General features: G+C 42.3%; 57 protein-coding genes, 1 pseudogene and 1 CRISPR repeat array. Of the genes and pseudogenes, 24 read left to right on the top strand and 34 right to left on the bottom strand.

Going from position 1 to position 57,671, the window contains the following annotated elements; all coding sequences use genetic code 11:
• Positions 1 to 254: pseudogene (gene nifH / locus V7K15_RS10640) on the top strand (nitrogenase reductase); the annotation flags it as partial.
• A 78-nt stretch (positions 255 to 332) separates the two neighbouring features.
• Here the strand turns inward: nifH and V7K15_RS10645 are convergent.
• The 10 genes from V7K15_RS10645 to V7K15_RS10690 form a co-directional block, all read right to left on the bottom strand.
• Positions 333 to 569: a UPF0175 family protein gene (locus V7K15_RS10645; protein WP_334905541.1), complete on the bottom strand. Its 237-nt coding sequence runs from the start codon at positions 567 to 569 to the stop codon at positions 333 to 335.
• A gap of 143 nt (positions 570 to 712) precedes the next feature.
• Positions 713 to 2,202: a CRISPR direct-repeat array (repeat unit 37 nt; unit sequence GTTTCAATCCCTAATAGGGATTTTGGTAAATTGCAAT).
• 267 nt (positions 2,203 to 2,469) lie between these two features.
• Entirely contained in the window at positions 2,470 to 2,757 is a 288-nt protein-coding gene (gene cas2 / locus V7K15_RS10650; protein WP_334905467.1) for a CRISPR-associated endonuclease Cas2, read from the bottom strand.
• A gap of 54 nt (positions 2,758 to 2,811) precedes the next feature.
• Positions 2,812 to 3,816, bottom strand: coding sequence for a type I-D CRISPR-associated endonuclease Cas1d (gene cas1d / locus V7K15_RS10655; RefSeq protein WP_334905468.1), 1,005 nt, complete (start codon positions 3,814 to 3,816; stop codon positions 2,812 to 2,814).
• Between the two features lie 206 nt (positions 3,817 to 4,022).
• Complete coding sequence (cas4, locus tag V7K15_RS10660; RefSeq protein ID WP_334905469.1) at positions 4,023 to 4,616, bottom strand: CRISPR-associated protein Cas4; 594 nt, start codon at positions 4,614 to 4,616, stop codon at positions 4,023 to 4,025.
• A 31-nt stretch (positions 4,617 to 4,647) separates the two neighbouring features.
• A complete protein-coding gene (gene cas6 / locus V7K15_RS10665) occupies positions 4,648 to 5,484 on the bottom strand; it encodes a CRISPR-associated endoribonuclease Cas6 (protein WP_334905470.1) in 837 nt (278 codons plus the stop codon).
• Positions 5,474 to 6,094 carry a 2OG-Fe(II) oxygenase gene (locus V7K15_RS10670; protein ID WP_334905471.1) on the bottom strand — a complete coding sequence of 207 codons (621 nt, stop codon included), beginning with the start codon at positions 6,092 to 6,094 and terminating at the stop codon, positions 5,474 to 5,476. Before V7K15_RS10670 ends, cas6 begins: the two co-directional genes overlap by 11 nt.
• A gap of 76 nt (positions 6,095 to 6,170) precedes the next feature.
• On the bottom strand, positions 6,171 to 8,456 hold the full coding sequence (gene cas3 / locus V7K15_RS10675) for a type I-D CRISPR-associated helicase Cas3' (RefSeq protein WP_334905472.1): 2,286 nt from the start codon (positions 8,454 to 8,456) through the stop codon (positions 6,171 to 6,173).
• Complete coding sequence (gene cas5d / locus V7K15_RS10680; RefSeq protein ID WP_334905473.1) at positions 8,449 to 9,207, bottom strand: type I-D CRISPR-associated protein Cas5/Csc1; 759 nt, start codon at positions 9,205 to 9,207, stop codon at positions 8,449 to 8,451. The genes cas3 and cas5d overlap by 8 nt, the downstream gene beginning before the upstream one ends.
• 3 nt (positions 9,208 to 9,210) lie before the next feature.
• Positions 9,211 to 10,245: a type I-D CRISPR-associated protein Cas7/Csc2 gene (gene cas7d / locus V7K15_RS10685; RefSeq protein ID WP_334905474.1), complete on the bottom strand. Its 1,035-nt coding sequence runs from the start codon at positions 10,243 to 10,245 to the stop codon at positions 9,211 to 9,213.
• Between the two features lie 17 nt (positions 10,246 to 10,262).
• Positions 10,263 to 12,959, bottom strand: coding sequence for a CRISPR-associated protein Csc3 (locus tag V7K15_RS10690; RefSeq protein ID WP_334905475.1), 2,697 nt, complete (start codon positions 12,957 to 12,959; stop codon positions 10,263 to 10,265).
• 631 nt (positions 12,960 to 13,590) lie between these two features.
• On the opposite strand from V7K15_RS10690, the gene V7K15_RS10695 reads away from it, so the two are divergent.
• A complete protein-coding gene (locus V7K15_RS10695; RefSeq protein ID WP_334905476.1) occupies positions 13,591 to 14,454 on the top strand; it encodes a transcriptional regulator in 864 nt (287 codons plus the stop codon).
• Between the two features lie 36 nt (positions 14,455 to 14,490).
• On the opposite strand, the gene V7K15_RS10700 is transcribed toward V7K15_RS10695, so the two are convergent.
• Positions 14,491 to 14,865 (bottom strand): DUF5615 family PIN-like protein, encoded by a 375-nt coding sequence (locus V7K15_RS10700; protein ID WP_334905477.1) that lies wholly within the window; start codon positions 14,863 to 14,865, stop codon positions 14,491 to 14,493.
• On the bottom strand, positions 14,846 to 15,121 hold the full coding sequence (locus V7K15_RS10705; protein ID WP_334905478.1) for a DUF433 domain-containing protein: 276 nt from the start codon (positions 15,119 to 15,121) through the stop codon (positions 14,846 to 14,848). Before V7K15_RS10705 ends, V7K15_RS10700 begins: the two co-directional genes overlap by 20 nt.
• A gap of 306 nt (positions 15,122 to 15,427) precedes the next feature.
• Between V7K15_RS10705 and V7K15_RS10710 the strand changes: the two genes are divergently transcribed.
• From V7K15_RS10710 to V7K15_RS10720, 3 genes are all read left to right on the top strand, one after another.
• Entirely contained in the window at positions 15,428 to 15,652 is a 225-nt protein-coding gene (locus tag V7K15_RS10710; RefSeq protein WP_334905479.1) for a hypothetical protein, read from the top strand.
• 357 nt (positions 15,653 to 16,009) lie between these two features.
• Positions 16,010 to 17,248: a phosphotransferase gene (locus V7K15_RS10715; RefSeq protein ID WP_334905480.1), complete on the top strand. Its 1,239-nt coding sequence runs from the start codon at positions 16,010 to 16,012 to the stop codon at positions 17,246 to 17,248.
• A gap of 19 nt (positions 17,249 to 17,267) precedes the next feature.
• Entirely contained in the window at positions 17,268 to 18,386 is a 1,119-nt protein-coding gene (locus tag V7K15_RS10720; RefSeq protein WP_442949663.1) for a T3SS effector HopA1 family protein, read from the top strand.
• A gap of 279 nt (positions 18,387 to 18,665) precedes the next feature.
• On the opposite strand, the gene xth is transcribed toward V7K15_RS10720, so the two are convergent.
• Positions 18,666 to 19,448 (bottom strand): exodeoxyribonuclease III, encoded by a 783-nt coding sequence (xth, locus tag V7K15_RS10725; protein WP_334905481.1) that lies wholly within the window; start codon positions 19,446 to 19,448, stop codon positions 18,666 to 18,668.
• 458 nt (positions 19,449 to 19,906) lie between these two features.
• Here xth and V7K15_RS10730 point away from each other — a divergent pair, with 458 nt between their 5' ends.
• The 3 genes from V7K15_RS10730 (at position 19,907) to V7K15_RS10740 (ending at position 22,338) form a co-directional block, all read left to right on the top strand.
• Complete coding sequence (locus tag V7K15_RS10730; protein WP_334905482.1) at positions 19,907 to 20,971, top strand: glycosyltransferase family 4 protein; 1,065 nt, start codon at positions 19,907 to 19,909, stop codon at positions 20,969 to 20,971.
• A gap of 61 nt (positions 20,972 to 21,032) precedes the next feature.
• Entirely contained in the window at positions 21,033 to 21,218 is a 186-nt protein-coding gene (locus V7K15_RS10735; RefSeq protein ID WP_334905483.1) for a hypothetical protein, read from the top strand.
• A gap of 97 nt (positions 21,219 to 21,315) precedes the next feature.
• Entirely contained in the window at positions 21,316 to 22,338 is a 1,023-nt protein-coding gene (locus V7K15_RS10740; RefSeq protein WP_334905543.1) for a zinc-dependent alcohol dehydrogenase, read from the top strand.
• A 215-nt stretch (positions 22,339 to 22,553) separates the two neighbouring features.
• Here the strand turns inward: V7K15_RS10740 and V7K15_RS10745 are convergent, their stop codons facing one another.
• Complete coding sequence (locus V7K15_RS10745; protein WP_334905544.1) at positions 22,554 to 22,919, bottom strand: GxxExxY protein; 366 nt, start codon at positions 22,917 to 22,919, stop codon at positions 22,554 to 22,556.
• 139 nt (positions 22,920 to 23,058) lie between these two features.
• Between V7K15_RS10745 and V7K15_RS10750 the strand changes: the two genes are divergently transcribed.
• The 4 genes from V7K15_RS10750 to V7K15_RS10765 all read left to right on the top strand — a co-directional run bounded on the left by V7K15_RS10750 (position 23,059) and on the right by V7K15_RS10765 (position 27,569).
• Complete coding sequence (locus tag V7K15_RS10750) at positions 23,059 to 25,818, top strand: valine--tRNA ligase (protein WP_334905484.1); 2,760 nt, start codon at positions 23,059 to 23,061, stop codon at positions 25,816 to 25,818.
• A gap of 209 nt (positions 25,819 to 26,027) precedes the next feature.
• Positions 26,028 to 26,462 carry a hypothetical protein gene (locus V7K15_RS10755; RefSeq protein WP_334905485.1) on the top strand — a complete coding sequence of 145 codons (435 nt, stop codon included), beginning with the start codon at positions 26,028 to 26,030 and terminating at the stop codon, positions 26,460 to 26,462.
• Between the two features lie 355 nt (positions 26,463 to 26,817).
• Positions 26,818 to 27,186, top strand: a complete 369-nt coding sequence (locus V7K15_RS10760; RefSeq protein WP_334905486.1) for a hypothetical protein — start codon at positions 26,818 to 26,820, stop codon at positions 27,184 to 27,186.
• Entirely contained in the window at positions 27,186 to 27,569 is a 384-nt protein-coding gene (locus V7K15_RS10765; RefSeq protein WP_334905487.1) for a type II toxin-antitoxin system VapC family toxin, read from the top strand. Before V7K15_RS10760 ends, V7K15_RS10765 begins: the two co-directional genes overlap by 1 nt.
• Before the next feature lie 99 nt (positions 27,570 to 27,668).
• Here V7K15_RS10765 and V7K15_RS10770 read toward each other — a convergent pair whose 3' ends face one another.
• Positions 27,669 to 29,660: an ABC1 kinase family protein gene (locus V7K15_RS10770; protein WP_334905488.1), complete on the bottom strand. Its 1,992-nt coding sequence runs from the start codon at positions 29,658 to 29,660 to the stop codon at positions 27,669 to 27,671.
• 280 nt (positions 29,661 to 29,940) lie between these two features.
• On the opposite strand from V7K15_RS10770, the gene recN reads away from it, so the two are divergent.
• On the top strand, positions 29,941 to 31,689 hold the full coding sequence (gene recN / locus V7K15_RS10775; RefSeq protein WP_334905545.1) for a DNA repair protein RecN: 1,749 nt from the start codon (positions 29,941 to 29,943) through the stop codon (positions 31,687 to 31,689).
• Positions 31,690 to 32,251: 562 nt separating this feature from the next.
• Positions 32,252 to 32,602 carry a hypothetical protein gene (locus V7K15_RS10780; RefSeq protein WP_334905489.1) on the top strand — a complete coding sequence of 117 codons (351 nt, stop codon included), beginning with the start codon at positions 32,252 to 32,254 and terminating at the stop codon, positions 32,600 to 32,602.
• Between the two features lie 382 nt (positions 32,603 to 32,984).
• On the opposite strand, the gene efeB is transcribed toward V7K15_RS10780, so the two are convergent.
• The 8 genes from efeB to V7K15_RS10820 form a co-directional block, all read right to left on the bottom strand.
• Positions 32,985 to 34,253: an iron uptake transporter deferrochelatase/peroxidase subunit gene (efeB, locus tag V7K15_RS10785; protein ID WP_334905490.1), complete on the bottom strand. Its 1,269-nt coding sequence runs from the start codon at positions 34,251 to 34,253 to the stop codon at positions 32,985 to 32,987.
• Positions 34,254 to 34,281: 28 nt separating this feature from the next.
• Positions 34,282 to 35,472, bottom strand: a complete 1,191-nt coding sequence (gene efeO, locus V7K15_RS10790) for an iron uptake system protein EfeO (RefSeq protein WP_334905491.1) — start codon at positions 35,470 to 35,472, stop codon at positions 34,282 to 34,284.
• Between the two features lie 31 nt (positions 35,473 to 35,503).
• The gene (gene efeU / locus V7K15_RS10795) at positions 35,504 to 36,337 is read right to left on the bottom strand and encodes an iron uptake transporter permease EfeU (protein WP_334905492.1); all 834 of its coding nucleotides are present in this window, start codon (positions 36,335 to 36,337) and stop codon (positions 35,504 to 35,506) included.
• 82 nt (positions 36,338 to 36,419) lie between these two features.
• On the bottom strand, positions 36,420 to 36,692 hold the full coding sequence (locus V7K15_RS10800; protein WP_334905493.1) for a hypothetical protein: 273 nt from the start codon (positions 36,690 to 36,692) through the stop codon (positions 36,420 to 36,422).
• A 479-nt stretch (positions 36,693 to 37,171) separates the two neighbouring features.
• Positions 37,172 to 38,437, bottom strand: a complete 1,266-nt coding sequence (locus V7K15_RS10805; protein ID WP_334905494.1) for an MFS transporter — start codon at positions 38,435 to 38,437, stop codon at positions 37,172 to 37,174.
• A complete protein-coding gene (locus tag V7K15_RS10810; RefSeq protein WP_334905495.1) occupies positions 38,403 to 38,876 on the bottom strand; it encodes a MarR family winged helix-turn-helix transcriptional regulator in 474 nt (157 codons plus the stop codon). Before V7K15_RS10810 ends, V7K15_RS10805 begins: the two co-directional genes overlap by 35 nt.
• A 19-nt stretch (positions 38,877 to 38,895) precedes the next feature.
• Complete coding sequence (locus V7K15_RS10815) at positions 38,896 to 39,750, bottom strand: ABC transporter permease (protein ID WP_334905496.1); 855 nt, start codon at positions 39,748 to 39,750, stop codon at positions 38,896 to 38,898.
• On the bottom strand, positions 39,707 to 40,558 hold the full coding sequence (locus V7K15_RS10820) for an ABC transporter ATP-binding protein (protein ID WP_334905497.1): 852 nt from the start codon (positions 40,556 to 40,558) through the stop codon (positions 39,707 to 39,709). The genes V7K15_RS10815 and V7K15_RS10820 overlap by 44 nt, the downstream gene beginning before the upstream one ends.
• A 117-nt stretch (positions 40,559 to 40,675) precedes the next feature.
• On the opposite strand from V7K15_RS10820, the gene V7K15_RS10825 reads away from it, so the two are divergent.
• The 3 genes from V7K15_RS10825 to V7K15_RS10835 all read left to right on the top strand — a co-directional run bounded on the left by V7K15_RS10825 (position 40,676) and on the right by V7K15_RS10835 (position 41,355).
• Positions 40,676 to 40,837 (top strand): hypothetical protein, encoded by a 162-nt coding sequence (locus V7K15_RS10825; RefSeq protein WP_334905498.1) that lies wholly within the window; start codon positions 40,676 to 40,678, stop codon positions 40,835 to 40,837.
• Between the two features lie 18 nt (positions 40,838 to 40,855).
• Positions 40,856 to 41,029, top strand: a complete 174-nt coding sequence (locus tag V7K15_RS10830) for a hypothetical protein (RefSeq protein ID WP_334905499.1) — start codon at positions 40,856 to 40,858, stop codon at positions 41,027 to 41,029.
• A gap of 170 nt (positions 41,030 to 41,199) precedes the next feature.
• Positions 41,200 to 41,355, top strand: coding sequence for a hypothetical protein (locus V7K15_RS10835; RefSeq protein WP_334905500.1), 156 nt, complete (start codon positions 41,200 to 41,202; stop codon positions 41,353 to 41,355).
• 79 nt (positions 41,356 to 41,434) lie between these two features.
• Here the strand turns inward: V7K15_RS10835 and V7K15_RS10840 are convergent, their stop codons facing one another.
• Together V7K15_RS10840 and V7K15_RS10845 are read right to left on the bottom strand one after the other, a co-directional pair.
• The gene (locus tag V7K15_RS10840; RefSeq protein WP_334905501.1) at positions 41,435 to 42,133 is read right to left on the bottom strand and encodes a class I SAM-dependent methyltransferase; all 699 of its coding nucleotides are present in this window, start codon (positions 42,131 to 42,133) and stop codon (positions 41,435 to 41,437) included.
• Between the two features lie 347 nt (positions 42,134 to 42,480).
• The gene (locus V7K15_RS10845; protein WP_334905502.1) at positions 42,481 to 43,236 is read right to left on the bottom strand and encodes a dienelactone hydrolase family protein; all 756 of its coding nucleotides are present in this window, start codon (positions 43,234 to 43,236) and stop codon (positions 42,481 to 42,483) included.
• A 152-nt stretch (positions 43,237 to 43,388) separates the two neighbouring features.
• Here V7K15_RS10845 and V7K15_RS10850 point away from each other — a divergent pair, with 152 nt between their 5' ends.
• The 4 genes from V7K15_RS10850 to V7K15_RS10865 all read left to right on the top strand — a co-directional run bounded on the left by V7K15_RS10850 (position 43,389) and on the right by V7K15_RS10865 (position 46,015).
• Positions 43,389 to 43,703, top strand: a complete 315-nt coding sequence (locus tag V7K15_RS10850; protein ID WP_334905503.1) for a GNAT family N-acetyltransferase — start codon at positions 43,389 to 43,391, stop codon at positions 43,701 to 43,703.
• Between the two features lie 167 nt (positions 43,704 to 43,870).
• Entirely contained in the window at positions 43,871 to 44,305 is a 435-nt protein-coding gene (locus V7K15_RS10855; RefSeq protein WP_334905504.1) for a VOC family protein, read from the top strand.
• Between the two features lie 112 nt (positions 44,306 to 44,417).
• Positions 44,418 to 44,900: a GNAT family N-acetyltransferase gene (locus V7K15_RS10860; RefSeq protein WP_334905505.1), complete on the top strand. Its 483-nt coding sequence runs from the start codon at positions 44,418 to 44,420 to the stop codon at positions 44,898 to 44,900.
• A 92-nt stretch (positions 44,901 to 44,992) separates the two neighbouring features.
• Positions 44,993 to 46,015 carry an NADP-dependent oxidoreductase gene (locus tag V7K15_RS10865; protein ID WP_334905506.1) on the top strand — a complete coding sequence of 341 codons (1,023 nt, stop codon included), beginning with the start codon at positions 44,993 to 44,995 and terminating at the stop codon, positions 46,013 to 46,015.
• A 78-nt stretch (positions 46,016 to 46,093) separates the two neighbouring features.
• Here V7K15_RS10865 and V7K15_RS10870 read toward each other — a convergent pair whose 3' ends face one another.
• The 3 genes from V7K15_RS10870 to V7K15_RS10880 form a co-directional block, all read right to left on the bottom strand.
• Positions 46,094 to 46,654, bottom strand: coding sequence for a nitrate transporter (locus V7K15_RS10870; protein ID WP_292796304.1), 561 nt, complete (start codon positions 46,652 to 46,654; stop codon positions 46,094 to 46,096).
• 550 nt (positions 46,655 to 47,204) lie between these two features.
• Complete coding sequence (locus V7K15_RS10875) at positions 47,205 to 47,336, bottom strand: hypothetical protein (RefSeq protein WP_334905507.1); 132 nt, start codon at positions 47,334 to 47,336, stop codon at positions 47,205 to 47,207.
• A gap of 21 nt (positions 47,337 to 47,357) precedes the next feature.
• Positions 47,358 to 47,933, bottom strand: coding sequence for a TIGR04376 family protein (locus V7K15_RS10880; protein ID WP_334905508.1), 576 nt, complete (start codon positions 47,931 to 47,933; stop codon positions 47,358 to 47,360).
• Between the two features lie 190 nt (positions 47,934 to 48,123).
• Here V7K15_RS10880 and V7K15_RS10885 point away from each other — a divergent pair, with 190 nt between their 5' ends.
• Together V7K15_RS10885 and V7K15_RS10890 are read left to right on the top strand one after the other, a co-directional pair.
• Positions 48,124 to 49,614 (top strand): DUF3131 domain-containing protein, encoded by a 1,491-nt coding sequence (locus V7K15_RS10885; RefSeq protein ID WP_334905509.1) that lies wholly within the window; start codon positions 48,124 to 48,126, stop codon positions 49,612 to 49,614.
• A 789-nt stretch (positions 49,615 to 50,403) separates the two neighbouring features.
• Entirely contained in the window at positions 50,404 to 51,612 is a 1,209-nt protein-coding gene (locus V7K15_RS10890; RefSeq protein ID WP_334905510.1) for a glycosyltransferase family A protein, read from the top strand.
• A gap of 57 nt (positions 51,613 to 51,669) precedes the next feature.
• On the opposite strand, the gene V7K15_RS10895 is transcribed toward V7K15_RS10890, so the two are convergent.
• The 3 genes from V7K15_RS10895 to V7K15_RS10905 are packed head-to-tail and all read right to left on the bottom strand — an operon-like array spanning position 51,670 to position 54,234.
• Positions 51,670 to 52,260: an SAM-dependent methyltransferase gene (locus V7K15_RS10895; protein WP_334905511.1), complete on the bottom strand. Its 591-nt coding sequence runs from the start codon at positions 52,258 to 52,260 to the stop codon at positions 51,670 to 51,672.
• The gene (locus V7K15_RS10900) at positions 52,257 to 53,003 is read right to left on the bottom strand and encodes a PIG-L deacetylase family protein (protein WP_334905512.1); all 747 of its coding nucleotides are present in this window, start codon (positions 53,001 to 53,003) and stop codon (positions 52,257 to 52,259) included. Before V7K15_RS10900 ends, V7K15_RS10895 begins: the two co-directional genes overlap by 4 nt.
• Positions 52,996 to 54,234, bottom strand: a complete 1,239-nt coding sequence (locus V7K15_RS10905; protein WP_334905546.1) for an acyl-CoA dehydrogenase family protein — start codon at positions 54,232 to 54,234, stop codon at positions 52,996 to 52,998. The genes V7K15_RS10900 and V7K15_RS10905 overlap by 8 nt, the downstream gene beginning before the upstream one ends.
• A gap of 499 nt (positions 54,235 to 54,733) precedes the next feature.
• Here V7K15_RS10905 and V7K15_RS10910 point away from each other — a divergent pair, with 499 nt between their 5' ends.
• Complete coding sequence (locus tag V7K15_RS10910) at positions 54,734 to 54,862, top strand: hypothetical protein (RefSeq protein ID WP_334905513.1); 129 nt, start codon at positions 54,734 to 54,736, stop codon at positions 54,860 to 54,862.
• Positions 54,863 to 55,026: 164 nt separating this feature from the next.
• Here V7K15_RS10910 and V7K15_RS10915 read toward each other — a convergent pair whose 3' ends face one another.
• From V7K15_RS10915 to V7K15_RS10925, 3 genes are all read right to left on the bottom strand, one after another.
• Positions 55,027 to 55,404, bottom strand: coding sequence for a VOC family protein (locus V7K15_RS10915; protein WP_334905514.1), 378 nt, complete (start codon positions 55,402 to 55,404; stop codon positions 55,027 to 55,029).
• Positions 55,405 to 55,505: 101 nt separating this feature from the next.
• On the bottom strand, positions 55,506 to 56,570 hold the full coding sequence (locus tag V7K15_RS10920) for an aldo/keto reductase (protein ID WP_334905515.1): 1,065 nt from the start codon (positions 56,568 to 56,570) through the stop codon (positions 55,506 to 55,508).
• Between the two features lie 202 nt (positions 56,571 to 56,772).
• Positions 56,773 to 57,471, bottom strand: a complete 699-nt coding sequence (locus V7K15_RS10925; protein ID WP_334905516.1) for an aquaporin — start codon at positions 57,469 to 57,471, stop codon at positions 56,773 to 56,775.
• Positions 57,472 to 57,671 lie beyond the last annotated feature (200 nt).

Raw genomic sequence — 57,671 nt, forward strand, 5'->3', positions numbered from 1 at the left:
ACGTACCTCGTGACAACATTGTTCAACACGCAGAATTGCGTCGGATGACCGTGAACGAGTACGCACCTGATAGCAATCAAAGTCAAGAATATCGCACATTAGCCACGAAGATTATCGAGAACAAGAATCTCACCATCCCCACACCTATTGAGATGGAAGAGCTAGAAGACTTGTTGATTGAATTTGGTGTTCTCGAAAGCGAAGAAAATGCTGCAATGCTGGTTGGCAAAACTGCTACTGAAGCACCAGTCTAAAGTATTGCTAAATAAATAATGGTTTGGGGTAGGCTTGCAGCCTACCCTTTCATTTTTGCAGGGGATAAAATTTGAGAATCACAGCAAACCCATTGATTGCAATTTCCGCGCATCGGATTGGAAGTCTTCAACATCATAGTTGATGTGTAAACCGCGTTTGCCCAGTTCATGCTGGAATTCAAGTACTGTGGTTCCTGTCCAGGCTCGGACTTTGCCACCGCTAATTTTACCTTGCTGGTAAAGTAAGATGGCAATTTCTAATTTCAGTTCATCCTCGGTCATGTTTGAGGCTCGGAGGATGTCATCAGGAATCATGATGCTCACAAGGGAAAATTCCAAGTCTTAAGTTTATTCTACTTCTTGTCTCATATTAGGCGATCGCTCTAGAATCTGGCAAAGTTATAGCGATAGCTGTTGTAATCAATGGCTTTATCGAATATATCTCCTGTCTCAGTTTGGTTTCAATCCCTAATAGGGATTTTGGTAAATTGCAATATTTTTTACTCACTCCTTTGACTTCAAAAACTTTGGTTTCAATCCCTAATAGGGATTTTGGTAAATTGCAATGGTTGGGCAACGTCCCCCGAATATCGCCTGTGAAGTTTCAATCCCTAATAGGGATTTTGGTAAATTGCAATTGTATATTAAGCTCTCAAATTGAAATTCATTCTTGTTTCAATCCCTAATAGGGATTTTGGTAAATTGCAATTGTTCCCTTTTCATCCGTGCTCTCAAGTGTAAAAACGTTTCAATCCCTAATAGGGATTTTGGTAAATTGCAATTCTGGGATTATTTCTCATCAGTTATCAAGTGCCGTTTCAATCCCTAATAGGGATTTTGGTAAATTGCAATAAATTATTTGAAAGCATAAAACCATTATGGATTGTGTTTCAATCCCTAATAGGGATTTTGGTAAATTGCAATTGAATTTTTTAGAATATCAGTAGATAAAATTACAGGTTTCAATCCCTAATAGGGATTTTGGTAAATTGCAATGCTGATTGCGTGCTGTGATACGCCAAAAGCGGTAAGTTTCAATCCCTAATAGGGATTTTGGTAAATTGCAATGTAGTGATAACTTGTCAAGTCCACTTTCCGCATAGTTGTTATAAGCGTTTCAATCCCTAATAGGGATTTTGGTAAATTGCAATGCTTCAATCGCTCCCCAATCTTCCCCCTTGCCGACGTTTCAATCCCTAATAGGGATTTTGGTAAATTGCAATCTAAAGCATTGCTTCTACTTGAAGCCGAACAATAAGTTTCAATCCCTAATAGGGATTTTGGTAAATTGCAATTAGCTATGCAGAATTTTGTCAAGTCGCCCGTAATCAGTTTCAATCCCTAATAGGGATTTTGGTAAATTGCAATCCCGGAGAATCAATGCTTAATTTGTGAGTGTTAAGTTTCAATCCCTAATAGGGATTTTGGTAAATTGCAATTCTCTGGGAAAATCATTGGCCAGCTAATCGAGGAGGTTTCAATCCCTAATAGGGATTTTGGTAAATTGCAATGCGTATGTAGACAAGATAAAAGATTATGAGTATTTAGTTTCAATCCCTAATAGGGATTTTGGTAAATTGCAATATCATCTGCTACGAAGTCCCACGATTGCTGAGGAAATTCGTTTCAATCCCTAATAGGGATTTTGGTAAATTGCAATTTTTGGCTTGCCCGTTACCGCGATTTTTCAATATTGTTTCAATCCCTAATAGGGATTTTGGTAAATTGCAATGCGAATAAAACTGTCTTACCCGCGCCAGTAGGCATGTTTCAATCCCTAATAGGGATTTTGGTAAATTGCAATTCTGGATACTATGCTGTTCTTGAATTAGTTTTTTGTTTCAATCCCTAATAGGGATTTTGGTAAATTGCAATTCCGATCGCAAAACTTGATGAGTTACCGCATGAATAGTTTCAATCCCTAATAGGGATTTTGGTAAATTGCAATAGCGGGAGGCTGAAAGCGTAGCTGTATTTAGTTTTCAAGGTGCGGTTGCGCGATTCAAGACCAATGCTAGCATTAGAGAATTCGTTTGGCAAGAGTGCTAGGAAATTTTAAAAGCTAAAACCCTATTTTGATAAGTATTTCAGAGATTGCGCGGATGAGCATTAGGCGAGTAATGGGTTGAAAGCCTTACTGGAGTTGGGATAGAAGCACTTTTTGGGGCTGTGTAATTTGTACACCTACCCCTCCGCGCATTTGAGATGCAGAAACCTAGCTAGAAGGGGACTCAGCAAAGAAAATTGTTTCGTCTCGTGGCTGTTCTCCGCCAATACGTTCGACTTTTCGCTGACAACAGGCACAGAGAAAATAAAAGCGAACGCTGTCAGTGTCGGGTTTAATCAATTTAGCTAAACGCGATCTCAGTTTAGCATACTGAGTGGAAGTGATATCGCACTCAAACACACTCAGTTGCATCCATTGACCGTAAGACTTGAGAACCGAATGGATTTTAGTACGACGCTTATCTTCTGGAATATCGTAGCTGACAACAATATACATGGGGTAGTGGGCTTGCCGTGAGCGTAGCCGAATGGGAGTGGGACAAATGACAAGTTATTTGAGAATTAAGGGGGGATATTTATCGATTTGGTTCATGAGGTACTTACTTAATAACCTCGCCTGAATTTCAAAGGCTTCTTGGTACGTGCATTTGTTTCCCATGACTGGATGTTTGAAATTCGATAGTTTCTTTTGTTGATAGGCGCGAAGAAATGTATGCAATCCTTCTTTGGTTAAAGACACGGCACCACTAAGCGGTTCAGTGGTAAAGTCAGCTAAGGTGAGCGATCGCTTGTTAATAAGTGACAACACTAGAGCATCCACTATTAAAGGACGAAATTCTTCCATCAAGTCCAAGGCTAGGGAAGGTCTACCATAACGTTCTACGTGTAAGTATCCTAGATAGGGGTCGAAACCGACAATATTTAAAGCACTTTGCACATCATGGCGTAGCAATGTATACCCAAAACTTAGTAGGGCGTTAACTGGGTCGGTTGGTGGGCGGCGGCGTCTGGCTTCAAATTTAAATTCTGAGGTTCTAATTAGCTGTTCAAAGCAACCAAAATAGGCTGCACTACCGGCACCTTCTAAGCCTCTGAGAGAATCAATACTGCTAGTTTTTTCTATTGGTGCGATCGCGTGTTCCAATCGAGTGATGTTATTATTCAGATCAACATCAGGATGTTCTCGCTGAGTGCGAAGTAAGCTATGGCGGTAATTTTTCAATTTACCCCGCACAAATCCTCTAACTAAATGTATTGCTGGTTGTGATTCTCCCACAGCTTGCCATTGGGCTTTCCGAACAAAGATATTTTTGGTAACTTCTGGTTCTAAACGCCCTAAATATCGTCCATTTTGTGTGAGAAATGTTAAACAAATATGACGTTCTAAAAGTTCACTGATAACGGCGGGAGAAACGGTAGCCCGACCTAGTACTACAATTCCCTCAATTTTAATTAAAGGGATATCTAAGATTGTTTTTTGTTCAGCTTTTACGGTGAGACGTTCGTCAACTTTGCCGATAAAAGCATCGGCTTGTGTAACGTAAACTGTTCCCATGATTTCATCCTTAATTAATTGAAAATTGTCAAACTCAATACAATACGGTTTGGTTAGCTTGTTTAGTGCGCGGAGATCCCCCCAACCCCCCTTCAAAAGGGGGGCTATATTACTCCTTTACCCCCTTTTTAAGGGGGTCGCCACAGGCGGGGGGATCTTATCTGAACTCAATATGTCCTCAAACTAGAATTCGCCAGGGGGATGATTTAATTTACTTCTTGATAAGTTTTGACTTTATCAGTTGCTTTGGGTAAACATTGCGAATAAAGACTGCATCCTTGGCAGCGTTTACTATAAACTGGTTTTGGCATCATTCCTGTTTCTAGGAGATTTGTAACGTATTCAATAGTGGCGATCGCACTTTGCCGTAATTCTTGATTAATCTCAACTAATTGCCGTTGATGGGAGTGGGCATAATAGATATATCCAGTATTAATTGGTTGTCCTGTCATCTCTTCTAAACATAAAGCTTGGGCACAAACTTGCAACTCATCATTATCCCATTCGCCTTTGCGTCCCCGCTTATATTCCACTGGATAAATTTGACCATCTTCTGCTTCAATTAAATCAGATTTTCCAATTAACTTGTATTGCTCCGATTTCAGCCAAATTGCCCGAACTTGCCAAGTTTCTCCTCGCTGTATATCGCCTGTAGTGTGGACGCGATCGTGTAAAGTGGTGCCTTCAATTGTGTATTGGTTATCGGTAAATTCGCCTGCACAAAACATCCGCCAGCAACGATGCGGACAATAGGCGTATTGATTCAATGCCGCAATGGAAACATATTCGATGTTATTCATAACTTAGGTGTTTTTTAAATGATTATTGAAATTATGAAGAATACAGCCGCCGCGTCATCCCCATACCCATTGTTGTTTTTCGTCCAATTCCTGCATATAAAGCAAAGTCAGCTAATGCGTTAATTTGCTTAATTTGTATCGGTTGAATTTCTCCCAAAACCTTGTAGTTAATTTCGCCAAGAATGCCAATAAATTTGCTACGAGAGTCAGCTAATATTTCTGTATGAATGTTGACAAAAGACGGAAATATTGACTCGATCGCAATGTGATTAAATTCTATGCCACTGTACTTATTCCACCGCGAAAGTAGGGAATTGAAGACAGATTCTCTGGTAGGAAGGGTACTGTCATACTGTCCTTGACGGAAGGCGGTAGGCGTGGAAAAGGTAAGGTTAATGGAAGAATTGCAATCGCTGGCTTCTTCGTATAATTGAGCGTAGGTGCTAGCATTTGCCCAAGGTTGAATAGATTGGGGTGTGCCTTGAATGCTAGTAATATACAAGTCAGCCGGGCCAAGATGCCAAGGGCGATTGGGATTAAGATTTAGCCAGAGTTGGGTAAGTTTGTTAAATAGAGTGTCATCTAATAAAGTGATGCGCCACCAACAAGGTGTTCCGGCGGGAATGGGTTGTTGATGTGAGTATTGCAATTTAGATCCCCCTTTACCGCCCTTTAAAAGGGGGGAATTAATTTGTAGAGGGGAGAGGGTGAAAGCTTTATCAGCAGTGGAATCATGCAAGCGATCGCCCAATGTAGTATCTACAGAACTAACAAGGGTTAAAAATAGGGCGTGGAGATGTCTACCTGTGAGAAATTGTAGTGGAATGGGCGATTGAGGTAGCAAATTCAACACTAAACTATGAGGCATATTTTCTCTTTTTGGTTGTAGGCTGAGTGCTTCTTGACTCTACAGTAAACTCTGGAATTTCCTGGAGTTCAGCTTCACTCAAACTATACTGTTCACAAACTAAACTTAGGCGATTTCCTGGGGTTTTCACAGCATTAACCGAATGGGTTAAATCACCTTGAAAGTAAAGTAAAGTATTGATTTGTGGCTTAATTTGCCCAAGTTGGCGTTTGTGCGATCGCAATACCAGTTCTCCCCCTTCCATATCTGCTGGTAGTCGCACATAAAGGACGCTGACAACCGCAGGTGGTTCAATGGTTTTGCTGTAGGAACGTAAGGAGCGATCGATATGGGGATCGACGCGGGAGCCTTCCTTTAGCTGTAAAGGATTGAGGTAAAAAGCATTACAATTCGGCTGGAGAGCTAAATCTAGATAAGGTTTGAAGTAGGGAAACTGCTGTTCTACTTTTGCTAATCCCGAACGCTGAAATACTACAGAAAATCCTTTGGTGGCGACAAAATCGCGGTTGAGGTTGTTGATAAAAAAGTAAGGACAAGCTTGGATTTCTCCCCACAAGTTGTTTAGGTAGTCGCTGGGGAAGGCGTTGGATTGTTGTTGATAGTGTTTCACGATTGATGTGAGAGGAATATACTTATAAATTGATGCTCAATAAATTCTCGCACCATTGGTGCGAGAATTTAATTACTTATCCTGCAATAAAAACCTCATCATCTGGAAGACGTAATTGTTTAAACTTCATTGCCATTGTTAAAATTGCTGACAAGCCTGTAAAGAATCTATATTCTTTCTCCATATCATTACAAACAATGGTTATTGGATAAGAAATAATTCCTTGCTTGTTTAATTGGAAAATAACAGCAGCATTTGTTCTGGGGCAAATAATTACTCCTGGTAACAGATGTTTATTTAAAGCTTGTATTAGCGGCGTTGGCCGTATTGCTCCTCCAGCACTGCGGATAATTTGGCAATTCTTAAAAGCTGTAAGTTTATTCAGTTCTGTACTGATAAAATCTTGCCAATTATCAGTATAACGCAATCGAAAAGTCAATTGATAAGTTTCAGTGGCGCGACTGGTGACTTCAATATAATCACCATTTTGGATAAATTCGTAATAGCGTAATAGGTGAAAAGGATCTAGTTTTGTTTCCTCCGATTCATCTAGAACAAAACCATGAGGATCACGAATGGAAAGACTTTCAAACAGAGTAGAGCGAAAATTAAATAGCGGTGCATAACTGGTACTAAAAACTTCAGCAAATTCTTTTAACTCAGCTAGGACATCATCATCTTGTTTAAGCAATGAGTTTACGTATTCTTCTATAGTGGCTCGTCCGGCTTGTAAATCTGCCCAATCTTCACTAAAATTGGCTTTAATAAATGTTTTGACAAATGCTTGACCACCTTTGATATATTTCCAATCTTTTTTGATTTCTTTGGGAGTTTTTTTTGCAATAGCTTCAGCACCTCGTAAAAGTTTCATTCTATAGCGATAATCATCCCAAGTTCTGTTACCCTCAAAAATAGATTTTAGAGTATTGAACAAATCCAAAATCAATTTTTCCTCAGCTAAACCTTCAAGCATTTCTTCCAATTCCAACAAGGGACGGGCAATTTCTAAAAATGCTTCTGAACGCCAGTAAGCTTTTAAAAAAGGCTTATCTAAAGAGGGAAGTGTTTCAAGTAAGGCTTTTAGCGCTGCACGTCCCCCGGTAGTATCCAGAGAAGTTAAACCTTCATCCCAGGCGTTAGCGGGTAAGTAAGCAATAGCCTCCGAGTCAGTATTAGTTTCAAATTTACCTAAAACACGCCCTACTCTACCAATTCTCTGCCCAAATGCGGCGCGATCGCGTGCTGAAAAAATCAACCAATCTAAATTTTGCCGTTTCGGTTCAGGATGTCTTTCAAAGTTAAATCCTACATCTACTGTGCTAGTAGCCAAAATGATTTTACATTGCATAGCCCTTTGCCTATCTTTTTTGGGTGCAGGGCCTGTAATGCGTCCGATGTAATCACCAATTCCTTGATGTCGCAGTAAATCTGAAAGACGATTAATATTATCAAGAGAGTCCAGAATTACAGCACCATTTTCATCAGGTCTTTCTCGAAAACGTTGGACAACTTCTGCTGCTAACTCTGCTAACCACTCTTCCCTACTATCAGGTTTAGGTCTTAATTCCAGATTAACTGCTGTTTGTGACGGTAAAAGATTAGTATTACCTACTTCTCCATCAATTCTTGCTATCTTCACACCAGCTTGTTTTAAATTCTGCAATGCTAATTCACAAGCTGGTTCTGGTGTTGCTGTGAGTAAAACTACCTTGCGTCCATTTTCAAAAAACCGAAAAACGTGAGAATAAGCAAGATAAAACAGCATTCCTACTAGTTGTTTAGCATCGTAGAGGTGAAATTCATCAAAAATGACTGTAGAAAATTTGGTGTAAAAACCAGCAGCAATATTGCCTCTATCCAGATTGTTATATGCAAAGAAAGTTGCATAGTAGAAAATATCAGGATTTGTTACCAAGAGAATTGGTGTATTCGCCCCAACATCATCGAAAACTGTAGCAGGATTTCGCAAAGCATTATATAGCTTTTCTCCTGAACGACTGCCAACTTTCTCGTCAGGCCAGCTTTTAATATCTTTAGCAGAAGCAGATTTGACCACATGAGTTAACTTAGCCTCACTAACAAACTTTTTTGCTGCTTCTGTTTGCTGTTCAATTAAAGCATTAGTTGGAGCAATGTAAACAGCACTTTTATTTGGCTGATGTTTTAATACTGTTAGTCCTGCATTGGTTTTACCTGTCCCAGTTGGTGCTAAATCAAGGATAATATCTGCATCCTTAGATTGTTCAAATACATCTACTTGGTGCTGAAGTGCATTACCTATGAAAGATAGTTCATCTGGTAAAGATGCACAAGCTGAAATACTGCGGGATTCTAATCTGATAACTAACTTTTGATTACTCATTGCTACTTTCTCTACCGCAAAAATGTAAACCTGCTGGTACTATCATTTCTCCAACTTGCCAAGCAGCACCCCGAAAGTGAAGATTTTTAATTATGGGTGTAGGAGGAATAGAAATTAAATCGAATGCTAAAGCCTCTATTTGCTGTGGTAAATCAGCAGCATTTAGATAATGTTGACTTTGATATTCACCTTCTGGTAGTAAAGTTACAGGAAATTCATTAAGCACATTCACCTTGACTTTACTCATGAACTTACCAATGCGAATATAAGTAGGTAATTGATGATTTCCAAATACCAAAGTTTGAAATTTGTTTCTGCGTTCAATCATCCGCAGTCTTCCAGTTTGTGGGAAATTACTTGGTCTAAATGAACTTGGTTTTTTCCCTTGGCGTTGTAATGGTAAATCTTCCCGCGCAGTAGCAACACGGTTATTAGTCATTGCATACCAGTAAGAATCAGAAAGAGCATTGAAACGTTCAAATCTGAATGTCACACTACCTACTGGTGAAGCTGGTAAGATATAAAAATCTTGTGCGATTGGTTGTAAATCTTCTTTGTAGGTTGGTCGTCCGGTAGCCTGACCTTGGAGGCGATAGGGGGAATTTACTCTACCTAAAGCATAGGTAAGAGCATAATTCCCAATTACCCCTTCAGTGTAATAGGTATCAGACAACTCCCTAGAGGCAAAAAAGACTGGTTCAAGACAGTATAATTCAACAAGTTTTGCCTGCTGAAAAGGAATTGTTGACATAACCTAAATCTCTACTTCAACTGGTGTATTCTTGACTTTGCCTTTACCTTTACCTTTGTTTTTCTCAGGTGCAACTTGACGGAATGATTCATAAGATTGCGTTAAACGCTTGAGAAAATTATCACGTTCAGCTTCTGACCAATTAGTTTCTATATCAGTCACTAAATTTGCTAATTCTTCTTCAGATAGCTGCACAGAAACCCCTCTCTTATTTTTCCAATTAGCAATTACTTGTTTGCTTGCTGTAATTAATTGATTAATATTCAAAGGGTGTTCTAAAGGCTTACCTAATACATCATAGGTAGCTTGTACAAGTTCCAGAGAACTAGGAAGTTCGGTAATACTACCAAATACACCTAATATTTGGTTTTCCATGCGTCCAACACGACTGGAAACTGCACCATAACGACTTGTAAAAAGAATGTTACCAATGATATATCGTAGTTCATCAGCAGTTACATCTTTTAGGGTGACGACATCCAAAAAATGAACTCCTGGTTTGATGTATTCGCTGGTATTTAAAGCTGTTGAGGCGTTACCTTTTTCATCGCGCATTGTGCCAGTTTCGTAGATGGCGTTTATGGTGCGATCGCCTACAACATCACTAGCAGATAAAATACTAAAAGCATCTTCAGTCCAAATGCGACTTTTTTGAGCGCCACCCCCACCAGCAGCGAAGCCGTAGAGAAAACAATCTACACACATTTCACAAGGTGAATTAGTATTCAAAGAACAAAGAGAGCCATCTTTAGGGTTAGTGTATAAAAGCTCATGCGCTCTTAAATGTTCTCGTCCGTAGCGTCTTTCTGGTGCTACTTGTTTACGCTTAGTCATTACCAAGCGTTGAATTATAGTTTTTTGATTTTCACCCTCCAAACCAGCTTGAACAAATTCGCTACACATTGGCTCACCTGAACCTTCTGTGCGAAAGATAGTTTCAGAATGGGTTGTTCTTAAAACAACTAAAGTGATAAAACGTCCTTTTGGGAAGTTCTCATAAGTGGTTGCGAGAACTGAGGAAAGTTTTGAAATAGACATGAAAAACTCCTAATTATTTAAACAGTTATAGTTGTTTCGACAGAATCATCTTCAGGTTGAGTTTTAAGTTGTTTACGTGCTTCCTCAAGGAAGAATAAATAAGCAGCTTCTAAAGTTTTTTGGTCAGATAAAAACTTTTCAGGACGTGCTGAATAAACCTCCTCATATAGTTTTCGTAATACCTCGTAATAACGCTTGACCTGTTCATACTTTGTCGCACCTACGCCATGCTCACGGATACGGTCTAAGCGAGTATGATATTGCTGTACTAAAGCAGCAAAAATTACATCTAATCCCAAATAAGACTTTTGAGAACGAATAGCAGCAATAAAAGCTGTAAACGGTTCTGCTTGAGCCGTTCGTTTAAAAGAACTTCCCCAAATTTTTCCCTCTGCTGCAACTTGAGCAGCTTCTTTAAGATATTTAGTTAAGAGTAAGTTTTCATCCGGCATAAAACTCTCCAGTAAAGTATTTAACGGCTCACAAATGCGACTCCAAATAACACTCAAATTTGGTTCGTCTTGTTCTCGCAGAGTCCAACGTAGCAACACATAATAAAGTTTAATTGGTCTGACACAAGCACGAGCCAAATCATACAAACAATCATCAGCTTTCTGAATACTTGCAACAGATGTTGCTAATTTGCCAATGCAACGTAGTCGCTCAAGAATTTTTTCTGCATCTTGACGTTGCTGATATTGTCCATTTCCCAATAAAGTTTGCAGTGCAGAGGGAATTCCCTCTATTCGTCCATAAACATCACTAGATAACTCCACTTCTAGATTGCTACTCAAGGTAAAAGGAAAACCAATATCTAAAGACAAGGAAATTTCTAAACCAAGCCTCAGTGATTTTAGTAAAGCTAAAGAATTATTCGCATCTCCCCAACCAATAGGAATAACTATATTAGTGTGAACAAATTCTCGTCGTTTTGGCAATGCAAAGCCAACAACTTTGTTAGCAGTAAATTGCAAAATTCCATCCCGATACAGTTTAAGTTCATCAACAGTTACAGGGCCTCCCTCAGCATTAGTAGCAACAAGTCCATCTATATAATCTCGCCATATTCTTAGAAGTTCTGGACAGGAACCTTTGGGTAATGAAAAATGCAAATAAAGAGGATCTTGTTTTTTAACAGCTGTAAAATTTGCCTCAACTGCTATTAATTGGTACGCTAAAGCGGCAATTGAATCTGCTTGTCTTTTCGGTTCAGCACTGATACCACCCGGTAAGCGGTTAGAAAAAGCTTGGACTTTTGTACCAGGAGGCATATTATCTGAAATTAGCTCATCTATATCATTGGAAGTAGAACCTAAAGAGCATCTTTGTCTGGGATTTGCTTCTACATAAGCATTTAAATCATTGCCTCCATTTAACCGAATAGCAAAAGGTAAATTTACCATTCTGCTAACAGCTGCAATCATTTCTTCAGATACTTCTGTTTCTTCAGATATTTGTGTACTTTCCTTTCTTAGCTGGAAAGATTCTTGTAGAGCTTCTCTAATACCCTCAATTCCTTTAACAGCAGCCTTAGCAGCAAATAAAGGTCGCCCATATTGACCATTAAACGGCTCAATTGCAGTGCGCTGAAGTTCAGAGATACCCGTATGATGAGCGATTTTATCCCAAACTTCTTTAGGGCTTAATCCGGCTTCACGGTAACTAAGATAAGCTGCTTTCAACCCCTCAGATATAGCAAATTCTTCTGCATTACTTACAGGTAATAATTGAAGTTCTGCCGCTTTTATTAGTGCATCTGCACCAGCTGCGTCACCCCAATTGGTTACATCTTTAGCAATTTTATCTGATTTATAACCAGCTTTTTTTCTTTCTAAAAGAGCCTCAATATTTACCAATACTTCCTCAATATTTTGTTGGATAGCTTGAGAAGTAACTTTAATACCATCCTTGGTAGCTCTGACAAGTCTTTCGATATTATTCCCAAAAACTTGGTCAATTTTAATTTGCCAAACGGCAGCTATTTCTTTTGTCAAATCGACATTTGGTAAAGCTTCCCCTTCAAAAAGTTCGCCATCAGGGAAAATTGCTAAAGGATTTAAGGCATACTTTTGTAAAACCTCTTCGCAAGCACCCAGCAACAGGGCTGTAATATAGCCTTTATCTTCAGAGATGCGGATTCTAAAAAGATTACAGCTTCGCCCAAAAGCAACGGTTAATTCTTTTTCCAGTTTGCGAAAACGTTGTGCATCTGGAATTCCTAAATCAAATAAGTCCGCAGCTGTAAGCATCGCCGCCCAACGTTCAATATTTGGTGGGTCTTCTGGTAAAAATCTTGCTCCATCGCTGACGTTATGACCTGAATGGCGCTCAATTAGCTTTCTAACTAACTCTAATTCATCTTCTGAGACGACAAAGGTAAGTACACAAGCCTTTTCAAGTTGTTCTCGTAAAAATTCCTGATTTCTAGCCAGGGTTTTAACATTGCGTCCTTTGGTATCTAATTTATTCAGGTCATGTACAGCAGTTGCAGCTAGTAGCAAAGGTCTTTTATCTTCTGAGACTTCTGCTATTCGGCTGACTGTCAAAATGAACTGACACGCAGAATCAAGATGTTCTGCAAGGGTTGTACCCTTTCTTACGCCGTACTGATGATGATGTGCATGATTTTCATAAAGCTGGGGGCGAATTTCGCTGAAATAACGCTCCTCCAAACTTTTGGGAGGGCGATTTAAAAGCCGATTGCGCTTAATCATATAATGCAAACTTCTACCTAGATTTAGCTCTCAAAATCGTTATAACTTATCACTTCGCCTTCGTCGTTAGTTACTGGTTGACATTTCAAATCTGCGATTACCCTCCTCAATCGAAGGATTTCGCGTTGATACTTGTCAATCAGAACCAGACATTCAGCAATCTTGTGAGCGATATGCTCCACTGAGTAGTTCATGACCTATGACCTCTTGCAGGTTGAACAAAATCTACCTGCTCTCAGTATAGGTATTTTTATTGTCTAGTGTCATATAAACATTGATGTTATTTTCCCAAACCTCTAGTTTAGGGTCATATTGGGTTATATTTATTTGTGACCCCAAATATCTTCACAATCCCTATCAGGGATTGAAAATAGTGACATATATACATAGGGGTCAGGTTATTTTTGCAAACAAATCCCTATCAGGGTTGGTCAGCCAGAGTTACTCTCTGGCTTTTTTAATGTCTTCTTTGATAACCCCATTGCTAGAGCATCAAAGCAATGTGGTTACACTTTCCCTTAATAAACATAATTATTTGTATCTGTCCATGCACTTGAGGTTGATATCCTGATTTACACTTATGAATAGAAATATGGCACAACTAATCTAAAAGTGCAAGTACATTTTGTGAATGCCAAGAAAAAAAGAAACGATTACACTGTCAATTCCGCCAGGAACCAAGGAGCAACTAGAAGCGATCGCTCGCCAACTCAATATAACTTGGGGCAAAGAACCCAGTATTTCGGGCTTAATAGTGGCGATCGCACAACAGTCTGTAGAGGTTGGAAAGCCCTTTACACTTGACTCTAACCAAATTAACGCCTTACAGCAGGCAATAAAAGCTTTGAATGATGCAGGTCACATAGGAGAAGCGAAAACTGTACTTGCACTTTTGCTAGAACGTGGCAATCTGGAAGCACCTCTTCGTCAATTGCTGATGAAACAACTTAGTCAACCTATCGAAGAATGGCGAAATACGATAGAAGAACTAAGTAAAGCAAAACAGCCTTTCTACCTTCTCTATTACAACTCTCAAGGTCACGAGCTAGATTATAAAGTCCGTCATGCTGAGGTGCGCTTTTTTGAGAAACGCTTTTATCTGATGATTTGGTGCGAAGAGACAGCAGACGTAGAAAACGATATCCCAGAATTACCTGAACTTTGGCACAATCGTTGCTTAAGCTTTGAGCGAATTAAGTCTGTTGTACCTACAATTGGTGATTGGCGAGGGGAACTTGATTATCTAAAAGTGCAATTACACTTCCGGGGTTGGCTAGTTAAAGCCTATCAACCCAAAAAAGATGATATTGAGGATGACATGATTAATGATGTGCGTCAGGTGGTGCGCCGAGTAGCTAACCCCTTCTGGTTGATTCGAGAAGTATCGCCCTATTGGGAAGATTGTGTGATTGTATCACCTGAAAGTCTGCGCGATCGCCTCAAACAAAAACTCCTCACCCTCTGCCAGTTATACGATATCGAAACCAGGAGTTAAGTCTTGTGGGGTAGGCCGGAAAGCCTGCCCTGCTCATCAGACATCTGGCTCAATCGGTCGATATTCCTGAATGCTTCCCCTCGGAATAATCCACAACTTACCAGTTACTTCTGCGGCATTTAGCCCCTGAATCAGTGTCTCTATTGCTTGTTGCCAAAATGCAAAATTAGGACGAGAAGGTAAGCGAATAATCACAATTCCTGAATAGTCAGAGGGATTGTATTTTAGACGATTTCCGAAACCGCGATCGCAGGTAACTAAACATCTACCTTCACGGCAACAAACATCAATAACTTCACGATCGGGTGCAGAACTTAAACCTTGTCCTGGTATTGTTGCAACATCGTCTCCTGCTAATTGCAATAAAGTTACAACGCGCAAGTCGATATTTTCATCTAGCTTTAATTTCACGCACTTGCAACATTTTTTTTGTCAAAGGAAGTTCCACAAAAACATCCCTCGCCATCTCTGCACCATAGGCGATACAAGCCAACACATCTTCTCTTTCTATACTTGGATAACCTTCAAGAACTTCTTCAATTGTTGTACCCCCAGCTAAATAGTCCAAAATTAGTGATACCCAAATACGGTGTCCCCGAATGCACGGTTTACCGAAACAAATGTTTGGATCGATAGAAATTCGAGACAGCAAATCATTGTTACTCATACAGCTTTATCTTTAATAGCGTCTAGTTATAACATATCCATCCTTCTCCCAACCTTGAACTTTCCTTCAACTCTTTCCCTCTCCGACTCGGATAGGGACGGTTTTACGTAGTAAAACCTTCTTAGAGGTTTCTTATTTGCAACTCCCCTAACATCCTTAACATAAGTGCAGTTATATAAGATGCACTCATGTAGCCGTTGTCTTTGATCGCCTCTAGTCATCTACACTTTGTAGGTGACATAAATAACGTTATAACAAGCTTTCTAGACATAAATTTTGAAAATTAAAGAAAAAAATCATGACTAATTGCCTAAAAAGTCCGGTTTTTTTGGCTTTGTGATGATAAATAAAAATAATAGCGTTGAATGCCATGCTTCGTACCGCGAAGGATTACTGAAATTCTTCGCTGCTTTCAGGATGACTACTGAATATCAAATTTTTGCTGGGGATGCTTCTTTGCCACAAAAAAAAGGAGATGCAGCTATATCAAAAGGCTCTACTACAAAACTTGCTCTAGATTTATCTAAGTAACTATGCTGATAACGTGTAAAGATGTCAAATTAATTCGTAATTACTAATTCATAATTATTACCCCACGCACGCCACTTGCTGCACTTCTAAGAGTAATAAATCAAGTTGCTGTCTCCGTAATTATGAATGATGAATTATTAATAATTATTTGGCCACGGTATCTGGGAGCAAATTTGAAAGGAATTGTAAGGGACTTGGTGCCATTTTGGCAGTTTTTTATCCCAAATATGGGATATTAGTAGATTGTAGAAATCTTTATTGTTATTCACACATCACTTACTATCTACCGAAAGCTGCTAAGACTAAGCAAATTTGACACAGATAAATTTAAGTAATTTATGAAGTAGGAAATAATACATGGTATTATCACTGTCTTCTCATAACGTTATCCAGTATCTGCAAGACGCGGGTCTGTGTAGCTCAGAAGATGGCGCATCAGAGAAATCTGAGTTGCCAGGAAGTAGTAAAAACAATTTCGATTTACTAGTGACTCTAGCAGATAATCGAAAACTGCTCGTTAAACAAGAACGTAACATCAACAATGATGCGCCGCCCCATGAGTTGTTTAAGGAATGGCTGTTTCACCAGTTGCTCCAACAGTTTCCAGTTCTCGGTAATATTTCAGCGCTCGCACCATTGGTAGTGCATTTTGACGAAGAAAATTTTATCCTCGTCCGCAATTACCTGAGTCAATATCGGGAGCTTGCGATATTCTACCACAACAATGATGTTTTTCCACAAGAAATTGCTTCTGCGATCGGCACTACTTTGGCGGGACTGCATCGTGCAACCTTCAACCGCCGAGAATATAAGGATTTTATGGCAACTGCTCCCCAAGGAGAGTTTCGCTATGGCTTTTACAATCCGACGCAAGGGGTAGGGTCAATTGAACCGGAAATTTTTGGGAGTGTTCCCACGGATGCACTGAAATTCTATGTTCTCTATCAACAGTACGAGAGTTTGGAATCAGCGATCGCAGATTTGGCATCTAACTGGAATCCTTGCTGTTTGACTCACAACGACCTGAAATTAAACAATATTTTGGTTCATTCCAGGTGGGAGAAACTAGACAATTGCCTAGTACGACTAATTGATTGGTCAGCTTGTGCTTGGGGAGATCCAGCTTTTGATTTAGGGACTTTACTGGCAAGCTATTTAGGAATTTGGCTCAATAGTCTGGTAGTAGACCCCACCATTGAGTTAGAAGAATCTCTACATCTGGCGTTGATACCTTTGGAGATTTTACAACCTTCAATTATTGCCCTAATTAGGTCTTATATAACTGCTTTCCCGATGATTTTGTCATACCGCACTGACTTTATTTTGCGCGTTATCCAGTTTGCGGGGCTGGCACTGGTTCATCAAATTCAGGAGATGATTACGTACCGGAAATACTTTAATAATGCTGAAATCTGTATGCTCGAAGTAGCTAAAAGTTTACTGACGATGCCGGAGCAAGCTGTGCTGACTATTTTCGGGATATCAGAGTCAGAAATCCTCAATCCTGTAGCAAAAATCCAGAAACTTCCTCAACCTGTAAAGGAGCCGCAGTTACTTCGCCTTTATTACGAAAAAACTCAGCTTCGCGGTTGTTAATGGTAAGGAGCAGAACAATTTGAAGAAGAATACAGAATTCAAAATACAGAATTCAGAAACCACTATCAATCAACCGCTAACTTCTCTATTGGACATTGCGAAGAATATCCAGATTGAGTCAAGTTTTTGTATTTCCCATCCCAATTATCAACCCTTTGCTCTGCCAAGTAAAATAGCCGATAGATTTCAGCACAATTCTGTAGATTTACAACAGAAGTATCTCACTCTACTGCTGCGAAATTTTCTCTATGGAATCTATTACAATGGCTCGCTACAAAGTACTTTGGCAGTCAATATTGATAGTACTAATCGCCCGCCAAAACATAATTTAGCAGATAATTCCATTTTGGAGATTGATTGGAACTTTTACGAGCAATTGCACGCTAGTAATCACGGCATAGGTTACTTTGACCCTCAATGGCAGGTGTTGCGGAAAGAACCTGATGGGACTATGGCGGTGACTAAAGGCGGTTTAACACTTTATGTTGAGCCAGACTGCCATCTAAAATCCAGCAAGAAATCTACCAAAGTGGGTGAGATGGTAGCAATCTGGATGCCCAAAAATCGACTGCAAAATGGCTGTTACTTGGCAGTTAGTAATGTCGGACAAGAACGCCAGAGCAGCCCCGATGCTGATTTGGGAGCAGGGCGAATTTACTTTAACTTTACAGCATCTGGTGCGATCGCTCTCATGGAAAGCCTGACACTGCAATTAAATGCAGCCTCGATTCCCTTTAGCTTTCAGGTTCTTCACAACCCTTCTGCATACGGACGCTATGATTCGGGGCTACTTTACTTTGAACTCCCCGACTATCCAGCAATCCGCGCAATCCTTCAGGTTATTTATCCAGAAAATCAATCCCATTTCCAGCCCAAAATTCCCTTGTTTACCAAATTTTTAGCACCAGGGTTAGGTTTAGCCGAAGAACCAACCCAAAAATTTGCAGCACAGGAAAATTTTGGGATGAACCGTTGCCAAATTGTCGCTAATGCTTTATTAGAAGCTTGGCAAAAAGGTAAGAATGGGATGGAGGAACGGATGAGGGTTATTGAGCAACACTTTGCACGCCACCTAATAGATTTACAGCGTCCTTATCTTAATCCCAATTCTAAGGATATATATTATCCGTTAAATTGATTGACCTTACCTCCTTGAGGTAATATTAAACTTCCTATTTGTGTTTTTGGCTGCCAAGATATTTTTAATTGAGTTGGTAAAGAATAAAGTATCGATATAATCTGCGCGCCTTGCCAGCCTCAAAAACCGCTCTCTCCACACGGCGCTCTAGGTGAAGGCGGTAAGCGTAGCCATCCCGTCAAGGCACAGTTAGATATCTGGGGGGGTGACAAAAAGGACGCTTAGAGCTTAACCAAACTTTATTGCTCTGCCTCTTGTCCCCAATCCCCAATGCCCCATTCAAAATTCCACAATCACCGGCACATGGTCGCTGGGTTGGGTTAATTTTCTGGGTGCGACATCGATGATGCAACTTTTAGCACGCTCATATAGCACGGGTGTAAGATAGTGATGGTCAATCCGCCAACCTAAGTTGCGACGGAAAGCGGCGGCGCGATAATCCCACCAGCTATAATTTCCGCCTTCTGTGGTGAATTTGCGAAAAGCATCAGCAAATCCCAGTGTCACAATAGCCCCTAAAGCTTGGCGCTCTGCTTCTGTGGCCATAATGTGATTTTCTGTACTCACTTGCTCGTGAATATCCTTATCTTCCGGTGCGATGTTGAAGTCTCCACACACACTAATTGCAGGTTCCGACAGCACCAGCAAGCGCAAATACTCGTGTAGGGCTGTCAACCAACGCAGTTTGTATTCGTATTTTTCAGTTCCGACTGCTGCGCCATTGGGAACATATAAGTTCACAATCCGAACACCATCAATTACACCTGTAATCACCCGCTTTTGCTCATCCCATTCGTGGTGTAAATCTGGCAAAATCGCCCGAAACCCGCTACTTACGTCTAAGAGTGGCTGGCGGCTAATCAGGGCTACACCGTTATAAGATTTTTGTCCTGATATATAAAGGTTATAACCTAACTGCTCAAAAGGCGATCGCGGAAACTCGGCATCCACAACTTTGGTTTCTTGCAAACAGAGAACATCAACAGGATTCAGGGTTAACCAATCGATAACCTGTTCAAGGCGAGTGCGAATTGAGTTAACGTTCCAAGTAGCGATTTTCATTCGTTAGTTATCAGAATTTTTGTAAATTACTAATTACATTTGTGTAATTTTTGTACAATTACTTAATACTTATAATTTCTGTTCAGTTTCCCAATTACCTTTAAAGGAAGCTCTAATGACTTGATCCCATTGCCTAATTTAGTGTTGTCAGCTACAAAATCTTCAAGTTTGTCAGTTCTGATACAAAATATTCTCCCTCATTATGATCCCCAAGACAGATGTAATAAGTAATAGATTAGCGATACGGTTAGAAGTGTAGCTCATGGTTGACTTTTGCCGATAGTCGTTTAGATTTGTCGGTAGATAATTTGCCTTAGGGTTAACCGTTATTGCGCTTTTGGTAGCCTGTTAGGTTAATTTAAATGTCAAAAGAGTAAGTACAAATCCTCTTTCCTCATAATATAATGATGTTGCTCATTATATAGAGGACAATTTCAGAGACTGAACCAAAACAACTTATGAAAATCGCTCAAGTTGCCCCCTTATGGGAAAGGGTTCCACCTCATAGTTATGGAGGAATCGAACTGGTAGTGAGTCGCTTGACTGATGAACTTGTTCGTCGCGGTCATGAGGTAACTTTATTTGCCTCTGGCGATTCTCAAACTTTGGCTCACCTAGAAGCAGTTTATCCACGGGCATTGCGCTTAGACCCAAATGTGAAAGACTATGCAGTCTACGAAATGCTGGAACTGAGCCAAGTTTACCAAGGTGCTGCCCAATTCGATATTATCCATTCTCATGTAGGGATTTCGGCATTAGCTTTAGCGAGTTTGATAACAGCAACTTCTACAGTCCACACTCTGCACAATAATTTTACAACGGACAACCGTCACGCATTTAGTTACCACCAAAAGCAACCCTACGTCAGCATTAGTAACTCGCAGCGTCAAATCGATCTCAATTATATTGGCACAGTTTATAACGGAATTGAGCTAGCAGATTATCCATTTGTAGCCCAACCGTCAGAACCTCAGTATTTGGCGTTTTTAGGCCGTTTTTCACCAGATAAAGGGCCACAACATGCGATCGCCATTGCTAAAGAGAGTGGTTTGCCCTTGAAGATGGCAGGAAAGGTTGATTTAGCAGACTCGAAGTTTTTTGAACAAGAAATTGCCCCCCTGATAGATGGTCAGCAAATTGAATATCTAGGCGAAATTAACCACGCCGAAAAAACTGAACTTCTGGGCAATGCTGCCATAACTCTTTTCCCGATTAACTGGCAAGAACCTTTTGGCTTAGTAATGATTGAATCAATGGCAACTGGTACACCAGTGATTGCCATGAATTTCGGCTCTGTACCTGAAGTGATTGCTCATAATAAAACAGGTTTTATCTGCAAAAGCTATACAGAAATGGCGGCAATGATTCCACTAGCTTTGGAACTCAATCGTCAAACCTGTCGAAAATATGTGGAGAACAAGTTTAGCGTTAGCCAAATGGTTAACGGATACGAAGCTGTTTACAGACAAATTATTAAAGAGCGCATAGAATCAAATGGCCGCATTCGTGCTGCCAAAATCTAGTTTTAATCAACTGCTTTTTTATCCAGCTTAAACAATAACTTTTTTTAAGGAGGACATTCGTATGAGTACGAGAGCCAACACCTGCTTATGTTGCGGTGGTCCCCTCCTGCGTCATGCCCGTCATGGTGAACTATATTGGTTTTGCCTGTCGTGCCGACAAGAAGTACCGCTATTAACGGTTACTCGCTTGCCAAATGTGGAAACCCGGAACACCGGAGTGGTTCCCCAGCCAGCAGTGAATAGCTAGTTTTTCAACATATAAAGCCTACTAGAAATTGAGTTTACATTTATCAATTAGCTCCAACTGATAAAATCGGATGGAGCTAATTGATAGGTTTAAAGTTTTGTTAGCAGCGTTACTTTATGGTCAAGAAGATTTACGCCTAGAGGAGGTTGCTGACCCCACTCCGGCGGCTGGCGAAGTTGTGATCCAGGTGGGGGCAGCAACAACTTGTGGTACAGATTTGAAAGTCTGGCGGCGTGGTGGTCATGCCAAAATGCTGATACCGCCGACGCTGTTTGGTCATGAAGCTGCTGGGCGAATTGTTGCCTTGGGTGCAGGTGTCACTGGTTGGCAAATAGGCGATCGCATTGTCGCTAATAATTCCGCCCCCTGCATAAAGTGCTTTTTTTGTCAACGCCAAGAGTATTCATTATGTCCGAACCTGACGTGGAATAACGGGACTTTTGCGGAATACCTGAAAATTCCCGCAGCTATAGTACAGCATAATTTGTTGCAAATTCCTGATGAGTTGCCGTGGGAATTGGCAGCGATGACGGAACCCTTAGCTTGTGTGTTGCATGGTGTAGCGCGTTCTAACGTCAAAGCTAAAGATCAAGTAGTCGTCTTAGGAGATGGGGCGATCGGGCTGATGTTTGTGGCGGCGTTGAGTGGGAAAGCTGAGGTTTTGCTGTGGGGAGGTAATAACCACAGGCTAGAAATTGGTCAGAAATTGGGTGCTACTCAGACCTTTAATTATCATCAAATCTCGGATATTCCCAGTGTGGTGAAAGAACTCACCCAAGGATGGGGCGCAGATGTAGTGATTGAAGCAACTGGTGTACCAAGTGTTTGGGAAACTGCGATCGCCTGCGCCCGTCCTGGTGCAACAGTCAACTTATTCGGTGGATGTCCACGGGATACCAGCATTACCGTGAATACAGAACAGCTACACTACAGCGAGCTTACCATCAAAGGCGTGTTTCATAATACACCAAAGTATGTGCGGCAGGCGCTTGCATTGATTGCTAGTCGCAAAATTCCTTTTGAGTTACTTATTAGTGAACAGCGATCGTTAAAAGATTTAGAACAGGTGTTTTATGAGATGAAGGCGCGTCAGGTGATTAAGGTAGCGATGATTCCTTAGTTTTTTGCAAAGAAAGGTAGGAGGTAAACTTTAGAGGATAAACGCAATCAGCAATTGCGTAGACGTAGCCAAGCGTAGGCATTGCCGATATAGCAAATGTGGTTCCTGATATAACAAATGCGGTTGCCGCAGAAATCCGAGCGCAAGTGAATACCTTACTGAACATTTGGCTTTGGGCGACGAACCGCCAAGCCGCCAAGTGCGCCAAGAGAAGATTAAGAGAGGATAATGCGTTTGATGCCGTCTTTGAGGAGGGGGACGTTAAAGTTGATGAGAAGGGCTAAGGGGTAATTAGTCATTTTCAGGTAGGAGAGGACTTGAGCTTCGTGGATTGGGGCTAAATTTTGGACAGCTTTTAATTCCACAATTAGACAATTGGCAACTAGAAAATCTAATCTACCCTTGCCTACTTCATGTCCTTTGTAATTTACTGTTACCGACTTCTCAACCACATGAGGTATCCCGCACCTGAAAAATTCTATAATTAGCGCCTCCTTATACACCTCCTCCAAAAACCCTGGCCCCAACACCTTATGTACCTCAATCGCCGCCCCAATCACAGCGTAAGCGAGTCTATCCAGCTCCTCACTTGGCTCCCTTCTCTTGGCGTCCTTGGCGTCTTCTCTACGAGACGCGAAGCGCGAAGGCGGTTCGTTTCCATATAAACCCTCTCCAACCCTGTGGCAAAATTTATTAAAGTCCTTCCTTAATTTGCCCTGCATGACCGCAATCATTCCCAATCTCCCCAGTCTCTACGACCCCTTTTCCACTGAAGCCAAGTGGCAAAAATTCTGGGAAGACAACCAAGTTTACAAAGCTGACCCCAACAAAGGCGGCGAACCCTACTGCATCGTCATTCCCCCGCCGAATGTCACCGGCAGCTTACACATGGGTCACGCTTTTGAAAGTGCCTTGATTGATACCCTGGTGCGCTACCACCGGATGCAGGGGCGCAATACCCTGTGGCTACCCGGAACTGACCATGCCAGCATTGCTGTGCATACTATGCTGGAAAGGCAACTCAAGACAGAGGGTAAGACTCGCTACGAGTTGGGGCGCGAGAAGTTCCTAGAACGCGCTTGGCAATGGAAGGCGGAGTCTGAGGGAACGATTCTGAATCAGCTACGACGTTTGGGTGTCTCGGTGGACTGGTCACGGGAAAGGTTTACTCTGGATGAGGGTTTATCTAAAGCTGTTGTGGAGGCGTTTACTCGTCTTTACGAGGAAGGCTTAATTTATCGTGGTGAATATTTAGTTAACTGGTGTCCAGCTTCCCAGTCGGCTGTGTCTGATGTGGAGGTGGAAAATCAGGAGGTTAATGGGAATCTTTGGTATTTCCGCTATCCCCTCACCGATGGTTCTGGTTTTGTGGAGGTGGCGACAACTAGACCAGAAACGATGCTGGGCGATACGGCTGTAGCGGTTAATCCCAATGACGATCGCTACAAACATCTCATTGGCAAAACTTTAACTCTGCCGATTCTACACCGAGAAATTCCGATTATTGGCGATGAATTTGTTGACCCCACTTTCGGTACGGGTTGCGTGAAGGTGACTCCCGCCCATGACCTGAATGATTTTGACATGGGTAAGCGTCACAATCTGCCGTTGATCAATATTATGAATAAAGACGGCACTCTCAACGCCAACGCTGGAGAGTTTCAAGGACAAGACCGCTTTGTTGCTAGAAAGAATGTGGTTTCTCGCCTAGAAACAGATGGCTTTTTGGTGAAGATAGAAGATTATAAGCATACCGTTCCCTACAGCGATCGCGGTAAAGTTCCCATTGAACCTCTCCTCTCAACTCAGTGGTTTGTCAAAATTCGCCCCCTAGCTGACAAAACTCTCGAATTCCTCTACCAGCAAAACTCTCCAGGGTTTGTCCCCCAACGCTGGACTAAGGTTTATCGTGATTGGCTAGTAAAACTCAATGATTGGTGTATCTCTCGCCAATTATGGTGGGGACACCAAATTCCGGCTTGGTATGCTGTCAGTGAAACGGATGGGCAAATTACCGATAACACCCCGTTTGTGGTGGCGAAATCGGAAACTGAAGCTTGGGAGAAAGCTAAAGCACAATTTGGGGAAAATGTCAACTTAGAACAAGACCCAGATGTGTTAGATACTTGGTTTTCTTCTGGACTCTGGCCATTTTCGACTTTGGGCTGGCCGGAACAAACTCAGGATTTAGCAACTTACTACCCGACTACCACTTTAGTAACAGGCTTTGACATCATCTTTTTCTGGGTAGCCAGAATGACAATGATGGCTGGGCATCTTACTGGGCAAATGCCTTTCCAAACGGTTTACATCCACGGTTTAGTGCTGGATGAAAAAGGTCAAAAGATGTCTAAGACCAAAGGTAATGGTATTGACCCGTTGTTATTAATTGACAAATATGGTACTGATGCCCTGCGGTATACCCTAATTCGGGAAGTGGCGGGGGCTGGTCAAGATATGAGATTGGAGTACGATCGCAAAAAGGATGAATCAGCATCGGTGGAGGCGTCTCGCAACTTTACTAACAAGTTGTGGAATGCTGCCCGGTTTGTGATGATGAATTTGGATGGACAAACGCCGCAACAACTTGGTCAACGACTCAGCAATGAATTGAGCGATCGCTGGATTCTCTCGCGCTATCATCAAGTTGTCAAACAAACCACCAATTACATCGATAATTACGGTTTAGGGGAAGCAGCAAAAGGACTCTACGAATTTATCTGGGGTGATTTCTGCGATCAGTATATTGAACTGGTGAAATCTCGCCTTCAGCAAGATGCAGAACCGACGTCGCGGCGGGTAGCACAGCAAACTCTTGGCTACGTATTGGAAGGGATTTTGAAACTACTTCATCCCTTCATGCCTCATATTACCGAGGAAATTTGGCAAACTCTCACCCAACAACCAGCAGATTCACCGCAAACTTTACCATTACAAATCTATCCCCAGGTGGATGCAAACCTAATTGATGCAGCTTTGGAAGAACAATTTGAATTGCTGATTGGCACTATCCGCACAATTCGGAATTTGCGTGCGGAAGCGGATATTAAACCAGGCGTAAAAGTGACAGCGAATTTGCAAACTGAAAGCCAGAAGGAGCGGGAAATTCTCACTGCTGGACAGGATTACATTAAAGATTTGGCGAAAGTTGAGACTTTAACCATTACTGACAAGCAAAAAAGCGAAACTGTTGCTGCAGAACAACCACAAGAATCAGAAAATGCGATCGCTGGTGTGATTGGTACAATACAAGTGCTAATTCCTCTGAGCGGCGTAGTCGATATTGAAGCTGTGCGTGCCAAACTAGAGAAAAGCTTGAGCAAAGCTGAAGCAGAAGTTCAATCCTTGAGTGCCAGATTAAACAATCCTAGTTTTGTGGATAGAGCTAGAACAGACGTGGTACAAGGGGCGCGGGACGCTTTAGCTGAAGCACAGAAGCAAGTAGAAATTTTGCGCGATCGCCTTCAGGCGTTGTCGTAGGCATCGCCTGCATCGCTTAGGATAACTGTAATGGGTAATCGGAGTGTCAATAATTCCCAATTACCCATTACCAATTAACAAGATCCAAATTTGTCTCCCCTTCTCTACGAGACGCTGCGCGATGGGAGAAGAGGAGCAATTTTCCCAGACTGCGTAGGCTGGCGGCGATCTGAACTTCGGTGATTTTCAATTGGAGCGAACCGACCCTCATGCTATATCTAGCCCAGGTGCGTAAAAACGATTTTTTAGACCAGCACCAGTTACGCTTGTTAGCGCGTCAAGAAGCTGATAACTTGTGGGCGATAATTCCCGAAGAAGCTTTCATTCTGCTAGGAAAGGGAAAGATGATGAGTGAAAACTTGCTTATTTTAGTCGAACTTTCCCCTACAGGCGACATTGAAAGAATAGAAGATGCCACCAACTGGGTACTTCATTTGGTACAAAACTACCTGACTATCGGCATTACCCCGGAATTTTTGCAGCAGGAAGCCGAGCGAGCCGAACATTGGCGACAATCCCTGACGTTGCAAAACCAAGACTTAGCGCGACGTTCTTTAGAATTGGAAGCTCGTCGTGAACAAATTCAAGCCTTAGAAGAAAGCCTCAAACGTGAGAAAAATGGTTATCCCCAAGAAGAAAGTTAAATAAGTCGGAAGTCGTTCGTCGGAAGTCGGAAGCGATGCCCTGAGCTACGCCGTTGCCGTTCGCGTTAGCGTCTCTGAAAGAGAAGCCTCTCGTTCGCGTAGCGTCTCCCCTTGGGAGAAGAGAAGGGTACAGTTTTGTAACGGGGATAAAGACAAGAGCCACAAAACTTTCTGCCATTCTTAGGCAGGGGAATTAAACTGAACATACTTTGTTAAAATAGTGGTGAAATAAAAATTTCGTCTTTAGCTGTTAATTGTTGTTGATTTTACACTTAATAATATTATGTATATTAGCGAGAAGGCACGTTTAATATCTTCCATACTATCTTCTTTAACTATTTCAGACTTACAATCGTTGAAAGAAGAAATTAATTCTATTATTATAAAACAAGGTTTAACCGATATTAAAGAAGAAAATTTGTATATTGATCATCTTAAAACTATTGCTTTTAGTGATGATACGAATGTTTTTAATTATCATCAGTTAACTAGTTTTGAGAATAAAATAACTACTCAAAAAACTATTCCTAAAACCTTACGAATTACTGAATCGAATGTAGTTAGTTCACCTGTATTCACTTGTGAAATTGGTGAACTAAAAAAAATTCATTCTACTCAAAAGTCTTCTAGAAGTTTAGGTATTTGGAAAGGGCAGGTAGAAATATCAGAGGATTTCTATAAAACATCAAGTGAGATCCTTTCGGAATTTGGTATAGAAGAATAATGGAATTGTTGCTTGATACCTGTACTTTAATATGGTCACTTGAAGATAACCCTTGTCTTTTACCTGAAGCTCGTGAGCAAATTTTAGATTCTTCAAATAAAGTGTTTGTTAGTGCTGTTAGTGTTTGGGAAATAGAAATAAAAAGAAAAAAAGGACAGCTTAAAACTCCAGAGAATTTATTACAAGCTATTATTGATACTCAGTTTAGTTTTTTATCAATAACAGAACACCACGCTGTTAAAGCAGCATCACTACCTGAACATCATAAAGACCCTTTTGATAGACTTTTAATAGCACAAGCGATGTTAGAAAAGATGGTTATAATTACTTCTGATACTCAATTTGTAAAATATGGAGTAGCAGTTTTATTTGCTACAAAATAATTAAAAAGATTGTAATGCTATGCCAACAAAGTATTAGAGGATGTAGAAACCTCTAGCGATGGCAAAGCCAGCTAGAGGTAGTTCATCTCATAACTCTTACTACGATGCCAATAATTGCCGAATTAACCTAGCTACAGCCTTTTGCGTGAAGCGGTTGGCAATTTGTTGACCTAAACGTTGCACATCTGAATTTACCAATAACTGGGCAATTTTAGGCGCAATTTGCACAGGATCAAAGCCTTTTGTTTCTCGGAGAATACCTAATATACGTTTGATATGCTCCAAGGTTTGTTGTTGCTCACCTGTGGCCGATGGAGTTTCATTAACTGTTCTCAATCCTACCCGTTCCCGCAACAAGGAGGTAAAGTTATGCAAAACATTTTTACCTAAAGCATCGAGTCCGTTAACAGATTCATCTACTAACTTGTCACGAATGAAAGCGCCGCGTTCAGATGCCAGAAATTCTATTCCCTGATTCAGCACTAAATTAAAGTCGTAATCTTGACTATTACGCGCATTTCGTAACAAGTTTTCTAAGCGATTCCAGCGAAATCTGCCATCTTTAAATAGCAAATCTTGCAATGATGCTCTTAATTGCGGTGCTGGATCAGTTAACAGGCGTTTAGAAACGTAAGGATAAGCTTCACTGAGAACTTTAAAGGTGGGATCTATAAATATTGCAATACCTTCGAGCGTCACCAGGGAGCGAATAATTAAGGCGTAGTAGGGCGGTACGCGGAAAGGATATTCATACATCAAAGCCGATAGTTCATCGGTGATGCTTTTAATATTCAGATCGGCAACACTGGCTCCTTGGGCATCAGCAAAGACTCTGGCAAAAGCTGGGATAATTGGTGTTAAATCGGTTTCTGGTGATAAGAAATCTAACTTAACGTAGTCTTTTGCTAATCCTTCAAAGTCGCGGTTGACGACATGGACGATCGCTTCAATCAAACCATAACGCTGTAGTGGCTTAATCTCGCTCATCATCCCAAAGTCGAGATAAGCCAATTTGCCATCTGGTGTTGCTAATAAATTACCAGGGTGGGGATCGGCGTGGAAAAATCCATGTTCTAACAACTGGCGTAGGGAACACTGCACACCCACTTCAATTAGGTAACGAGCATCTATACCTTGAGCGCTAATTTCTTCTGTCTGAGTTAATTTGGTGCCGTTAATCCACTCCATCGTCAAGACGCGACGATTAGTATATTCCCAGTAAATTTTCGGTACATATATGTCTTTGATATGACCGTATAGCTGGAAAAATCGCTCGGCATTTTCGCCTTCGTGGATGTAGTCCATCTCTTCAAAAATGCGATCGCCTAATTCATCCAGAATCCCAACTAAGTCGCTTCTTACCCGTTTAACTTTTTTCTGCACCCAACCAGCCAGCTTACGCAAGATATACAAGTCAATGGTGATTCCCTCTCTTAAGTCAGGGCGTTGGATTTTAACGGCGACTTCTTCACCAGTTTTTAGCTTACCTTTATAGACTTGCCCCAATGAAGCCGCAGCAATTGGCTGGGCTGAGAGTTCGGCGTAAACCTGTTGGGGAGGCGCACCTAGTTCTTCTTTGATAAACTGGTAAGCAATTTCGTTGGCAAAAGGCGGTAATTGGTCTTGTAGCTTAGTTAATTCTTCTAGGTATACCGGAGGAACCAGATCCGGTCTGGTGGACAAAGCTTGTCCAATTTTGATGTAAGCAGGCCCCAGTTTGGTCAGCAATACTCGTAGCTGAGTGGCTCGGCGGCGGTCATTTTTGACGACAATTCCCCGTTTACTATCCGACCACAACCCAAAAGCAAAGGATATACTCGGCCCCAACACCGCAAAAATCCGCCTGATAACTTGTAGGGGTCTGTTTTGGTAATGCGCCCCTATGCTCAGGGGATCGTAAAGCGTTTCCGGTTGGGCAGTTGTCCTCAGCTTTTGGGCGGCTAAGAGGCTTGGTGATTGCACAACCAAGTCTTGTATACCATTTTTTTCTGGCACTATATCAATAACGTCCAGTTCACCTCGGCCATTTGTGCCGTTGCGACTGTCCTCCGAAATCGGTCGGGAACTAGGGGGAAGTGTCTTAACAATCATGAAGAAGGCCACCAGTCAGAACGATCACGTTAAGTATTGTAACAATATGTTGAGGAATTGGGCATGGGGCATTGGGGATTGAGCATTGATTATTTCCCACTTGCTCCCCTGCTTTGCGACTCCTCTCCCTCTTAAAAGTCTTCAGTACCAATAGGTCTGCTACACTTAAATGGGCATACTAGTTCAATAGTAGTAGCTATTGCTAGTTGCTGAAAGCTCATATTTATTGTCCTGTAAATTGGAAGTATTTGGCATCTGCCCTCATGGAGAATTTGGCTTGATGTTGCTTTGTCTGCGAATTGAAAACTTTGCCCTCATTGACCAACTGGAATTGGAATTTGGCGCGGGACTAAATGTGTTGACAGGTGAAACCGGCGCTGGAAAATCGATTATCTTGGATGCCATTGATGCTGCTTTGGGTGGTAAAGTCTCTAGTCGAGTCATTCGCACGGGGACAAGTCGGGCGATGGTAGAAGCGACTTTCACCTCAAACGCTCCCCTAGCTGCTTGGTTGACTGAACAAGAAATAGATTTGCTTGATGAAAATTCCGTAGTTATTAGCCGAGAAATCACAGCCAGTACTAGTAATATCCGCAGCCGATCGCGGGTAAATGGCGTGCTGGTAAATCGGCAGATTATGGGAGGAATGCGCGATCGCTTGGTGGAAATTACAGCCCAAGGTCAAACTGTACAAGTGGGACAATCTGCTCAAGTCCGCGACTGGTTAGATCTATATGGCGGCGACTCTCTAATGCAGCAGCGCCATAAAGTCGCCACGAGCTTTGGTACTTACCAACAGGCGCATTTAGCATTAGAAAAACGCCGGATATCAGAACGGGAACGGTTACAACAACTCGACTTGCTCACCTATCAAGTGCAAGAATTGGGAGCAGCCAATCTGTGCGAAGCTAATGAATTGGAACAGTTGGGACAAGAACGGGAACGCCTGAATCATGTCGTCGATTTGCAACAGATGAGTTACAAGGTTTATCAGGCTTTGTATCAAAACGATAATGAAACCCCAGCCGCCGCAGATTTATTGGGAAACAGTGAGGCGACATTAAATGACATGGTGGAGTATGATACCCAGCTGCAACCCCTATTGGAATTAGTCAGGGACGCGCAAGCTGCGGTAATGGAAGTGGGAAGGCAGATTAATGCCTATGGTGATGGTTTGGAAGCCGATCCGCATCGGTTAGAAGAGGTGGAAGAACGGATTCAGGAATTAAAGCAAATTTGCCGTAAGTATGGGCCGACACTTACAGAAGCGATCGCTTATTACGAACGTATCCAAGGGGAATTAGCCCAACTTAACGATGGCGAACAATCTATCGAAAACTTGGAACAGCAAGAAAAGGCGTGTTTTGAAAAACTCACCCAAGCAACTAATCAGTTAACTCAACTGCGGAGTCAGGCGGCTACTAATTTAGAATCACGTTTGATCGCTCAACTCAAGCCCTTAGCGATGGAAAAGGTAAAGTTTCTGGTTGAGATAGTACCTACTTCACCAACTGCGATGGGAGCAGATAAAATTACCTTTATGTTTAGTTCCAACCCTGGAGAACCACTGCAACCTTTAACGGAAATTGCCTCTGGTGGGGAAATGAGCCGTTTTTTATTGGCGCTGAAAGCTTGTTTTTCTCAGGTTGATGTGGCTGGGACAATGGTATTTGATGAAATTGATGTCGGGGTTTCGGGAAGGGTAGCCCAAGCGATCGCCGAAAAATTACACCAACTAAGTCAACGCAACCAAGTATTATGTGTTACCCATCAGCCTTTAGTTGCGGCCATGGCTGATCGGCATTTCCGCGTAGATAAACAAACTATCAATCAAGGTAAAGGTAAAAAAGCCAACAATGACAACGCCGAACAGCGTACTGTTGTCAGAGTTACTACCTTGGATAATTTAACCACACGCCGAGAAGAATTAGCGCAGTTAGCTGGTGGTAAATCTGCAAGTGATGCGATCGCTTTTGCGGAATCTCTGTTATTACAAGCTGCCAACCACCGTCGCGGGGAGCATAGTTGACCAAATAATTACTAATTAGACATCTCCAGAAATTAAATATGCGTTATCTAGAACTCTTGTAGAGACGAGAAATTGGACTTCGTACCCGTCTCTAGATTCTTTTCACTCCTATGTCTATTCGTAATCACGCTCTTGAAGGCGCGTTTCCCGCGAACTGTGCTAACGGCTTTGGCGACTGCTATACAAGAGCAATCTGTTCCTTGAAATTTTCAAAGACACCGTTGCTATCTTTGTACTCATAATGCCTATTTGTCAAGCTCGATTTATACCAATTTATCTGAGTTTACCCTGCAAATTACAGGAGAAAAAGTATCTAAAGATTTGACACAACCATCTAAAGATTTTTCATTGTAAAAATTAGTTAACTTTTATATATTTTCTCAAGAAGCTAGGGTTAATTACAAGTTTCTGTTTGATCAATAAACTTCATGGAAATGCTCTGTAATTCACTCCGAAAAGCTCAAGATTAGCAATTCAAAAAAACAAAAGTTACGAAGGAATGTGCCTTCTTGACATTCCTTGATTACGCAAAATTTATATCCTAATAGGAGGATTAACTCTCATGGCATTTGATCCAAATTCTTTTCCTACTAACGGCTTTGATAGTCTTAATCCTGGCAAACTCAGCGATCCGTTCGCACCTGGAGGCGCGTTTGGCATACCAACGGCTGGCACATTCGATTCCGCTAAATATGGTATTCCAGCTGAAGGCAGCTTCGACTTTGCTAAGTATGGTATTCCCATTAATGGCAGCTTGAATTTGGGTAGCGCAATTCCAAATGAAGGCAGCTTCGACTTTGCTAAGTATGGTATTCCAACTGAAGGCAGCTTCGACTTTGCTAAGTATGGTATCGCAGCTAATGGCAATATCCCAAATTTTGGTGCTAGTGGCGGCGGTTTCCCGATTCCTTAGTGCCAATAGACAGCCAAACAGCCGCGATTCTATCTCTTGACTTGATGGGGCTGGGACGGTAACTCGATGCCGAAAATCTGGATTTCCTTGTTTCTTCCGTGGCTTATACCAATTCTATGTGAGGCTGCGCTTTATTCACGTAGGGGCAATTCATGAATTGCCCCTACAGCGCAGTTTTGGGTAAGTCCCATAGGCGCATCTTCAAAAAGAAATGGTATTACTCATGGCTATTCTCAACACCCTGATGTTAAGTTTAATCATTTAATTTTACCCACTTGACAAGTTTCTATTTTTCTTAACTTGACACCAATGGCATCTTACCCGCCTTGGGCTACGCCCACTCGACAAGTAGTAGTAATTTATTTGTTGGAAATCCTTAAATCTACACCGTTGATGCTTCTAGTAATGACTGACCGAGATAACCTCCTTCAGCTTTAACACCAGGTAAAGCAAAGAAATATCCACCACCAATGGGGCGAATGTACTCCTCCAAAGGTTCTCCTTTCAAGCGATTTTGCACTGTCACAAACCCCTCTTCTAAATCAGCCTGAAAACAGACAAACAACAAACCCATATCTAACTGTCCAGCTTTGTCAAACCCGCGTGAATAATTGAAACCACGCCGCAGAATCAAACTCGACTCTGATTTACGAGGATTAGCAAGGCGGATATGAGCATCTAGGCGGATTTGTTGACCTTTGGGGTCTTGATCATAATTGGGAATATCTTTCTCGTGCTTCATCCCCAAGGGTGCGCCAATTTCCTTGTTTCGGCCAATAATTGTCTCTTGCTCCTGTAGTGGTGTACGATCCCAGCGTTCGACTAAGTTGCGGATCACCCGCACCACTTGATAGCTTCCCCCGACTGTCCAAGCGGGTTCGCTGCTATTTGGCTGTACCCAGACAATCCGGCTCATCAACTTTTCATCGCTAGCATCTAGATTTGCCGTCCCATCTTTAAAACCAAGCAGGTTACGCACCGTAGATTTGCCTTGTTTTTTGTGGGTATTCGGCGGCAGAAACCCGGCTATTTGCCAACGCAAAGTTATCAAGTCAGGCAAGTTCTTAATGATGTCACGTAAAGCGTGGAGATTCGATTCCTCAGTATTCGCACAGAATTGCAACAGTATATCCCCATGACATAAATCTGGGTCAAGCTGGTCATTGGGAAAACCTGGCATAGTATCTAACCGCTTGGGTTTCAAGTTGCCGAGTCCAAAGCGGTTATCGAACAGTGAGTTACCCACAGCTAGGGTGATTGTCAAGTTATTCGGAGCGATCGCAGGTCCCATAATCCCCGAATCACTGGGGGGAAATTTCGGGCCGCGTTGCTTGGGTGTTCCCCCTGCCATGAGAAACTGAATGCGCTCAGTTAAAGTTTTGAACAACCGCACTAAATCTGCTTTATTTGCAGCAGTTGTATCAAATGCAACCATCAAACCAGAAGCAGGAGTAGGGGTAAGAATACCTGCTTGGTGAAGCCCAAAGAACGGCACGACCTCTTCAGATGGGTCAAGAGGTGTTCCCAGAAGAGTACGATAGCCCAAAGTCGTTAAAGCTGCTACTCCACCGGCTGCTGCCATACCGATTAACAAGTCCCGACGGCTGATGCGGGGAGTTATGCGTAAACTTGGTTGCTTTGTAATAGACATAATTTACTCCTCTAGGAATTCTGATCAATTAGTTAACGCCCAGAGTGCCGCGCAACTGAGATAAATCTTCAGAAAGGGCAGCGATCGCTGTTTTCATCTCTTTCTTGTCTGTTTCATTCACCTTATCGTAGGTAGCAAAACCACCATCAGGGGTTTTGTATTTAGCAAGTTTTTGGTTAACTTTGGTGAAATTTGCATCCACACGCGCCAGTAGTTCGGGGTTGGCTTTTTGGATGACGGGGCGCAATAACTCCACAATCTTTTGGGAACCATCTACATTAGCGCTGAAGTCCCAGAGGTCAGTATGGCTGTAACGGTCTTCTTCTCCAGAAATCTTGGTTTTACCCACTTCTTCAATCAAGTCAGCAGCACCGCCAACCATATTTTTCGGTTCAATAGTCAAGGTGGCAATGCGCTTTTGTAACTCTAGTCCATCTTTGTGTAGCTTTTCGGCAAAGGGTTTCATCCCTTTTGTAGTTTTGTCCTGGAATAAAGCTTTCTCTAGGCGATGGTATCCGGTGAATTGTGGATCGGCCTCTTTTTTGGCAAAGTCATCAGCACGGGAATCCATCGTTTTATCGAGATCGGAAAACAATTCAGCTATCGGTTCGGCGCGTTCCCAGTGAACATGAGTAGAGGCATAGGTTTTTTGAGCTTTAGCAAGATCGCCAGCAATCACCGCATCTGTGAAAATCTTGTTCTTAGCAACCAGTTGATCAATTTCTTTGATGACGTAGACTTTATATTCTGCGATCGCACCGACTAATTGACCCTGATTTACACTCCCTTTGGCTTGAGAATCTCCAACTCCCGCTTTCACTGTGAGTTTCCCTTTGGGATTGCTGCGTAAACCGCAAGCCATGTCATACTCACCCGGTTCGAGATTGGTTTTGAGTTTTTGAACGAAGCCAGGAGCAATATTTTCTTTTTCTTCAACAACTTTTACCCCAGATAAAATCTCCCACTCCAAAGGTTGGCTGCTTTTGTTGGTCAACACAAAGCTGTTTTGCCCAGATGCTACTGTCAGCTGATTCGGTTCGCAACCTTTATCTGTCACACTCAAAGCAGTTTCGGTAAAATTGCTGCTAGAAGTGTCACTAGCTACTTTAGCTTCTGGAGAATTACTCGCGGAAGTATCGCTTGATTTGTTCGATTCACAGGCAGCTACTGTCAAGGCAATTAGACAGATAATTGTTGAATACTTTAAAACATTTTTCATTTTTCTATTTTCCTAAAAATTATTCAAGTAGCTAATAATGCCTTGCTGTAGTCTTCTGTCCAGCGTTATCCCCTAAGAAGAACAGCGACATCGTAGGAATTAGATAGCCAAAATAGGCGATCGCCTCGCTGACAGTTGGGGTATCGTTATAGCCAAAAAATCCTGTCAAAAGTGAACCGAGAAACCCGTTCTTGGGAAGTACCCCGCTAGCATCGAATACCACTGTTTGCAGTAAATTCCACACTCCGGCTTCATGAAAAGCTCTCACCCCACTTGCAAAGAGTCCAGCCGCAACCAGGATAATAAAGGCTCCTGTCCATTTAAAAAATCGCTTCAAGTTGATGCGAATACCACCTTGATAGATGCCTACACCTACGGCTAGTGCGGCTGCATATCCAAATAATGCCCCCACAGGAGCTTGAATTCCCAAATTTTGCTGAAACGTAGCCAGCAGAAACACTACTGTTTCCAGACCTTCCCGCAGTACTGCAAAGAATGACATCCACACTAATGCTGTACCCCATTTATCCCCTGACTGAATCGCAGTTTCAATTTGAGACTGTAACTCCCCTTTCAGAGAACGAGCCGCACGGCGCATCCAGAAAACCATCCAGGTGAGAACCCCAACGGCAACGAGGGAAATTACCGCTTCAAATAATTCTTGTTGTTTCTGGGGAAACTCCTGACTGGTTATTTGCAAAATAATCCCAGCAGCTAGACAAATCAAACTCGCTAGTGCGATGCCAATCCAAACTGACTTCATCAAATGGGTACGTCCAGTTTGTTTGAGATAACTGGCAATTATCCCCACGACAAGTGCAGCTTCAACGCCCTCTCGGAACATGATCAAGAAGGGAAAAAGCATGGATAACCTTATTAGTTATAATTACTATCAAATCCTGATGAGAATAATAACCTACTTGAGAAAATTTGTATATAACAGCGAGTTAAAAATCTAGCTTGATGAAGTTTTTCTCATTCCGACTCAGAGCATAACCAGTCGATGCAATGGCATAACCAGTCGATGCAATGGCATAACCAGCCGATGCAATGGCATAACCAGCCGATGCAATGGCATAACCAGTCGATGCAATGGCATAACCAGCCGATGCAATGGCATAACCAGTCGATGCAATGGCATAACCAGTCGATGCAATGGCATAACCAGTCGATGCAATGGCATTGCGCCTTAAAAGACTTCCAAATAAAAAAATACTCAACTACTTCTTATGGGGTGGGTAACACGCAAGAAATACCAAATGTGTATCAGGTGAAAAACCACATCTTTCGTAGGGGTTTAGCATGCTAAACCCCTACAGCATCGTCTATTTACGACCAAACGATAATAGGACTTACGCATACTCTACGAATTCTCGGCGTTCTTCTCTAACGAGACGCTGCGCGATGGCGACTTGGCGGTTCGATAAATTAAGCTTTTTGATGATTTTTGCGTAAGTCCTGGATAATTAAGAAAACGCCAACAAGAGTAGGAAACCCGACCCCAGTTCCTTCAACGGGGGGAACCCCCACAACGGACTGGCTCCCCAATCCACTGGCTTGACTTTGCGCTAAATCCCCATTACAAAACTGTACCCTTCTCTACGAGACGCTGCGCGTAGCTTGCTTCCACGTTCGCGGAGCGTCTCGTAGAGAAGTGGTACGGCGTAGCTCAGGGCATCGCTTCCGACTTCCGGCTTGTTTAATACTCCTGCAAAGCCCCTAACTTCCGAATTCCCGGCCAAATCATAGCTGTAGCAATCACTACTAAAATTGTGCCAATTCCACCACCTACAACTGAAATCACTGGGCCAAACAAGGCAGCAGTTAAGCCTGACTCAAAGCCCCCCAACTCATTGGAAGCACTAATAAACACGCTATTAATAGCAGCAACGCGACCACGTAAATGATCCGGTGTTCTGATTTGAACTAATGTATGACGAATTACAACGCTAATACTATCTAGTGCGCCACCAATGATCAGCATCAACATAGACAGCCAAAACGAACGAGAAAGCCCAAAAATAATTGTCACAACACCAAAGCCAACCACTGACCACAATAAGGCTGGCCCAGCTTTGCGTAATGGTGGTAAATACACCAAGGTAATCGCCATAGTTAAAGCACCGATAGAGTGGGCTGCTTGTAGGTATCCCAACTCCACTGGCCCCACATGTAAAATATCTTTGGCAAATATGGGAAGGAGCGCGATCGCACCACCCAACAATACAGCAAACATATCTAATGTAATCGCGGCTAAAATTAACTGATTCTGCCAAACAAATTTAGCACCAGCTGACAGGGCTTTGAGTGAGATTGGCTCGGTTGAGCGAATAGCTTTTTCCTCTTTGATCGGCAGCGTTAAAATAAAACACAGCAACGCAGCGATCGCAGCTACTATATATACGCCTGTAGCACTTCCCAACAACGCAATCCCGAATCCTCCGAAGGCTGGGCCGATGACTGCGGCTAACTGAAAGCTACTACTATTCCAGGTGGCTGCATTTGTAAAAGCACTAACAGGTATCAACTGCCACATGAAGGCATCACTGGCAGGTCTGAGAAATGCCCTAGCAATACCAGTTAATACTAAGCAGGCGTAAATCAGAAAAATTGCACCTTTAGTATAGGAAAGTACACCCAAAGCCAGCGAGCAGAGAGCTAGCAACATTACCGACAGTAAGATGATCAGTTTGCGATCGCGGCGATCGGCCACATGTCCGACAATCAAGGTGAGAGCAATCATCGGCAAGACTTGCGCCAGCCCCACGCCACCTAAAGCGATCGCGGAGTCAGTCCGCTCATAGAGTTCCCAGCCGATGGCTACAGTTTGCATTTGCGACCCCACGAACAGCACCAGCCGTCCAATGGCAAATAGCCGATAGTCTCGAAACTTCAGGGCTGCAAAGGGATCATGCTGTGCAACCTCAGAGTTATGGGGATTTGAGTTCTGTTTTCTCGAAGACATTTTTTAGTAGAGTTAAGCCTTCTTCAATGTTGGAAATTTGCTCTTCTGTAAGACCTTTCAGCAGATCGGTAATATGAGCGCGAGTTTGATCTTGGGATTGCTTGAGATGGTGTCTTCCCTCTTCAGTTAGATTGAGCAACACCCGCCGCCGCTCTTGAGGATGATCGCAGCGTTTGACAAAATCGCGTTGGACTAAGCGTTCTATGGTTGCTGATGTCGTGGCACAGGTGACACCTAAATGCTCTGCTAGGTCAGATAATGAAGCCCCAGGATTGCGGTTGATAAATGCTAGCGATCGCAACTGAGGTATAGATAAAAAAGCAGCGCTGTGGGCACGCATATCTGCTCGGATAAATCGCATCACTAATGGAACTGTGTCCATGACTCTAGCGGCACATTCTTCGGAAGTTGCACCTTGATTAGGTTTATCCAAGGTCATGGGCTTGTTGTTCTCCTGATTACATCGCCACCCGTGGATAAAGTTTTCCACCGATGATGGTTAAGATTATTAATGTTAATAAGAGAATTGTACAATCCAGACCAAAACCATAGACGCTGATTCCATCTACTAGCATTGTGCTGCGTAAGGCATCAACCTGATAAGTTAAGGGATTCAAGTGAGAAACAAACTTTAACCAGTCGGGCATCATTGCGATCGGATAAATAGCATTGCTGGCAAAAAATAACGGCATGGTTAACATTTGTCCAATTCCTGTCATCCGCTCTCTAGTTTTTGCTAAACAGCCAATAATTAATGAAAAAAGACAAAAGCAAGCTGCGCCTAACATGACTATTAGTAGGACTTGCAGAAAAGGTAGAAGATGGAGATTTAATTTTACACCTAAGAAAAAAGCCAATACATAAATTACTGCTACCTGTGATAAGCACCGTACCCCACAAGCTAAAGCTTTGCCCAAGACCATTGCTATACGGGGTGTCGGACTAGCAAGAAATTTATGTACAATCCCTAAATCTCGCTCCCAAATTAATGTCATTCCCCCGGTGAAAATCGCCACATTCAACACGCTTTGAGCGAGAATGCCAGCAGCCATAAAGTCTAAATATGGTAAGTTCCCTGTATGAATTTCGTGAAGTTTGGAGAACACTTGCCCAAAAATCAGTAACCATAATGACGGTTGCACTGATCTGACGATTAAATCAGTGGGATCGTGGCGAAGCTTACGCACTTCTAATTCTGCGATCGCTAAAGTTTTCGTAACTAGCTCTTTAATTGCAGAGATGATATTTTCTCGGTGAGTAGCTGGGGTTTTAACCCAACCGTTGAGCAGTACGTCTGGTTCTTGCTGTGTCACGGTAGTTGACTCCTGATGTTAACTGGTCGCCTGTATAGTGAATAAAGACATCATCCAAAGTTGCATTTGGTTTATCTAAAGAAGCTTTTAAGTCGCTTGGTGCGCCTGTGATTACGACTTCACCTTGTCGCATAATCGCCACGCGGTTACATAAGCTGTCCGCTTCTTCTAAAAAGTGGGTTGTTAAAAATATAGTTGTGCCGTAATCAGCACAGAGTTGTTTTACAAGCTGCCATACTTGAGTCCGAGCGATCGGATCGAGTCCAACAGTCGGCTCATCAAGAAACAAAATTTGGGGTTGATGCAGCACTGAGATGCCAATTTCCAGCTTGCGGATCATCCCACCAGAGTAGTTTCGTACCAAGCGCTTCGCCGCATCTTGCAAACCCATGTACTCTAGAATCTCATAGATCCGGCGATCGCGTCCTTTGGCAGATATCCCATATAACTTAGCGAAGATTAAGAGATTTTCGTAACCTGTGAGGCTACCATCAGCCGAGAGCGCCTGGGGTACATAGCCGATAGCCCGTCTCACAGGATTAGATTGGTGAGTCACATCATAGCCAGCCAGAGTTGCTGTTCCTGCACTGGGAGGCAGTAAAGTTGTCAACATCTTAATAACTGTACTTTTCCCTGCCCCATTCGGCCCAAGCAGCCCAAATACTTCACCCTGTTCCACAGATATGCTCAGGTTATTAACAGCCGTTAACTTCCCAAAACGGCGCGTGAGTCCCTGAGTTTCCAAAATCAGCCCTCTTTCCTCGCTAGAAGGTTCTGACCGATTTATTTTTCCCGTCAGTATTGTCACAAGTTTGATGCACTTCCAATAATTAGCTTAACTAACTATTAGTCTCTCAATATACTTGTCTGAAGTCAATAGACTTGTTACAAAAATCTGAATGAGAGTAAAAGGAAACTCAGTACAATGGCGGCGAAGTTATTGATGGGCGAAGTCTCACTGAGTGCGATCGCAGTCTACCCATCGCCCACAAGTACCTTGACGGGAGCCTATCCTAATCTGCCAAAACCTAGTACGCTGACGCGGATTGTTTTCTTCTGTTTTGGGAACCCTAAGAATAATACTTGAATACTGAACACGGTTTGTATGGCAATAAAGGATGTTCTCGCAGATTTTGAGGGAGATGATTTCCTCACTCCTAGAATCATTCGTGCTACTCGCAGTTTTAATGGTCAAGGTACTTCACTTTATTACTATATTTATAGTGAAGATTCTGATGGATTTATAGTGAAGATTCTGATGGGCTTGTTGCTGGTCTAAAACTAGACTTTTTTAGAAATGTTCGCTTCACTAACTTTAAGAAACCTCATCCAACAGAAAAATATAAACCTTATTTTGATAAATTCATTGCTGGATAGTCTTGTAGCCACGATGATGTGTTGCAATGTTTTGTCTCATCAAATTTAGTAGCAAAAGTGCAATTAGACAAGATGGCTAAACATTGGGAAATTCCTGTAGAGCGATTTATCAATACCTTATTACTTGCATATATGTTGTTGTGGGATGCTGAGGATGATGGCTGGCTTGATGGCTATGATTGGGACGGCGGAGATTTCGGAGGTTCTTTGCCTTCAGCAAAGCGATGAGTTGAGTGTTCTATCCTGTCTTCTCTAGGAGACGCCAAGGGACGTAGCGGGGTATAGCACATTACGAATTACCAATTATTTAAATCTTTCTCCCATGTGCATAGATAAAATAGTTATCTGTCACCTTCACATCAATCTGAAAACCTGTTTTGTTTAGCTGCTCTTGAAGTTGATCAGGCTGATAAAAAATTTTGACAATCTGAAATTCTTGACCATCATTTAACTTCCGGGTTTTATATAAGTTTCCGTCATCTTTAAGGATATGATTGTTAGCCGTAGATGTCGGTTCAAAGGAAGAGTCAATGATAAATACTTGTCCACCAAGGCGAACAGATTGATAGACTTTCTTCAAAAATGAATCGAGTAATTTTGGCGGCACATGAGAGAGCCAAAAAGCAAAAAACACTAAATCAAATTCAGTGTTAGGTTGCCATGTAAATAAATCCATGAGGTGATATTCAACACTCGATGAATTTAACTTCGAGCGATTAATTGTAATCACTTCTTGGGAGGCATCGATCGCAGTAATTTTTTTACCGATACTTAAAAGCTCCTGCGTCCAGATACCTGTTCCACACGCTAACTCTAAAATATCATCCACCACCCCAATTTGGTGTAATGTATTTTTGATTACAGCTACTTCATTAAACCAGCGCTGGTTGTTTTGGGTACCGCGATCGTACTGTCCTTTCCTATAGAACCACTGATCATATTCGTTGGCTCTAGCGCGATAGTATTCAATCTGTTGCTGAAGAATATTATCTGTTATCGTGTGCATTCTCAGTTGATTAAGCTTAGATTTGACGTTGTTATAACTTTTAGCGAGAATTTTTTCTTCAGCGAATTGGCTGTTTGAAGGCGGTAATCATCGATGTGATACTTTATTTTTATTTACTTTTGACTATTTGGCTAATATTTGCCGATTTGATGAAGATGCATACTGTTCAGTAGAGGCGCACAGATAGATGTGCGCTTCCAACCCCTCGCCTTGGCGTCAGCCTGCCGTTAGGCAAGCAAAGAGGGGGAGTTTGGCTCCTCCTTCCCTGGTAGGAAAGGGGGCTGGGGGGTTAGGTCTTTGATTACTGAATCGATGCTCTAGCGGTGTATTGCTTCTAACCCAAAGATTTAGACTTTTTGAAGCTGAAGGTTCTTTTGGAACAGTTCTTGAACGTTTTTCCAAGCATCGGCAGCAGCTTCGGCATTGTAGCTGGCGCGATGGTTGCAGAAAAAGCCATGTCCGGCTCCAGAATAGCGGAAGATAGCATGGGGAATCTGATTTTTCTTTAATTCAGCCTCAATCTGTTCTGTTTGCTCCAAAGGGATTCCCTGATCATCAAGACCAAAGAAGGCGTAAATGGGGCCTTTAATATCGGGAGTGCGGGTGATAGTTGCTTGTCCACCGCCGGGAGTTGAGTTGGGAATACCGCCACCATAGAAGGAAGCTGTAACTTTAATATCTGGTAAAGTCGCAGCTAGATAAACGACGTGACCACCAAAGCAGAAACCAATAGAGCCGATCGCATCTCCTTGCACATTTGGTAAGGTTCTTAAATAGGCGATCGCAGCCTTAATATCACTTAATATTTCATCTGCTGTTGTCTGCTCCTTATACCCTCTTCCTTGCTGGACATCTTCAGGAGTGTAGCCACCCTCAAAACCAGGGGCGGTGCGTTGAAATAGAGTCGGAGCGATCGCCACATACCCCTCTTTGGCGAACTTCTCAGCAACTTCCCGAATGTGAATGTTGACGCCAAAAATTTCCTGAATCACGATAACGGCTGGAAATGTTCCCTCTTTTGCTGGTTCAGCTAAATAAGCATCAATTTGCAAATCTCCGTTAGGCACTTTAACTTTAGCAGTGCGAATTTCTCTGTTTGTCATTTTAGGGATTAGCCTGCAATTGCTTTGAGGACACGATGTTTTATGGTAAGTTTTGTACAATACTACTTAAAATGTACCAATTTACCGTAGTTTTAAGAGTAGTATTTCACAAACAATCGGCAAAGGCAAGTCCTTTGATTTAGTAGATGTAGATGAATATAAGACCATACCAAGAATCTGATGCTGAATCAGTCAGTACTCTGTGGGATGAGGTGTTTCCTAACAACCCGTCGCACAGCAGCCCCAAATTGATAATCAGTCAGAAGCTTGCTGTACAGCCTGAGTTGTTTTTTGTTACTCAGATTAGCTCTGTAATTGTAGGCACTATAATGGCAGAATATGACGGACATCGCGGTTGGTTATACACAGTTGCGTTCAGCCCTCAGTATCAACGGCAGGGTATTGATCGCGATAGGATGCCTCAAAATCAATCTCCAAGTTCATATCTCCAATGCAGAAGTAGTTGAGTTTTATAGAAAACTTGGCTATCTCGTTGAAGAACGTATCAATATGGGAAAGCTTGTCGCATAGGTTTTTGGTGAGTTGGAACAGAAAAACTTTAGAAATACGCCACTATTACTGCAAAAGGTGATTGCACCGTTGCCAAATTTAACCCAAACTAGGAGAAAAATGTATGGAGCTTGATGCAGTTCATCATATTCAAGTAACCTATCTTTTTGAAGTAGAGGAAGCAATGCTGTTTTTCTACAGTAAAGTTTTGGGACTGATAGAAATTCCCAGACCTGAAGTGATCAAAAACGATTCAGGACCGTGGTACAAGTTGGGAGATATTGAATTGCACATTAGTACAGAGAAAAACACCAATAACCAAGCATCTAGACGACATTATTGCTTCCAAGTCGATAACTTGAACGCCTTTGAAGAACACCTAAAAGGGCATGGAGTAGAAATTATTCCCGATCAGCGATCGCTTCCAGGATGCGTGCGATTTTTCCTCCGCGATCCCGGTGGGAATCGTATAGAGATCGCAGAGTTTGTTAAGAGTACTTTTGCACAGCTACAAACAGAGGAGTCGCTATTAGAAAGACATTCAGCAAGAGTGTCTTAAGCACCAAGATTACTGGAAGTCGCACGCCAGCTGGTACTCTGCTTTAAACCTTCTGGCGAGCGTATACAAAAGCTTAATTTTATGCTCGTCCACGTAAGCAGACTAATTAATTATGTGGATTGAACGTGCAACATCTGAACATCAGAATGCCTTTAATGACTGGGGTAAATTTGACCGCCTTGAAACAAAAACATGCCGTCCTATTAGTGACGGTAAAAGAATTACGATAAGTGATAAAGCGATAATTTTTGCTTTCCTCATGGATGGATTAGAAGAACCTGTAGGGAGATTCAGATATTTTGATATTAACCCACGGAATCGTTCGGCGGAATTTGGATATACCATCAACCCAAAATGGCGAAACCAGGGTATGGGAACAAAAATATTGATAATTGCTATTAATTACCTCTTAGCAACAACAGAACTCAACAAATTATATTGTCAAACTGCTGCTTTCAACATTGCCTTAGTCAAACTACTTGACAAGCTAGGTTTTCATAGAGATGGGATTTTGCGAGAACATCACGAATTAGACGGTAAACTATGGGATGATTACATTTACAGCATCTTACAGAGTGAGTGGAAACCTAGCTAATTATTGAATAATTAACTAAGTTAAATTATTAACTCTTGAATGCAAATAAGTAGTTTAACCTAAAAAACGATTGATTTAGAGGAAAATAACTTATGTCTGATTTAATTAACAAACAAATCATCCTCAAAAGTCGTCCAGTCGGCGAACCAAAAGAGAGTGATTTTGCTCTCGTAGAAACACCAACTCCGGAACCGCGTGAAGGCGAAATTCTTAGCCGCACCATTTATCTATCTCTCGACCCTTACATGCGTGGTCGTATTAGTGCACGCAAGTCTTATGCTGCATCACTAGAATTGAATTCAGTTATTGTAGGTGGTACAGTCAGCCAAGTAATTAAATCAAATCATCCTCCATTTCAAGTAGGAGATTTTGTTTTGAATAATAATGGTTGGCAAACTTATGCAATATCTAAAGGTGAGACACTGCGTAAGCTTGATCCCACTCAGGCACCTTTATCTTATAGTTTAGGTGTTTTGGGTATGCCTGGTCTGACTGCTTATGCTGCTCTACTTGATGTCGGTCAACCTCAAGAAGGTGAAACTGTTGTGGTTTCAGCCGCTTCTGGTGCTGTGGGTGCAGTAGCAGGTCAAATTGCCAAAATTAAAGGTGCGCGAGTAGTGGGAATTGTCGGGAGTGACGATAAGCGGGAATATATAGTTAAGGAATTAGGTTTTGATGTTGGCATTAACCGCAAAACTCAAGAACTTGATTCAGCGCTCAAAGCAGCTGCTCCTAATGGCATTGATGTTTACTATGACAATACAGCAGGTGTGATTTTAGAAACTGTGTTGCAGCAGATTAACCTTGGGGCAAGAATTCCACTCGTAGGTTTGATTTCGGAATATAACGCCACATCTACTCCACCAGGGCCTAATTTAATGCCACTACTAATCAAACGGGCTTTAATCAAAGGTTTTCTAGTTAGTGATTCCCAACATCGGTTTAATGATTTTTTGCATGATGTTTCTAGATGGTTGCAATCTGGCCAACTCAAGTATAAAGAAGATGTAGTTATTGGTTTAGAGAAAGCTCCTAGCGCATTCATCGGTTTACTTCGAGGTGAGAACTTTGGCAAGCTGATTGTTAAGGTCAATGACGACCCAACAGGATGTTAATACTCAGGTTCTTTAGGAATACGTTCTGCGAAGCAAACTATTAGCTGGCAGCGTGTAATCCGCAAGCCTAGACAAAATTTAGTCCGATTTTTTCCCATCTGATACCATTTGTGAGAGAATATAGGCTGCGAAATCTAGTAACTGATCTAGCAAAAAGCCAATGATACCGATATAGAGGATTACTTGGATTATGTAATCGGTATTGCCAGCTTTATAAGCATCCCAGAGGGTAAAGCCAAGTCCTTTTGGACCTGTTAACATTTCTGTAGCAATAACTATAAACCAAGCTACCCAAATGCTAACTTTCAAGGCATGAAATATATGAAATATCGCTACTCGAAAGTTATTCTTCTGTCTATGAAAATGTTGCATACCTATTGCTGTATTAATAATCATCGTCCAGAGAGTTCCCAGAAAAACTACTATAATAGCAGCCGATTCGCTCTCTTGAAATGCTATTAGGGCAATAGGTAGCAAAGCTATAGGAGGGATGCTATGTGGGATCTGAAATATCAGCCTAAATAGCTGATAAATCATGCTATTTAGTCCAATGAAATATCCGATGAAACTACCCAACACAACGGCTGGAATGTAACCCACAAATAACCGTTGTAGGCTAGCCAAAATGTCTAAAAACATATTATTTTTTCTGCCTCAGTTCTCATGGAAACATCTGGGAAATACTGCGGCAACAACACCAAATAGGAAATAGAAAACTGGATTTAATTCTACTTCGTCTTTGATTAATAGGACTTACGCAAAACTACATACGGTAGGGGCAATTCATGAATTGCCCCTACCTGAAAATCAGGGTTTCGGCTATTGTTTGCGTAAGTCCTGGATTACTACAAAATTTTTATATCTTCTCCTGGTTGACGGTTAATCAAAAAAACTTAGGTATTATTACGATGTGTTAGTGGTAGTACAAAGAAGAGGTAAAACTTGGCTTTACTAAACTTTATCAGAAAAATAAATCATGATTAGCAAATTAAATACAATTTCCAAAATTTAATTGAAGATTCTATTAAGTATAAATCTCTAAAATTTTTAATCCTAAATAAATAGCATAAATTGTTATTAGCAATACAGATAATAATTCAAGACTTACGCACTCAAAACCTGAAACTTCGTTCGCGTAGCGTGCGCTTCGCGCACTCCCCTCTAGCCCCCCTTTTTAAGGGGGGGGATATTAAAGCGACCACGGATGATTTTGACCCACTGTTGCGCCAGCTTCCCGCAGGGTAGGAGAGTTCAGTGAGGGTTTTAAACCGCAAGCTCGCTTGGGTAGTTGACCAACGTCAGCATCGCAACAGTTATTCATAAATCTGATTCTTTCGTTGGTTTATTTGCCCAGATTCCGCTTCATTTGTTCTAACTCATCTTGGGTTTCCCAGCGCTGAAACTTTTCTTCTAAGTCATCAAACCCACCAGAATAACTGCTAGTTTGATTCGACCAGCCATTGGTTTCCAAACGCTGCTGAGTTTGTGCTTGAGTACGGGCTGTCTGTGCTTCGGCTGCTTTAGCTTGCACCTCCTGTCGGCGCTGCTGAATTTTTCGCAGTAGTTCTTGAGATTGGTTAATGCGTTCTTTCAGCCCTTGCATCTGTCCCCAGCGCTGATTTCCTTCCCGCAACAAGGCTGCTTCTCGCTCACCCGCCGCAGTCGCCAAATCCTCTCTGCCAGCGTTTTCAGCTTTTTGAACACGGATATGCCAACGCTGAATTTCTTGAGCGGTGGAGAGAATTTCTTCTTGCGATCGCTTCTCTTGTAATTGTAAGTCTGCGATCAGCTTTAATGTGTCTTCCTCTTGCTCACGCAGCTGTTCTAGCAGCGCCTCTAACTCCAAATGTGGATTGTTACGCAAGAATTCTTCTAAACGATTTTCTAGAAACCGACTCAAATCATCAAATAAGCCCACTGCTAGAACTCCAGAGATCGGGTGCGTGACTATTTTATTGTAAATAATTATCGTCGTCGGCGGAATGTAAATTTTAATAGTTCCCGTCAGATGCACTTCTGGGTGTTAGTTAGATTTCAAACTTGGGAAGAATGTATTTGGTGAAACTACGCAAGCAACCCTGACTTACAAGATCAGGCTTTAAAAAAGCATGAGTTCTGATTTTCAACCGCCGCCTAAGAGCTTGTCCATACTAGCTTCTGTAGGAGGAGTCCTGACGGCTGCGATCGCGATCGCAATTTTAAATGTTTGGTCTAAGCAATTTTCCCAGACTTCTCTAGAAAAACCGAAAATATCAACATTCCAAAGTGCTTCAGCCCAGTTGCAACAACCAGATAAACCCCAACGCCCTGTTTCTTCTGCTAAAAAAGCTGAAATAATTGCGAGGCTGGATGCGAAATCTCTGGTTTTACCAGGTAAACCCATCCCTAAAAACCAACTAACAGTAGCTATAATACCCTATGTTGCTCCTGGAGTTGGAAAACTCACCCCAGAGGAAACGACAACTGCGCGTCAGGCTTGGTTATACTTCCAGCGCAACTGGAACGATGAAACTGGCTTGGTCAATTCTGTTGATGGCTTTGCCTCTGTAAGTATGTGGGATCAGACAGCAGCGATCGCAGCTTTAGTTAGTGCTAGAGAACTCAATATCGTACCGATGGCTGAATTTGAAGCCAAAATGAGTAAAATGTTGAAGACTCTGGCATCAATGCCCTTATACAAAGGCGAACTACCCAACAAGGTCTACAATGCAAAAACCCTCGTACCTGTTAATTATGGTCAACTAGAAAAACGCGAAGAAATTGGTTGGTCAGCGATTGATTTGGGAAGGATGGGAATCTGGTTGAAGATTGTTGGCGCAAAGTATCCACAAATGCGATCGCAAACGGCAGCAGTTTGGAAACATTGGCAAGTCAAGCGTCTAACCAAAAATGGCCAAATGTACGGTACTGCCGTTATCAAAGGCAAAGAACAGTATAACCAAGAAGGTCGCTTAGGTTATGAGAATTATGCTGCCTATGGTCTGAAGCTTTGGGGCTTGGATGTTAAGCAAGCCTTAGATTATCAGTCTCATACTGCCTTTGTTAATCTTTACGGAGAGGGAGTTCCTTACGATCGCCGCGACTATAAAAACTCTGGAGCTAATAATTACGTTCTGAGCGAACCCTATATCTTAGATGGCATCGAAACTGGGTTTCAAGCTTTGCCTAAAGCCTATGCTGATCGGATTTTAGCTGCTCAAGCAGCGCGTTATCAAGCCACAAAACAATTAACCGCCGTCACCGAAGACAACTTAGATCGCTCTCCATACTTTGTTTACAGCAGCCTGTTTGTCAACGGCGAAGCTTGGACAACCATTACAGATACCCGACAACAGCACAATGATTTGCGATTTCTCAGTGCCAAAGCTGCGATCGGCTGGCATGTACTTTATAACACTGTTTATACCCGCCAGTTATTTGATTTTGTCCAAGGCAACCTCAAGTCAAAAGATGGCTGGTACAACGGTTTCTATGAGTCTTTGCATCACCCAAATAAAACTCTTACCGCCAACAATAATGGCGTAATTCTAGAGAGCTTACTGTATAAGCAAGTTGGACAACCGCTTACCATTTGGGCAGGAGTCACGTTGCTTCTCTAACGAGACGCTGCGCGTAGCTCGCTTCTCCGTAGGAGTACGCTCCGAATTCAAAATTAATGATCCCCATAAATAAATTTAGTTGCTCTGTAATAAGGACCGGAGGCGGAGCGTCTCCGGCTCCGCTTCGTATTTCTTGCGCTGTGCGTCTCCGGCTTTGCGCCGAATTTAAAAGCGCATTGCTTCTCGAAATACATTTTTTTCTTCTCCATAAATAAATTTAGTTGCTCTGTATCATGAGTCTTTGTCGGTCAGAAGTCACACAATTTTAGATTTTAGATTGACCCCAGCAATCAAGTCACTAGTTCTGTTATTTCATTTTAGATTTTGGATTTTAGAATTACCCTTTGAATGTTTATAACCACCAAAAAGTAGGTTATTAATCTTGCGTTTAAGTTTTTGCATAAATCTGCTTTGGTCTTATTTGGTTACTTAATAAAAAGTAGGTTTGCACAATAAAACCTATGTATGTTTAGTTTTGGAAAAACTGCGAAGTCACTGATTTATAAGCTGTTCGCTGATTTTAAATTTCGTCACATAGGTTGATTTTTTAACGCGGACTTACTTATCTAATATTATTCGTATCCTTCTTCAGAATGATTATCAGTCAAAAAAATTAAATACAATACATTCTTTGCTCGCTTCTGTTCAGAGAGTTTTAATCAGCACTAATCATACTGTAGGTAGATTCCAAATAAATGAGATAATATGAAAATGAAAATATAGTTACAAATATTAATAATTTGCGATTGTGCATGAAATACTGTTTCTGGAGATGGAAAAATGGTTTTTATGGAAAGTAAGCGCTTGTTCTTCGTTGCTGACTTTCCATCTGTACAACTCGGTAAAGACTTTTCTCAACCTTTAGTCCAAATACCGCCGTCACCGCATTGTGAAGTTTGTGTAATTGTTCCAGTTCGCAATGAAGCTCAGACTTTAGCAGCAACCCTTACTGCCCTGACACATCAAGTTGATCTAGAAGGACAGCTTTTAGATCCCAGACGCTACGAAATAATTTTGTTGGCAAATAATTGTAGCGATGATTCAGCAGCTATAGCCCGAACTTTCGCTCAACAACATCCAGATATCGCACTGCATATAGTTGAAAAAACTCTCCCTCCTGCGGAAGCCTATATTGGTCGAGTGCGTCAGATTTTAATGGATGAAGCATACCATCGTTTGTCTAGTTTAGGACGCACAAGGGGGGTAATTGCTTCAACTGATGGAGACTCGCAGGTTAGCCCAACTTGGATTGCTGCCAACCTGTATGAAATTAGTTGTGGTGCTGATGCTGTCGGTGGGCGAATTCTTGTTGAGCAAGCTGGTCGTGCTAATCTACACCCTTACGCCAGAACTTGCTATCTGCGTGAAGTAGGCTACCGCTATTTAATTACCGAATTAGAAACTTATCTTGATCCCGACCCCTATGACAGCTTTCCCCGCCATTATCAACACTATGGAGCAAGTTTGGCAGTAACAGCAGAAATGTATGCATTAGCAGGAGGCTTACCACCAGTGCGGACTCCTGAAGATGTAGCTTTTTACCGTGCCTTAGTACGGGTAAATGCCCGTTTTCGCCACAGTTCCCTAGTGCGGGTAGTAACTTCGGCAAGACAAATCGGACGTACCAATGTTGGTTTAGCAAATCAGCTCAGTCAATGGATAGAAATGGGACAGCAAGAGCAATCATTTCTAGTCGAGCCAGCAGCAGCTATCGAAACTCGTTTTGTTGCACGTCGCCAATTACGAGTGATGTGGTGGTACGTTCTCAATGGTTATCAGCCAAGTCATCCCAGTGTTGTGTCCTTGGCAGAGATGCTGGGAGTTTCAGCCCAATGGCTTGTGCAAAAATTGACCCAACCTTATACCTTTGGTCAATTGTTTGAACTGGTCGAAGAACGCCAGCAGTCAGAACAAAGGTGGGCTTCGCGCTGGAAATTTGTGAAAATTGAACAAGCAATTGGAGATTTGCGCTTGCGTCTTGAGAGTTTGCGTCAGTAATTGCTAAGGGAAAGCGTCACCCTAGAGTAGGGTAACGCTTCCAAAGTGGTTTATTTCTCAGACTCGCTCGAATAAATCAAGTCGATATTCTTCCTCGCGTTGACCTTTTAAATGCCGCAGTTTATTTGAGGGTAACTCCAAAAACGAGTCGTGAACTTCATCCCCACTTAAAGGATAATCACAGGCATAGAGTGTCCAATGAACTAAAAGTAAATGTCCTCCTAGTTCCAGGTGTTCTAAAATGCATTGTTGGGATTTTTTCAGGTCTTCCCAGCCCCAGTAATAGCCAACTTCCGAGACTAGGGTCAAATCAAACATTTCATCAGGATATTCCTCTGGGACACGCATAATCTGGAAGTTGACATTGGAGAGATGCTGACAGCGCTTTTTTGCTTTATCCTGAGCTAGTTTTGACACATCAACTGAGAATAATTTGTCACAACGCGCTTGTAGCTTTTCAGTTAAAACGCCAATGGAACCACCGATTTCAAAGGCAGACCGATAGCGCTCTTTAGGCAGAGCTGCGATCGTGGTTGCATATTTGTTAGCTTCATAAACGCTTGTCTCAAACTTCCACGGGTCAAGATTTTCACTGTAGAGTTTATCGAAGTAGCTGGGTGGTAGAGAATTGGATTGTAACGGGTTCATCGGTTTTCCTCTATATAAACTTCCCAAGGATGAGTGAAGTTCGCTAACATTTCGGCACTCAGGCGAAAGCCTTCTGGGTCATCATCAATTAAGTCTGTAATTTGAGAACGATAAGCAGCGATCGCTTGCTGTTTTAACTCCAGTACCGTGCTAATATTCAACCGCCAGGTTGTCACCTCAAGAGATGCTGGCAGACTCCCCCGTTGCTGGCAATCCCAATCCCAAATAGGATACTCAATCAATCGGGGGGATAAACGCAAACCATCTAGGACTGTGTGAATTAACTTCCACGTCGCTCGGTGGTCTGCGTGAGGGTCATATCGCCACGGTAAAAAGATAATTTGTGGGGCGACTTCTGTGATATGAGCACAACAACTAGCGACTGCGCTTTGATACTGTGTTGAAATTGACCCATCCTGCATTCTACAGAAGGTGACATGATTAACCTTTACACCCAGCAATTTCAATGCTGATAGTGTTTCAGCCTCCCGCAAACATCGCAGTCTATCTGCGGGATATTTCTGGGAACGAGGGTGTGAAAGAGTACCATCACTGATGACTAAAACTTGCACATGACAATTTAAAGACCGTAACAGTGCGATCGCACCCCCACAACCTAATGTCTCATCATCAGGATGGGGTGCAACAATTAGTACCGGACTACAAGCAATCTCGTTAACTGAACGCCAGGGTAAAACACTAGGATTGCTTAGTGGTGATGTAATCAAGCCAAATTTATTCATCGTTCCAAAGCAGACAAGCAGGATTACTTTGCTGCAAGACATACTTCCCGACATTTGCCAAGGCCGCATCAAAAGCAGGTTGACGCAGATATATACTTAAATCTCGGATAATACGTTCAATTGGATTTGGTGGTAGCAAGCCGCGAGTCCCAACAGAACGTTGACACAATTGCATCACATCAATGCAAATTTGTTCAATTGCTGTCCTTACCATGTTTGCATAGGCGACGAGTTGATCTGCTTGCGGGTGGGGAACCGTGGGATCGCCACCAAACACCGGCGCATACGCTGCTACCTGATCCGCAGCCCCGCGCAGCCAGAGATTACCACTTTCAATAGCGATCGCCATTCTGCCAAGCCGTTCCTGTTGATATGGATCATTTGTATATTCCAACTTCTGGAGATACTCACGAGTCAGGTTAAACAGTGCTTCTGCCCCACCTAGTTGCACTGCGGCAAACCGAATCACCCCAACAGACAACCAGGGCTGTCGAAAGTAATCTCCTACCCCGGCGATTAAAGCGCTCTGCTCCAACTCTACACCGCTAAAATCCACTTTATAACTAGCAGTAGCTCGCATCCCAGAAGGTTGCCACCAAGCTGGATCACTAACTGTTGTCACTTCGTCCATCGGCACAATGCACATTTGCCAACCGCCTTCTGGCAAGACTCCATTCACGAAAGGACGTTCAACATAGCCTGCACCAGTACAAAAGGTTTTAGAACCTTCCAGCCGATAACGTCCATTCTCAAAAGGAATTATTTTCACACCATCAGAGGCTTCAGCATTCCAAACCCCAAATATTTTATGGCGATCGCGGGCATCACGAGCGTAGCTGGTAATTTGTTCTCTAGAACCAAAAGTCTGAATCAGTTGCAGAGCGTTGATGTGTCCTTCATAAATTCGGCCAACTGCCAGATTACCATACCCCATCTGCTTTAATAATATTAAAAGCTCGTAGGTAAGATTAGCATCAATTCCTGCACCCCATCCGCCTAATTCTTTCGCCAATGGTGCAGCTAACAACCCCGCCTTAGCAATCAGTTCAAATTCCTGCTTCGGAAAAGCAGTATTATAATCTATAGCACTGGCATTCTTTGCACAATAATCAGCAATTTCCCTAGCACGTTTTAGATCCAGAGCAATGTTGGAATCATGGCATTTTGGGATGACGACATTCTGTGATAACTGGATGCTAATAACCGACTCCTTTCTGTAACATTTATTTATATATTGTTGATAGTAATGAAATTAAGCCAGTTAATACCTCTATCTTTTGTGTGATTCTATACTCCAGAAAAAGGGAGAAAACTAAAACACCTCTAAGAGGTTGTTTTAAAAGCGTCTTTTGCTTTTATAGTTAGCATAACGAAGCATCTCAGTAGATCATTATTTGCGGCGACGTGGGATTTGGTTAACAATAAGCTGTTCCACATTTAACTTGCATAATTAAGGCAGGCAAGATGCCCACCCCACAAGAGTTTGATTTAATTCGATTGTCTAGTTTAGATGTTTTTTAGCTTACCACGCAAGTCGAATGAATGCAGACCGGATAAGTTTGACAAATAGGATTTATCCCCAGCACAGCCTAGTTGAACGATGCAACAAAGCCGCTTAAAAGACAATACAGTTCAGTTAAACATTTCTTCCTTCTCTTCCTTCTCTTCCTTCTCTTCCTTTGCGTCCTTCTCTACGAGACGCTGCGCGTAGCTTGCTTCCACGAAGTGGTATGCGTCCTTCTCTAACGAGACGCTACGCGTTGGCGGAAGCCTCTCGCAGAGAAGGTGGTAGCCTGCGGCAAGCCGAAGCGTCTACGTTAAAAAAAATTCACTTTGACAACACAACAGTTAAACCTTAACCCAAGTGTATTGGCTTAAAAGAGATATTACCAAAAGAAGATTTAAATTACTACCAGCCGATCCCAAAGGTTTTAACCGAGATACAGATGGCATCGCGTATAAACCTTAGAAGCAGCAACATGAGTTTAGTTGCTGCCTCATCCCTGATTTGAGCAGCTAATGGTTAAGACTGCGGATTTTGCCGAAGCCCTAACAAGTTCCCGTCAATATCCTTGAAGACAGATAATTGCACTCCATGACCGACATCGGTAATTGGGCCAACTTCAACTCCTTGTTCAATCAGGCTTTGACGAGCAACAACTATATTGTTTACAACAAAGGTACTAACAGTACTACCTGTTTCAACTGAGTTACTTAAGTTCAGTCCAATTGCAAAGCGCCCAATATCAGGGAGGCTCAGCTGTCTCCAGTTAGGAGTGTCATATTTGTCTTCAGGAACAAATCCGAGCTTGGACTTGTACCACTCGACACTAGCTTCCAGATTCGTAACGTCTACTTTAGTGATAAAACTATATTCACCAAAGGTGTTTTTCAATGTCATAATCTACAGTGCTAATCCAAAACTTTTGCCAATATAGATATTATCAACCTTTTTGACGATTAAAAACACTGTAACTTTATCGTTAAACAGTAGTTTAATATTTACCCTAACCAAGCGGGATTCATGGCTGTACTGTCATTTTGGTTTGTAGTCTTATATCGTTCGTACTGCCCTTTAGCCGCGGCCTCACGGGTACGCGCTAACAGTGCTGTAACTCGTGCCTGATCCATTGGCTCAAACGTGCGGACTGCCTCAAAAGCTTGGTCTAAAATTCTCATGCTATCGATGCCAGTAATCACCACTGAGGTTGGTAAATTCATGGCGTAGTGCAGGCAGTCAATGGCGCTGACCGTGTTGCTTCTGAGAATGTAGGACTCCCCGATCGATTTCATTCCCAATACACCAATGTTGTTTTTGACTAGCACAGGTAAAACCTGATGTTCAAAACTTCTAAAATGGGCATCCATTACATTCAATGGCATCTGTACCGTATCGAAACGGAAACCATTTTGTGTGGCGGTTGAGAGCATCTGAAGGTGAATCTGGGGATTTTTGTGTCCTGTGAAACCGATATAGCGAATTTTGCCTGCTTTCTGGGCTTCGACGACTGCCTCCATTGAGCCGCCAGTGCCAAAGACTCGATCAGGGTCTTCAAAGCGCAGTATTTCATGATGCTGGATTAAATCAATGTGATCTACCTGCAAATCTTTGAGCGATTCATCAATCTGCATCTTGGCAGCGCCTTTGGTGCGACCATCGATTTTGGTCATTAAGAAGACCTTTTGCCGATAACCGTTCTTAAGAGCATTCCCCATCCAGCGATGGCTACGTCCGTCGTGATAGTCCCAAGAGTTATCCATAAAGTTGATGCCGCGATCAATGGCACTGCGGATCAGCTTAATACTTTCTTGCTCCTCTTGAATTTTCCCAATGTGATACCCACCCAAGCCAATTACAGATACTTGTTCTTGGGTACGTCCGAGGGTACGATATAACATCTCGCCGCGTCGAGTTGGAGTGGCTGTTTCGGCTAGCAGTTGATTCGTTTGCTCAACAGGTTTTGTTTGGGCTAAGAGTGGTTGCAAAAATCCTTCTGAAGCCAGTCCTGCTGCCACTAATCCCGAAGCCGAAGCAGCTTTCAATAAGCTACGTCTACTGATATCCATAACTATCTTTTACAAGTAACAACAGGAAATGAGTTGTATAGTAGCACGACAATCTCGCAAAAGAATTCTAACTCAGGTGTGTTGTGAGACATTGGACATCTCCAGAAATTAAATATGCGTTATCCAGAACCCTTGTAGAGAGGTAGCAGTGCTACGTCTCTATATTCATTTTCTTTTCCTTTGTCTAAATGGGAAAAGCTTGTTAGATGTCTGGTTTTTGCAGCCATCGGGCAACCATACCCGCCAAAACTCCACCTAAAATGGGGAAGACGATGAAAATCCAAAGGTCAGCCAATGCCCAGCCGCGAGTAAAGATAGCTGTGGCTAGCGATCGCACCGGATTGACGCTGGCATTGGTAATAGGAATCAGGATAAGATGCGCCAAGATCAGCGCTAAACCTATGGGGATTGGTGCAGACAGCTTGAGAGCGCGAAAAGATGTTACGCTCAAGATCAGCAGCACAAAGCCACAGGTAACGATGAATTCGGCTAATGCACAAGCCCACCAGCTATAGTTACCAGGGGAGTGAATTCCCACCCCATTAGAACCAAAGTTGGCTGTTGTAAACTCCGGCTTCCCCATGCAAATCAAAAACAGGATAGTAGTCCCCCAAATTCCGCCAAGAACTTGACTGCCGATATATGGCAAAACGTCTCCGAAATAAAACCGATTGGCTACCCAAAAACCAATTGTGACTGCGGGGTTGACGTGACATCCACTGATCGAACCAAAAGTATAGGCGGCAGTCAACAAACTTAAGCCAAAAGCGATCGCCACCCCAGTAACTCCAACCCAAGGTACTGAACCAGAGATCACCGCAGTACCCACGCCCATCAGAACCAACCAAGCTGTACCTAGAGCTTCCGCCAAACATCGTTTTGCTAAGGAGTAACGATTCATGATAAGTGCCATAACTGGCTAGACGTGATTAATACTTGCATACATTAGCCGAATGACATTAATATCAATACTCGCTTCTGGATTATTAAGTATAAAAGGTAACAACCTACTGTCGATTGGCTTATTTAAAGGACTTCCAAAAAATAAATCATCCTAAATTATTTGTATATTTGTAGGGGGTATTGCCATAGGCCCCAACG

It is taken from the genome of Nostoc sp. (assembly GCF_036919815.1).
GTDB lineage: Bacteria > Cyanobacteriota > Cyanobacteriia > Cyanobacteriales > Nostocaceae > Nostoc.

Coding starts and splice junctions, on each gene's coding strand:
- V7K15_RS10645 (WP_334905541.1), bottom strand. CDS start 569: ATGATTCCTGATGACATCCTCCGAGCCTCAAACATGACCGAGGATGAA.
- cas2 (WP_334905467.1), bottom strand. CDS start 2,757: ATGTATATTGTTGTCAGCTACGATATTCCAGAAGATAAGCGTCGTACT.
- cas1d (WP_334905468.1), bottom strand. CDS start 3,816: ATGGGAACAGTTTACGTTACACAAGCCGATGCTTTTATCGGCAAAGTT.
- cas4 (WP_334905469.1), bottom strand. CDS start 4,616: ATGAATAACATCGAATATGTTTCCATTGCGGCATTGAATCAATACGCC.
- cas6 (WP_334905470.1), bottom strand. CDS start 5,484: ATGCCTCATAGTTTAGTGTTGAATTTGCTACCTCAATCGCCCATTCCA.
- cas3 (WP_334905472.1), bottom strand. CDS start 8,456: ATGAGTAATCAAAAGTTAGTTATCAGATTAGAATCCCGCAGTATTTCA.
- cas5d (WP_334905473.1), bottom strand. CDS start 9,207: ATGTCAACAATTCCTTTTCAGCAGGCAAAACTTGTTGAATTATACTGT.
- cas7d (WP_334905474.1), bottom strand. CDS start 10,245: ATGTCTATTTCAAAACTTTCCTCAGTTCTCGCAACCACTTATGAGAAC.
- V7K15_RS10690 (WP_334905475.1), bottom strand. CDS start 12,959: ATGATTAAGCGCAATCGGCTTTTAAATCGCCCTCCCAAAAGTTTGGAG.
- V7K15_RS10695 (WP_334905476.1), top strand. CDS start 13,591: ATGCCAAGAAAAAAAGAAACGATTACACTGTCAATTCCGCCAGGAACC.
- V7K15_RS10705 (WP_334905478.1), bottom strand. CDS start 15,121: ATGAGTAACAATGATTTGCTGTCTCGAATTTCTATCGATCCAAACATT.
- V7K15_RS10715 (WP_334905480.1), top strand. CDS start 16,010: ATGGTATTATCACTGTCTTCTCATAACGTTATCCAGTATCTGCAAGAC.
- xth (WP_334905481.1), bottom strand. CDS start 19,448: ATGAAAATCGCTACTTGGAACGTTAACTCAATTCGCACTCGCCTTGAA.
- V7K15_RS10730 (WP_334905482.1), top strand. CDS start 19,907: ATGAAAATCGCTCAAGTTGCCCCCTTATGGGAAAGGGTTCCACCTCAT.
- V7K15_RS10735 (WP_334905483.1), top strand. CDS start 21,033: ATGAGTACGAGAGCCAACACCTGCTTATGTTGCGGTGGTCCCCTCCTG.
- V7K15_RS10750 (WP_334905484.1), top strand. CDS start 23,059: ATGACCGCAATCATTCCCAATCTCCCCAGTCTCTACGACCCCTTTTCC.
- V7K15_RS10755 (WP_334905485.1), top strand. CDS start 26,028: ATGCTATATCTAGCCCAGGTGCGTAAAAACGATTTTTTAGACCAGCAC.
- V7K15_RS10765 (WP_334905487.1), top strand. CDS start 27,186: ATGGAATTGTTGCTTGATACCTGTACTTTAATATGGTCACTTGAAGAT.
- V7K15_RS10770 (WP_334905488.1), bottom strand. CDS start 29,660: ATGATTGTTAAGACACTTCCCCCTAGTTCCCGACCGATTTCGGAGGAC.
- recN (WP_334905545.1), top strand. CDS start 29,941: ATGTTGCTTTGTCTGCGAATTGAAAACTTTGCCCTCATTGACCAACTG.
- V7K15_RS10780 (WP_334905489.1), top strand. CDS start 32,252: ATGGCATTTGATCCAAATTCTTTTCCTACTAACGGCTTTGATAGTCTT.
- efeB (WP_334905490.1), bottom strand. CDS start 34,253: ATGTCTATTACAAAGCAACCAAGTTTACGCATAACTCCCCGCATCAGC.
- efeO (WP_334905491.1), bottom strand. CDS start 35,472: ATGAAAAATGTTTTAAAGTATTCAACAATTATCTGTCTAATTGCCTTG.
- efeU (WP_334905492.1), bottom strand. CDS start 36,337: ATGCTTTTTCCCTTCTTGATCATGTTCCGAGAGGGCGTTGAAGCTGCA.
- V7K15_RS10805 (WP_334905494.1), bottom strand. CDS start 38,437: ATGTCTTCGAGAAAACAGAACTCAAATCCCCATAACTCTGAGGTTGCA.
- V7K15_RS10810 (WP_334905495.1), bottom strand. CDS start 38,876: ATGACCTTGGATAAACCTAATCAAGGTGCAACTTCCGAAGAATGTGCC.
- V7K15_RS10825 (WP_334905498.1), top strand. CDS start 40,676: ATGGCGGCGAAGTTATTGATGGGCGAAGTCTCACTGAGTGCGATCGCA.
- V7K15_RS10830 (WP_334905499.1), top strand. CDS start 40,856: ATGGCAATAAAGGATGTTCTCGCAGATTTTGAGGGAGATGATTTCCTC.
- V7K15_RS10835 (WP_334905500.1), top strand. CDS start 41,200: ATGGCTAAACATTGGGAAATTCCTGTAGAGCGATTTATCAATACCTTA.
- V7K15_RS10840 (WP_334905501.1), bottom strand. CDS start 42,133: ATGCACACGATAACAGATAATATTCTTCAGCAACAGATTGAATACTAT.
- V7K15_RS10845 (WP_334905502.1), bottom strand. CDS start 43,236: ATGACAAACAGAGAAATTCGCACTGCTAAAGTTAAAGTGCCTAACGGA.
- V7K15_RS10850 (WP_334905503.1), top strand. CDS start 43,389: ATGAATATAAGACCATACCAAGAATCTGATGCTGAATCAGTCAGTACT.
- V7K15_RS10855 (WP_334905504.1), top strand. CDS start 43,871: ATGGAGCTTGATGCAGTTCATCATATTCAAGTAACCTATCTTTTTGAA.
- V7K15_RS10860 (WP_334905505.1), top strand. CDS start 44,418: ATGTGGATTGAACGTGCAACATCTGAACATCAGAATGCCTTTAATGAC.
- V7K15_RS10865 (WP_334905506.1), top strand. CDS start 44,993: ATGTCTGATTTAATTAACAAACAAATCATCCTCAAAAGTCGTCCAGTC.
- V7K15_RS10870 (WP_292796304.1), bottom strand. CDS start 46,654: ATGTTTTTAGACATTTTGGCTAGCCTACAACGGTTATTTGTGGGTTAC.
- V7K15_RS10875 (WP_334905507.1), bottom strand. CDS start 47,336: ATGAATAACTGTTGCGATGCTGACGTTGGTCAACTACCCAAGCGAGCT.
- V7K15_RS10885 (WP_334905509.1), top strand. CDS start 48,124: ATGAGTTCTGATTTTCAACCGCCGCCTAAGAGCTTGTCCATACTAGCT.
- V7K15_RS10890 (WP_334905510.1), top strand. CDS start 50,404: ATGGAAAGTAAGCGCTTGTTCTTCGTTGCTGACTTTCCATCTGTACAA.
- V7K15_RS10895 (WP_334905511.1), bottom strand. CDS start 52,260: ATGAACCCGTTACAATCCAATTCTCTACCACCCAGCTACTTCGATAAA.
- V7K15_RS10900 (WP_334905512.1), bottom strand. CDS start 53,003: ATGAATAAATTTGGCTTGATTACATCACCACTAAGCAATCCTAGTGTT.
- V7K15_RS10910 (WP_334905513.1), top strand. CDS start 54,734: ATGCGTCCTTCTCTAACGAGACGCTACGCGTTGGCGGAAGCCTCTCGC.
- V7K15_RS10915 (WP_334905514.1), bottom strand. CDS start 55,404: ATGACATTGAAAAACACCTTTGGTGAATATAGTTTTATCACTAAAGTA.
- V7K15_RS10920 (WP_334905515.1), bottom strand. CDS start 56,570: ATGGATATCAGTAGACGTAGCTTATTGAAAGCTGCTTCGGCTTCGGGA.
- V7K15_RS10925 (WP_334905516.1), bottom strand. CDS start 57,471: ATGAATCGTTACTCCTTAGCAAAACGATGTTTGGCGGAAGCTCTAGGT.